Below are 42,341 nucleotides of genomic sequence, written 5' to 3'. Positions count from 1 at the left end.
TCCCGGGGCGGGCGGTGGACATCGGTGTGGCCGCCGACGGGACGGTGTGGCACGTGAACTCCGCGGGTGCCATCTTCCGCTACACCGGGGACCAGGGCTCCACCGACTGGGTCCCGGTCTCGGGGGGTCTGTCCCGCATCTCCGCCGGCTCGCGGACGAACGTCTGGGGCGTCAACTCCTCCGACCAGATCTACCGGTACACCGGGCGCGACGCCAACCCCTGGACCGGTATCCCCGGCGGCGCGGTCGATGTCGGTGCCGCGGCCGACGGCACCGTCTGGGTCGTCAACTCCGTCGGCGGCATCTTCCGCTACACCGGAGACCAGCCGAGCTGACGAGCGTGAGCAGGCTGTGCGGGGTCCCGGCCCGCAGCGACGGGCACCCCGCACAGTGCGGCGCCCCGCCCCGGACCACGGTCCGGGGCGGGGCGCCGTTCGTCGCGGGACTGGTCACCTCGCGAGGAAGCGCTGCCGGTGGACGTCACGGAGCGGCCTTGCCGTCTCGGTCTACGCCCTTGAGGAACTGCCTCTGGCCATCCAGGAATCCCTCCGCGAAGAGCGAGCGGGGCGAGAAGAGCGCGGTGAGCGTGATCTTGAGGTCCGACCGCTCGAGGGACTGCTTGAGCAATGAATGGGTCGCGTCCGGGTAGCGTTCGAGCGTCATCGCACCGCCCGCGTCCAGCACGTGGCGGTAGACGCGCTCCGTGTCGGCCGTGTCCACGTTGATGTCATGGCCCGCGAGCGTCAGCAGCACCGGTATGCCGCGCAGGGCGCGCAGGTCTTGAGTGGCGTCCGAGGTGTAGTTCTTGGAGATGAAGCCCCACCGGCCGGCGGTCATGCCGTCCGCGTCGCCACCCTTGGCGGCGACGTACTCGGCGAAGGTCGCGCGGCGTTCCAGCAGCCGCCGGGTCGTGTCGCTCTCGGCGATCGCCTCCTCGGTGCGTGCGGCCGACGCGCCGTCGGCGCGCAGCTCGGCGAGAAGGTTGTAGCGGCCCTGCTGGAGCCAGTTGATCGCGGGCGAGACGGCGATGACGAAGCTCACGGGTGCCCTGGCGGCGACCTTCGGCAGGACCCAGCCCGCCTGGCTGGCACCCCAGAGCCCGATCCGGTCGCCGTCGATGTCGGGGCGGGCGCGCGCCCAGGCGACGGCGGCGGCCGCCTCGTCGGCCCGGTCGTCCATGGACTGGCCGAGCCAGTCGCCCGGTGCGCCTGCGACGCCGGGCTTGTCCCAGGACAGGGAGGCGTAACCGGCCTCGGCGTTCGCTTCCCACATGGGCTTGTAGCCGTCGTCATGGGTGGCGTTGACGGGGCCGTCGCCGTGGACGTACACGACGAGGCCGTGGCGCTTGCGGCCGTCCCTGGGGGTGGCCAGTACTCCGTTGAGGGTGTGGCCGCCGTGACGGATCGATACCCGCTGCTCGTCCATCTCGTAGGAGTTCTGCCACAGCACCACACCGCCGAGACCCGCGGCTACGACCAGGACTGCGACGAATGACCAAGCGGCTGTGCGGAGCCCGCGACGCCGTTGGGGCTGGATCTTCGGGCACATGGCTCTGACCGCCTCGGTTCGGACGTCGGTTCGGACGTCATGTGGAATGTGCGCAAGGTCGAACCTATCACTGCCACAACGATCGTCCTCGAAGTGATAGTTTTGAAGGGAGCGGGGATCGCAGTGCGAGGGAAGGAAGCGGGATGGGACTGGACGCGACGGACACCGGCACGGGACCGGTGACGGTCCGGCGGGGCGTTCCGGCCGGCGCCGAACGGCGGGCGGCCGAGCTGTACTGGGACGCGTTCGGCCGCAAACTCGGCCCCGCGCTGAATCCGCCGGACAAGGCGGTGCCCTTCATCGCCGCCCACCTGAACGCAGACCGCGCGGTGTGCGCCCTCCTGGACGGGCAGCTCGTCGGCCTCGCCGGCTACCAGCTCGGCGGCCGTGCCCTCACCGGGGGATCGGCCTCCGCCGTGCTGCGCGTGTACGGACACCTGCGAGGACTGCACAGGCTCCTGCTCCTCGCCCTGTTCGAACGCCACCCGGCCCCCGGACAGCTCGTCATGGACGGCATCGCCGTGGACCGGGCCGTGCGCGGCCGCGGCGTCGGCAGCTTGCTCATCGAGGAGGTGGCCGCCGTCGCGGCGGAGCAGAACTGCCGGGAGATCAGGTTGGATGTGATCGACACCAATCCGCGGGCCAGAGCTCTGTACGAGCGGCGCGGCTTCACCGCCGTGCGTACCGAGCGCACGCCCTACCTGCGCGGTCTGCTGGGATTCGCGGCGGTCACCACCATGCGTCGCGCCGTCGCGACGAGAAGGGCGGGAGCACTGTGAACGCCGAAACGGACCACGTCGAGGTCCCCACCCGCATGCTCGTCCACGCCCTGATCCGCGAGGACGGCACCGTCGTCGCGGACGAGCTGTACACCGTCGCCAACATCCTGGGCATGAGCGACCAGCAGGTGCGGCTGTGCGTCAAACGCCTCGTGGCCGAGGGCCGGTTCACGCACGAGGGCCGCGGCCGCAAAGCGGAGCTGCACGCCACCGCGGACACCACGCGCGCCCTGGCACCCAACGCGGACTTCCTCCGGCACGCCTTTCAGCAGGACGCCGGGCTCGCACCCTGGGACGGTGTCTGGCACGTGGCCGCCTTCGCGGTGCCCGAATCGGCGCGCACCGCCCGGGACGCCCTGCGCGACACGCTCGTTCACCTCGGCGGCGCCCCGCTCCAAGGCGGACTGTACGTCTGCGCCAACGCCTGGGAACCGTACGTCGAAGAAGCGGCCCGCCGCCTCGGCGCCCATGGAACGCTCACCCTCCTCACCACGACGGACCTGCGCAGGGGCGACGTCCGAGAGCCTGCCGAACTCGTCCGCCGGCTGTGGTCCCTGCAGGAGATCGCCGATCGCTACCACCGCCTCATCCGCATCGCCCGGCCCCGCCTCGCACGGCTCACCGACCCCGCCGGACTCTCCCCCTCCGTACTCCTCACCATCGCGGTCGAGCTGGCCGCGGAACTCACCCGCGCCATGGAGCCCGACCCACTGCTGCCACCCCAGCTCCTGCCCCAGCCCTGGCCCGGCACCCAGGCCCGGGAGCTCATCGCCACGTGCTGGGCAGCTCTGCACGAACAGGAAGGCGGCGAAGACCGCCCCACCCTCTTCCGCCTCTACGCCGACATCACCCGGGAGGCGGCAGACCGGGCCGCGCCCTGAAGCGGGACGGGACCGAGAACCGCATGGGTTGGGTGGGGCGGACCATAGGCTGACGCCATGTCTGACACGCTGAGTTCGAGAAAGACCGCGTCCGCGCTGCGGGCTTCCGCGCGGGTCTCCGCCGAGTTGCTGCTGGTCCTCGTGATGGCCGCTGTGGTGTTCTGGCTCCTGGGCCGGATGTGGTCGGTGCTCTGGCCGCTGATAGTGGCCCTGTTCCTTACGACGCTGACGTGGCCCCTGGCCGCCTTCCTCCGTCGGCGCGGGTGGCCGCCCGCGCTGGCCGCGTCCTTGGTGACCGTACTGTTCCTCGTCGTCGCCGCGGGCGTCGTGGCGCTGATCGCCGTGCCGGTGGCATCGGAGTCCGGCGAGCTGGGCGACGGCGTGGTCGAGGGCATCCAGAAGCTGCGCGGGTGGGCTGCCGGGCCGCCGCTGAACATCGGCGACGCTCAGATCACAGATGCGTTCGCCGCCGCAGTCGACCGGGTCCAGAACAGCATCGGCAGCACGGTCTCCACCGTCGTCACCGGCGTGAGCACCGTCTTCAGTGGCCTGGTCACCGCCGTCTTGGCGCTCTTCCTGATGTTCTTCTTCCTCAAGGACGGCCCGCGGTTCCTGCCGTGGCTCACCCGGCAGCTCCCCGGGCGGCTCGCCACCGACGTCCCCGTGATCGCCGCGCGCGGCTGGGACACGCTCGGTTCGTTCGTCCGCTCCCAGGCGTTCGTCGGTCTGCTCGACGCCGTGTTCATCGGCCTGGGCCTGTGGATCGTCGGTGTTCCCCTGGTGCTGCCCCTGGCGGTGCTGACCTTCGTGTCCGCGTTCGTGCCGATCGTGGGTGCCTTGTTCGCGGGCTTCGTCGCGGTGCTCATCGCACTGGTCTCGAACGGTCCGACCGACGCGCTCATCGTGCTGGCGATCATCATCGGGGTGCAGCAGCTGGAGGGCAACGTGTTCCAGCCGATGATCCAAAGTCGCGGTCTCGGCCTCCACGCGGCAGTGATCCTGGTGGCGGTGACGCTGGGTGGCAGCCTGGCCGGAGTGGTCGGCAGCCTGCTGGCGGTACCGGCGGCGGCGCTGATCGCGGTGGTCTGGAACTATCTGCGCGAGCAGCTCGTCGAGCCCTCGTCCGGTACGGAGACCGACCCGTCGCCCACCGGCGCCGCCCCCTCGTAGCCACCCGGGAGCCGTCGCCGCGGTGTCCGAGCATGACCCGACCGGCCCACCCGGGGGCCGCAGCAGGCGGCGGCTCTTCCCGGCATCCCGGGTCTGTGGCAAGCGTCCCCAGGCCGGCCCGGCGGCGCAGGCCGGTACTGGCCGCGCCCGCGGCCCACCGTGAGCGCGCCGTCCGCGCCGTCCGCGCCGTCCGCCGTCCGCGCCGCCTACTCGTCCCGGGATGCGTTCTCCGCCGTCTGCAGGGCCTGGTCGGCGATGGTGACGGCCTCCTGATCGTGACCCGAAGCCTTCGCCGCCTGGGCCTGGCTGAGGGAAACGCGGAGCAGTCCGAGTGTGTGCTCCGGCAGGCGGTCCGCCGCCACGATGTCTTCGAGCTTCCGGATGGTGCGTGTTGCCAGGTCCTCGGACATGGAGCGCGTCTCCTCGGTTGCGGAGCAAGGACAAGTGTTCAAGTCGTGCCGAGCAAGGACAAGCGACGCTGCCACGTCATGGCGGCCAGGACAAGACGCCTTGCTGCACGACCACTCTCACGCGTGGAGTACAGACCAGAAAGAACGCAAGACCCGGCAGGACCGTGAAGCCGCGGAGCGCGCCGAAGCGCAGTTGTGGCGCAGTGAGCGACCCAGTACCCAGGAAGCGGTGCGAGGTAGCGCGAGCATCCGCCGTCTGGGGGACTGCCGACCCGACTCCAGGATGAAGCCGTGCTCGCGGAGGAGGCCTCCCGCAGATGCGGCGTGAGGACCCACATGTTTACGGGGTGGTCCACGGTGATGCCGGGCAGCAGGATCTCGGGCCGCGGGGTCACCGCGGTGGAGGGCCGGTGCCGTGGGAATTGGTGTGCAGCGCGGAGAAGACCGGGCGCCCGGTTCGAGGCCGATGGCCAGGTCGAGGACACGAAGCCCGGGCACGAGGACTCACGTACGCCGCCTCCGGTAGTGCCGTGCCAGGGCCTCCTCGGTGATGTCGGTGCACTGCCATAGCGGGTCCGGGTCCGGGGCCAAGTCCGGGCCCTGCGTCCCTTACGTCCTTGGGCGGCGGTGAGTGTGACGGCACTGGGGGAGCAAGGCGGTGCCGGCGGTGCGGTCCGAGCTCGTGGGGAAGGTGACGGGCCAGGTGCCGTCACCGCGGCCGATGCCGCCGAGGGCCGGGCGCCCGCGGCCGGGACGAAGGTGTTGGTGCAGCCGCCTTCACCACCTTCGCCGAGGCACACAGTCCCAGGATGTCCCTTGAACCCTCCGCGACCCGCGTCGGACGCGTATTCTGCTTCATGATGTTCCTCCCCGGGAGACTTCCCCGTACCAACTGGCGCCTTCTGGTCGGGAGTTGCGCCACTCACCGTGCAGACCAGGCGAGCCTGGCCGAGGTCGCGGCGGGCAGCTGCGAGGAGTTCCTCGTCCAGCGGCGCAGACTCATGGCCGCGATCTTGCGGGACTCTTTCCAAGCACTCTGATACCGAGGCGACGACATGACTCTCTCTGCTTACGAACAACGTGAGTGGGACCAGCTCCAGAAGCGAAAGGCGGTTTTCCTCAACAAGCAGGCGAGGAACCTCCTCCCGCGGCAGGCCCGGGACCGACTCGCTTCGCTCGGCCAGAAGGCGAGGAGCGCCCCGGGAGCCGACAAAGTGGCCGCTGCCTACGGCGGAGCCGCAAAGGGCCTCGGCAAGGCTGTGGGAGGCACCGCAAGCCGGACAGTGAGCAGGAAACGCGTCGTTGAGCAGTACCGGCGAGCCGGGCACGACATCAGCGAATTGGACGAGATCCGTGAACTCGACCTGCGGGTCGTCGATGAGGTCGCGAGGCACAACTTGGTTCGGTACGGCCACGCGCTCTCGGCAGCGGCAACTGGCCTCGGATCGGCTGCAGCCGTGACGGGCGGAGAGGTGCTCGCCAGCGCCGGAACCATCGCCGGCGCAGGGGCGGGCGCCGCACCCGGACTCGGAACCATCGCCGGGGCGATGGCTGCCGACACTGCCATGATGCTCGCCCTTGCCACTCGAACGGTCGCCGCCACGGCCCTCTACTACGGCTATCACCCAAGCGATCCCGAAGAGGAACTCTTCGTGATGTCCGTGATTGCTCTCGGAATGTCCACGGGCACGTCGGCGAAGACGGCCGCGTACGCCGAACTGTCGCAACTCACCCAGTTGCTGGCAAGGAACGCTCCTTGGGCCAAATTGAACGAGAAGGTTCTCACCAAGATCGCGCAATCCTTCGCAGCGAAGTTCGCCCAGCAGCTACCGAAGAGGAAGCTCGGGCAGTTCGTGCCCATCGCCGGCATGGCGGTCGGCGCCGGGCTGAGCTACATGCTCATCGATCGAGTCGCTCTTTCGGCTCGCGACGCGTATCGCGAACGCTTCTTGATCGAGAAATCAGACGGAGGCCTGGCCGGCGACCCGACCTACGGCGACGCCGACCTCGTTCAGGACGATGACGCGATCGGGGTGATCGAACTGCTCCGGGAGGAGGACGCGCTGCCGACGTCTACTTCATCCGACTCCGAGGACCAGCCGGTCAACTGACGAGGCCAATCTGGCCGGGCCCGCGGTGTCCGGCACCGCACCTGCCGAGTCGTCGGGGCGTCCGAGTACTCCAGTGCACGGGCGCCCTCCGCCTTGCCATGCACGGCACCAGACGATGCGGGCTCGGTCGCCGCGATCCGAATGAGACGGCCTCGCGCCGTCGCCGACCGTCGATTGCGCGCCGCCGGTGTCCGTCCGCCGAAGTCGTGGTGGTAGTTGGCCGGTTCTCCGGTAAAGGGTAGGCCGTCTCGGGCAACTACCCGTTCCGCCCGCTGTCTTGACGAGCTCGTCCGGCGGCTGGCTTGATTGGGAGCGCTCCCACGTAGGCCCTCCAACCCACCGAGGAAGGCTCCCCAGTGCCTCCTGTCACCTCCCCCCGCGGCGTGCCACGCCGTGCGGCAACAGTGCTCGCCGGCCTCGCGCTGGCCGTCGGCGGCCTGTCCGCGACCGCCCTGACCGTTCCGGTCGCGGCTGCCGCCACCGTGGCCGCCGCCGCCGATACGCCCGTCCGGGTCAACCAGCTCGGCTACCTGCCCGACGGCCCCAAGCGATCCACCGTGGTCAGCTCCGCGACCGCCCCGCTCGCCTGGCAACTGCGCGACGCCTCCGGCGCGGTGGCCGCCTCGGGCGCCACCGCGGTGCGCGGCGCCGACCAGGCGTCCGGCCAGTCCACGCACCTGGTGGACTTCGGCGCGTACACCGGCACCGGCACCGGCTACACCCTGGTCGTCGGCGGCCAGACCAGCCACCCCTTCGACATCTCCGCCACACTGTACGACGGACTGCGCACCGACAGCATGTCGTTCTTCTACCAGCAGCGCAGCGGTAGCGCGATCGACGCCGCCCTGGCGGGCGGCAGTGCCTACGCCCGCCCCGCCGGGCATCTGGGCGTCGCCCCGAACAAGGGCGATACAAGTGTCCCCTGCCAGGCCGGGGTGTGCGACTACCAACAGGACGTGCGCGGCGGCTGGTACGACGCGGGCGACCACGGCAAGTACGTGGTCAACGGCGGCATCTCCGTCTGGGAGATGGTCAACTCCTTCGAGCGAGCCCGCCGTTCGGGCGGCGACGCGGCGCTCGGCGACGCGACGCTGCGGGTGCCGGAGCGTGGCAATGGGACACCGGACGTACTGGACGAGGCCCGCTGGGAGCTGGAGTTCCTGCTGCGGATGCAGGTCCCGGCAGGGAAGCCGATGGCCGGGATGGCCTTCCACAAGATGCACGACGCCAAGTGGACTGCTCTGCCGACTCGGCCCGAAGTCGACGCCGAACAGCGAGAGTTGCACAAGCCGTCGACCGCCGCGACGCTGAACCTGGCGGCCTCGGCCGCGCAGTGTGCCCGCGCGTACGCGCCGTACGACGCCGCGTTCGCCGCTCGCTGCCTGGACGCGGCCCGCCGCGCCTGGACGGCTGCCAAGGCCAACCCGAACGTGCTCGCCCCGGCGACCGACAACACCGGCGGCGGTGCGTACGAGGACGCCGACGTCTCCGACGAGTTCTACTGGGCGGCGGCCGAACTCCTGTCCACCACCGGCGAATCGCAGTACCGGGACGCCGTCACCTCCTCTCCGCACCACGCCAAGCCCGTCGACGCGTTCTGGTGGGGCGGCACCGCGACGCTCGGCCGGATCACCCTCGCCACCGTCCCCGGCGCGGCCCTGCCCGCTGACGACACGGCTCGGCTGCGCGGCCTGCTGACCGCGGCCGCCGATGGCCACCTGTCCACCATGGCCGGACAGGGCTACGCGGTGCCGCTCCCCGCCGCCGGGTACGTGTGGGGCTCCAACAGCTCCGTCACCAACAATGCGATGGTGCTGGCCGTGGCGTACGAGCTCACCGGCCAACAACGCTACCGAGCCGGAGCGTTGGAGTCCCTCGACTACCTGCTCGGCCGCAACGCGCTCGATCTCTCCTACGTCACCGGATTCGGCGAACGCTACTCCGAGAACCAGCACCACCGGTTCTGGGCGCACCAGAACGACGCCTCGCTGCCGCACCCGCCGGCCGGTTCCTTCGCCGGCGGCCCGAACGCGGGGCTGCAGGACCCGGTGGCCGAGGAGAAGCTCGCGGGCTGCTCACCGGCGGCGTGCTACGTGGACGACATCGGCTCCTACTCCACCAACGAGGTGGCCATCAACTGGAACGCCTCGCTGGCCTGGCTGGCGGCCTTCGCGGCTGAGCGGCGCAGCACCCCGGCGGTGCCCGCGGTCCAGGTGGCACCGGCGGCCGTGACGGTCCCGGAGGGCGGTTCGGCGCCGGTGGGCGTGCGGCTCTCGGCCGCGCCCGCGCAGAACGTCACGGTGACGGTGGCCCGGAGCTCCGGCGACCAGGACCTGTCGGCAGCCGCGACCCTGGTGTTCACCGCGGCCAACTGGGCGACGTCACAACAGGTCTCACTTTCCGCCGCGCAGGATTCCGACGCGTTGTCGGGCAGCGCGACGTTCACGGTCGGTGGTCCTGGCGTGCAGCCGGCGACGTTCACGGCGACGGAGGCGGACGACGACGCGTCAGCGGCCCCCTGCACGGTGGCGTACCGGATCGACAACGCCTGGGGCAACGGCTTCACGGCGACGGTGACCGTGAAGAACACCGGAACCTCGGCGATCTCCGGGTGGACCCTCGGCTGGAGCTTCGCGGGTGATCAGCGGATCAGCAACGCCTGGAACTCCACGGTGAGCCAGTCCGGCAGCACGGTCACCGCCCGGGACGCCGGGTGGAACGGCACGCTGGCGCCCGGCGGCGGCGTGAGCTTCGGCTTCCAAGCGACGTACTCGGGCACCAACGAGATACCGGCGCGCTACACGCTCAACGGTGCACTCTGCTCCTGAACGCACATCACGCCCTGCCCGCCCGCCGATCAGGCGCGGCGGGCGGAGCGCGTTCGGGTGGTCGCCCTCCCGGCCGGTCGGCGCCGCGGTGGCGGTGGACGGGTTCTGTCGCCACGTCACCCCTTGGGTGACCGTCATCGGTCGATCGATTGGGTAGTCGGCTCGAGCAGGGTGACGCGTGTACCGGAAGCAGGACTCAGAGCAGGCCCAGCACCGTGAGGAGGACGCCGACCAGCCCGACGAGCAGCAGAAACAGGAGGGTGAGCACGGTGCGCACGGTGCCCCGGCCCGCTTCGACGAGCACTGCTCGATCCGGGCTCGTCGGGAGATAGCGCAACCGCACCGGCGCGCCCAGGGGCCGTCGCCGGCCGGTGTCGATGTCGAGCCGGTAGTCGCGCCCGTCGGTCGCGCGGAAACCCACGATGGCGTGCTGTAGGCCCGCCCGGCCCTGGTCTCCCGGTAGCACGTAGGCATCCAGCACTCTGCCCTCGGTGGGCAGCCCTTCGTCGAACGTCTTGCGGAGGAGCAGCCATCGGCTGCAGGTCCGCACCGCGAGTGCGACGGATACCGAGAGGGCGAGGAACCCGACAGAAACAAGCAGCAGCCGGTGGCCGTCCTCGCGCAAGAATTCCATGGCGCCCCTCCACGTCAACCTGACGCCGGGGCCCCCGGTCCCTGGCGCTGCCGGACGAAATCTACCGGCTCTTGCTGCCGCCCAGCACCGGGCAGCGCGACCGACGACCGCGCTGGTGTGCGCCGTCAGCCCAGGCGGCCCGGACGGCGAAAGCCGGTTCCTGGAACAGGTCGGTCCTCCTCCTCGCGCTGTGCTCGGCCCTCACCGTCACGGCGCTGCGCGCGGTTCCCCGTGCCGCCGGCCTCCGGTGTGCACGCGACCGGCACGGCCCTGCCCAGGGCGCCCTGGACCGCGACCCTGCCCGAGTCCGGCCGGCAGCCGCCGGCCGGGCTGATGCGCGACGCGCTGGGCTGCGTCCCCCTGTTCCGATGGGCTGCCGAATCACGCGCCGTGCCCCGCGGGCAGGCCACGGTCGCCTATGCCGTCGGCGCCTCGCCCTCCCATGCCGTGGTGGTGCGCGGGATCCGGGTGGTCAAGGGGCCACGGCTGGCCGTGCCGCGGGGGGACGACGTCGGCTGCGCCTGAGCGTACGGAGACGAACGGGAGGGCACCTTGACCTCGGGCGACGGCAAACCGGTGCGTCCGGTGCGGCTCTCACTGGACGCCGGGGCGACCCGGCAGAGCGCCGTGCTTCCCATCCGGGCCGGTGGTTCGGCCACCGGAATGGTCAGCGTCACGACGACCTCCTGCACCTGCGCCTGGTGGCTCGCATTGGACGTGGAGGAGGGCGGCAAGCGGGTCACCGTACGCGGGGACGACGGCGGCCGACCCTTCACCCTCGCACAGCCGACGACGACCCCGTTGGCCACCCCTGCCGACGAGGCGCTCGATGCCCCGCGCCCGTTGTCCCGGGCCTTCGGCGACCCGCAGCGAACCCGGGCGGGGATCTCCGAGGCCGCCATCCTGCTGCCGAAGCGCGAGAGCTGGGAAGCGGAGTCCGACACGCCCCAGGGTCCGGCGTCCGCGGTCGGCGGCGGGGCGGCCCTGGGGGGCGTGGGCTGTCGCCGCATGTACGCGTCCGTGCTGCGGGGCGGAGGCGTCCCGGCGGGGGACCACCAGCTCCACCTCGAGATCAGCGGCCCCGCCGGTACGGAGGGGGCAGTGCTGGACGCGCTGGTGCGGCTCGAGTCGGTGCGGTCGGACGCCGGGCAGCGCTACCGCTACTCGTGCGCGCCGGTCGGCGTGGACGCGCACGAGGGGTACGACAGGCCGGACATCGACCGGAACCTGTACCCCGACACACTGCACGCGCTCGGTCCGTTCCCCAGCGGCTCGCTGAAGTACGACCCGGACTGGACTCCCGAGCGGGGCGTCGGCAAGGCGATGCCGCTCGCCGTGGACGAGGAGTTCTCCTTCTCCGACGCGATCGCGGTCGGGGGCCCGGGCGCAATCGGGATCTCTGCCGTCATCGGCCCCGAGCAGGCCACGTTCGGGTTCACGGTGGAGGTGACCGTCACCCTGCCGACGGGTGAGCGCTGCAATGACGGATGCTCGCAGCGGCGGAAACGATATTGCGTCAGGTGGGCGGACGCCGGCCGGTGCCGAGGAAGCGTGTGACGGAGGAGTCGAGGAGGTCGCCGAATCCTTCCGGGGTAATGATCTGCGGGCATTCGGCCGTGAGTTCGTTGCCAGTCAGTGCGTCGAGGTCTGCCCAGCCGCCTCGGTAGAGGACGACCTGCACCTCGCTCCAACCGTCGGTGCCCAGGATGCGTACGCCGATCGAATCCGGGTCGGCGACGAGGGCCCGGTCTGTCTCCAGCGGCTGAGGCCAGACAAGGGTCTCGTCCCGCCAGGTGATCGGTCTGGGGTCGAGTCCGGACGCAGTCCAGGCGGGAAGGCGCGCGGTGATCTCGGCGGCAGCTTGGTCGAGGTCGACGACGTGGTCCATGGAGTGATCTTCGCTTGGTGGAGCCCAATCGCGAAGTGGCAGCAGCGAGACGCTCGTCTGGGCGAGCGACGGGGACGTGTTCGGTCAGTCGCTAATGCCGCAATGCAGGATGGTGGACCGGTCGGCGGTGACCAACAGCAAGTTGCGCCACCCCATGTCGCCCGCGTGCGGGCCGCTGACATCGCCGGAGCTTCGGACGGGCCCCAGATGCGCTTCGATGAGGTCGGCGACGCCATCGGCGAGTTCGCCCGCCTGCCTGATCTCAACGGGCGTGCGCAGGTTGGGGTCCGAGTACCTGGTGGCGGGCTGCATGAACCCTTCGGTCACCTGTCGGCGGAAGATGCCCCGGCGCGGACCAGCGGGACGAGGTGGGCGTCGGTGATCGCGCGCCATCGGGCCCGGGCGGACCGGACTCTGGCGCGCTCAGCTGCGAACAGACAGCTGCCGGGCGAAGCGGCGGACGGCATCGGTGAAGGCATCTGGATCGTCGAAGTTCGCGAGATGTCTTGCTCGCGGGATCAATTCGACGCGGGCGTGCGGGTGCGCGCGGGCGAAGTCCATCTCGCCGGACCGAAAGACGGTGTCCTTCTCACCGTTCAGGATGAGCACGGGAGCCGCAACATGACGCATCGAACCCGCGTCAAAGCGGCCCAGCACCTCGCCCCAGGCGGCTGGCAGGGTGTGGAAGGCGTAGCCGGAGCGGATGGTCGCCTCTACCACCTCGGGAGGATAGAACCGGCGCAGCAACCGGTCATTCCACCGGGCCAACCGGTCCGCCGGTAGACGAGGGACGAGCCCGGCGGCCCACCGGTACGGTGTTGCCCACGGACCACAAGTCGAGGCGCTGGCCCCCGCAAGGACCAGCCCCCGCAGCTGCTCCGGACAGCGCCGCGCGAACTCCAGCGAGGCGTATCCGCCGAGCGAGTGCCCGACGACCAGAGCCGGCCCGCGGTTGAGCGAGTCCACCGCGGAAGCGATGATCTCCGTCGCCGCGTTCAGGCTCCAGGGTTGGGCAGAGCGGGCGCCGTGGCCTGGTAGGTCAACAGCGGCTACTCGGAAGTCCTCTTGGAGCGCGGCGAGCTGTGGGCTCCACTGTCCCGCGTTGAACCGCGTCCCGTGCACGAAGATGATGGGCGGTGCATCCGCTGCCGTCATGAGTCCCCCAGATCAGCGCTCTCCTCGGACCGACTTTACCGGCGGGCATCTCCGGCGCGCTGATGCTGGCCGGCGAGGACGCTCTGACTGGCCAACTGGGGGACTCAGTCACAGTGATGCAGTGATGTGACGCGCCGTTCGAGTACTGGGCCGGGCGGCGCGTGGCCGTCCAGGCTCGGGCCCGCGGCAGCCTTCGGCTCTCGCCCGTTGCGGTCCTCTCCACGCCCGGGTCGGCGGGGCCGCCGCTGACGTGGGAATGCGGTATGACCGCGGGCCTTGCGGGCCGCGTACCGCGTCGTCGATCGTCGTGCCCATGGGAATGCTGATGACCTGCCTGGTCTCGCTCGCCGGTGTGAACATCGTGCTGGGGCTGACCCGGCTGTGGCGGCGGTCGGTGGAGGCTCGGATGGTCCGGCAGGTGCGGGCCTGGCCCGGGTTCGACGCCTACCACGCGGGGCTGCTGAGCGCCGCCGAGCCGCTGTGCTCGACGGACCACCAGCCCGACAGGCTGACGCGCAACTCCGCTCGCGCGGCCGACGTAGCCGTCCGTCTGATGCGTGAGGACGGACTGCTCCACGGGCGCGGTCTGGAGGTGGTGGAGGACGCGGCCGAGCCGGCCCACCCGGTCACCGGGGCGGCGTACCGCGCCCTCGGCCGGTACCCGTCTCTCATCGGCCGGCTACGTCGCGGTGACATCAGCAGCGACCCGGGATTCCAGACCGCCGTCCGCGCTCACCTGAACGAACTCTTCACCCACGCCCCCGCCACCCGCCACCACATGGGCTCCCTGAGCAGGGACCTGGCCCTCTGGTCCTACGCCATCGGCGCGGCGGCTCCTGCCCTCCACGCCTTCCTCCTCATGCGCGGCACCGCCCCTGACGACCCGGACGTCGCAAAGGGCTCCTTCGTACTGGCCTCCCTCATCTTCGTGGCGGCCCTGATCGTGATCGCGGCCCAGGCCGGCAACACCTGGCATCCCCTCGCAGACCTAGAGGTCCCCGCTGCCCTCAAGGAGCCGGCCCCGCCCGGCGAAGACCCCGTGGACAGTGGCGACGGCGCTGGGGAGCCCCCGCGCGATGACGTTCGGGCGGCCCCCCGCGGTGACGTTCGGGCGACTCCGCGCGATGACGCCGGGGAGACCCCGGGCGACGACGTCGACGCGACCTTCGCCGACGATTGAGCGACCGGGAACTTCCGTCGTGGCCCTCACGCCGCCGGGTGAGCTCCTCGGCGGAGGGCGGGGACCTGCGGAGAGGAACCCACGGTGGTGTGCGTCAGCGTCCGGCTTCCTCCCTGCTTCCCGCACCCGGGGATGATCCGTACCCGCCCGCCCGAGGTCGGCTGGTGGGATCAGATCTGAGCGATGAGCGCGTAGCGTTCGTCGGTCACCGGCCTGCCCCAGAGTTCGGGGCTGCTGCTGAGGTCCTCGGTCCGCAGAGCGGAGACGAGCGGGCGTACGACGGCCGTCAGCGCCTCGGCGCCGATGCCGCCGTGCCACGGCAGGGTCTCGGCTCCCGCGACGTAGGGGACTCCGGCCTGTCCGGCCTCGCGCCAGCGGCCCTCGACCAGGACGAGCGTGCCGCCCGGGCGGATACGTGCGATCCACTCACGCAGGGCGGCATGCGGATCGGGCAGCGTCCACAGCAGGTGGCGGGAGAGCAGGACGTCGAACCGCTCGTCGCCGGTCGGCGGCACGGCGGCGTCCCCCACGAAGAATCGGGCCTGGAGTCCGGCGGACGTCAACTTGGCGCGGGCCTGGTCGACCATCCGAGGCGCCAGGTCGACTCCTGTGACGCGATGTCCGGACTCGGCGAGTAGCTGTGAGAGCGAGCCCGTACCGCAGCCGACGTCCAGCACATCCGCCGGGGCGGTCGGCGCCCAGGAGGACAAGCACTTCTGCCAGGCGGTGCGGGTGACTTCCTCGCGCAAACCGTGGTCGGGCGCGTCGTCGAAATCGGGGGCAGCGTCATTCCAGTAGGCAGCGATGGCGGCAGGGTTGGTCATGGTGGAAATCTTGGCATCCACCACTGACAGAGCCCCCCCGAAGCCGTGTGACCGGACGGTTCTCTTCGCCGCTCCCTTCTCAGCTCCCTTCTCGGCTCCGCGGGCGGGTTCTCGAAGCGCGTACGAGAGTGCGTCCCGCGAGGCTGGGTACGCGCCGGCGACCACGCCAGGACCAGGGCGAACATTGCCTGATGCGGAATCGGCCGTTACGACAACGCACACGCTGCGCACCCGACTCCGAGCACTGCGGCGTACGGTCCCGGTATGACCGACACCCGACCGCGCCCTCCGCGCCCTCACTCTCCCCATCTCCGTGGCCGGGCTCCAGCCGCAGAGCGGCCATGGGCGGTTCGAAGAAACTTCGGCCGGAGGTGAATCCTTTCCGGACCTCCCGTTCTCTTATCCCTGTACCGGCCGAACGGGCCGGCAGAACCGGGAGGAAGCACCGATGATGGTCATTGGTCTCGTAGTGATCGGAGCCCTGCTCGTGGGGGCGTGCAGTTGGCACCTGATGCGGCGCTACAGGAGCCGAGGGTGAACCAGTGCCCGTGCAGGGGGACCCTCCCGCCTGTGAGCAGCTCATGAGCCAACGTTTCTCCTGGCCGGACGAGCGGCTGATCAGGGCCGCCCAGGACGGTGACGTCCCTTCGCTCACCACCGTCGTCATGGAATCGCAGCCCCATGTGCGCAAGTTCGCCCTGTCGCTGTGCGCCTCGCCGCAGGACGCGGAGGACGCGGCGCAGGAGGCGCTGATCATCCTCTACCGGAAGATCGGCACCCTGCGGGCCACGGGTGCCCTCGCCTCGTGGATGTTCCGGATCGTGCGCAACGAATGCCTCCGGCAGGTGCGCCTGCTCGTCCCGCGGAGTGACGAGGCGTCGGCCGAGCCGGAGGCGTCCGCGGAACCGTCCGCCGAGGACAGGGTGCTGCACAGGCTGGAGGCGGAGCGGATCGCGGCCGCGGTCAGTGCCCTTCCCCGTGACCAGCGGCAGGTCCTGATCATGCGGGACGTGCAGGGCCTGCCCGGCAAGGCCGTCGCCCATGCGCTCGGACTGAGCAACGCCGCGATGAAGTCGCGACTGAACAGGGCGCGTGCGGCACTGCGCGACGCGCTGGTAGCGACCGGCCGGGCGCCCGATCATGTCATCGACCCATCCGTCGGAGGGACTCACGACCGTGAGCACTGAAAACCGCTTGAGCACTGGAAACCGCGTGAACACCGCGTACGGCGTGAACACCGCGTACGGCGTGAACACCGCGTACGGCGTGAACACCGTGAAGCCCGGGCAGGGCGAGGAGGACCGGGCCGCCGCACAGTCCGCCGCGCCCGAAGCGAACTTCGCCAGCGAGTCCGTCCCGCGCCACCTGGCGCGCGGCGCCGTCGGCTTCGGGTTGCTCATCGGCTCGATCGTGCTGGTGCCCGTCTTCGGTCCGGCCACCTTGCTGGCGGCCCCGCTGGCCCTGATCGCCTTCCGGGGCTGCCCCACCTGCTGGTTGGTCGGACTGGCGCAGACCATCTCCCGCGGCCGGCTGGAGCGCCAGTGCGTGGACGGCGTCTGCACCCTCGCCGCGGCGCACCCGCCGGCGAAGGCCCACCGGCGGCCCGGCCGCGGCGGGCGGGCGCTGTGACGCCACGGCGTCGTCCCGGGGGCGGCCTGGCGGGAGCCGGGCCGTAGCCACGACCCCTTGGCGTCGCGACGGCTCAGCCGACAGCGCCGAGGATCGGCGCCCAGGCGGCACCGGTGAGTGCGGTCACCACCTGCTGCTCGGAGAGCGGGGGAGCGGCGCGGGTCGGCTTCGGTGTGTCGGGGCCGCTGCCGCCGCCGGTGCTGTTCCACTGCACCAGCTGAACCTGCGCGCCGGTCGACTTCAGGGTCACCGTCACCGTCCAGCGGCGGGCGGTGTCCGCCCGGGCCGGCTGTTCGGCCGCGTTCCGCTCCGACATCACCACGGCCCCGCCGGGAAGCGCGGCACTGCTCGGAAGTTCGCTCAGGGCGCAGGTGTCACCTGCGGCGCGCTTCGGCGTCTGCTCGCAGCTCAGCCCGTCGCCGTCCCTGAGCGGCAGCCTGAGCCGCACGGCCGAGGCGCCGACGAAGGCGGCGCCGTGCCCGTCGTCGACGATCAGTCCACCGTTGGCGACGTATCCGCCGGACGGGTCCGAGGGGTTGTTGCTCTGTCCGGTCTCCTGGCTGAACCGGCCCCCGGGGAGCGTCTGCTGGAGGGCCTGGATCATCTGGTCGCCGGTGACCGCGGATCGGGGCATCGCCAGCGCCACCGGTTCCATGTCGGATCCCGCGGAGTGGATCCCGGCGAGCGCGCCGGGGAGTACCACGCCGGCTGCCGCGATCACGGCGCAGGCGCCGACCCCGGCGACGACGCCTGCGCTGCGCCGGCGCCGACGGCTCCGGCCGCGCTCGACGGCTCCGTCCAAGAGCGCGGTGACGTCGGGGTCGAGGGGGGCCGTCGCGCGGTCAAGGGCATGCGCGAGGTCTGCTTCGAACGGCATGGTGGCATCACTTCTCTTTCGCTGAGGGGGGGCGTTGCGGCGGCACGGACCTGCGTGCACCGGTGTTCACTGCGGCACCAGATCGGACAGGCTGTCGCCGAGCAGCGCGCGCAGCCTGCCGAGTGCCCGGGTGCCCTGCGAGCGGACCGCGCTGCTGCTCAGCCTGAGCATCTGCCCGGTCTCCTCGATGCTGCGGCCCTCCCAGTAGCGCAGCAGCAGCACCGCCCGGTCGCGGGGCGGCAGTTGGCCGAGCGCGTCCAGCAGGGTGATCCGCAGTGCGGCGTCGGGGCCGGACTCCGGGCTGTCGGGCATGTTGCCGGTGGGGCGCTCGCCGGTGCTTCGCCGGCGCCGCAGGCTGAGGAAGGTACGGACCAGGACCGTCTGGGCGTAGGCCCCGGGGCTGTCCGCGCCGGCCACCCGTTTCCAGTGCACGTACACCCGGCTGAGGGTTTCCTGGACCAGGTCCTCGGCAAGGTGCATGTCGCCGGCGGCCAGTGCGTACGCCGAGCGGTACAGCGCCTTTGCTCTCGCGGCCACGAACTCCAGGTACTCGTCCTCCTGTGCTGATTTCACTCGGTCCCCGCCCGTTCGCTTGCTTCGTGATCCCCGTGCATACCCCTCATGACTACGTGGGACGTCAGGATGTCGCGCGGGCGCGGGAACTTTCTTCCACACCCCTGACGAGCAGGGTGTCCGGAGCATCGATGAGCTCGGGGACGCAGTGCACGCCCCCTCCAGGACGCCGTGCACGCCCCCTCCAGGACGCCGTGCACGCCCCCTCCGGGACGCCGTGCACGCCCCCTCCGGGGACCATCCCGCACCTTCCGCTGATCACGTCTCCAAAGAAGGACGGGCGGCCGATGTCACACATCGGGTCCCTTTCCCCTTCAAGGACCAGACGCGGCGCACGGCGCACCGCCAAGGTGAGGAGCGGGGCCATGGATCCGGCGACATTGGCTATCGGGGTGGTGAGCGGGCTGGCGGGTTACGGGGCCCGCGTGACGTACCGGGCCATCAAGGCGCGTGCGGAGGTGCGGCGCGCGGAGGTGGACCAGCAGGGGCTGTCGGAGCGGGTGCGCTCCCTGCCGCCGGGCAGTCGGCTGAGCGAGAGGTCCGCCGACCGCGAGGTCGAGATCACGGTCGGCGGCGCCGCCGACCACGTCGGAAAGAGGTGACGTGTCCGAACTTCCGGCACCTGCCGGGCACGTCGGGCCGCAGCAGCAGCTGCAGCCCTTCGTGCCGTCCCAGCAGGACTACGAGTTCGAGGTCTTCTACACGCGGGAGATGCACCGGGTGTCGCTGTTCCTCATGAACCTTGGGGCCAGCCTTTACGAGGCAGCGGACGCCACGCACGAGGCGTTCGTGGTGCTGCTGCCCGACAAATGGCGGACCCTGGAGTACCCCGGGGCGTACTTGCGGGTCACCGCGTACCGGTTCTACCTCCGCCAGACGAACAACCGGCTGGTGCCGACCGACCCCGTCCCCGATCGGCCGGGCGGGACCTGCCCGGTGGAACTGGTGATCCTCACCGCCGAACAGCAGCGGATGCTGGACGCGCTCAGAGCCCTGCCGCCGGCCGAGCGCGAGGCGATGGCCTGGTCCTTGGACGGCTTCAGCCACGAGGAGACCGCGGCGGCCCTGGGCAAGAAGCCCGTGGCAGTGCGCAAGGCGTACCAGCGCGCCCGCGAGCGGCTGCTGGTTCACCTGGGCCTGAAGAAGGAGGCAACGACCCATGAGTGACCACCTTGACAGCGGCACCGACGTCGAGGCCGAACGCGCTCTGGACGCCCTTCTCGCCGCCCACCAGACCGAGCTCCTCACCACCGTGGCCTCGGCCCTGGACACGGAAACCGGGCTCCAGCACGCCCACCAGACCATGGTCCGGTACGGGCCGAAGGCCCGGAGCGACAAGGCGCTCATGGAGCACACCAGCCCGGACACCCCGGCCATCTACGTGCTGGGCAACAAGACGACGTACTACCTCGGCCCGAAGCCGCGCAGTGCCGCGCTCCTGAGCGCCCTGGAGTCCATCGAGCTCGAGATCACCCATCTGCAGGACTTCGACATCGAGCTCACGGACAACCCGTGGTACCGCACGGGTGCACCCAGCGGTGGACAGAGCCCTGCCGAGGCCCTGGTCTTCGCCTGCGAGAGGCTCGGCCGCATCCGCTCCTCCTTGCGCGACGGGGAGCCGACGAAAGGCGAGGTCGAGGCTCTGTTCGAGCCGGTCGAGTCCGCTCTCGGAGAGCAGGTCATGGCCTGGGCCGCGGCGGAGGAGGTCGACGCTCCCGGGCCGGCGCACCTCGACCGCGTCCTCACCGGGTTCATGCAGAGGCACCGTGCCGCCGTAGGGCTGCGCGTCGCCGTCGTCAGGCTCTTCGAGGGCGCGGACGAGATCGCCGTGCTGTTCAACTGACCAAGCCGTGTGAACACGACTCACCGGCCTCCGTGCCACAACCGCGGGGGCCGGTGCGTTCTCAACAGGGGCTCGCAGCAAGTACGCCAGGGCGGGTCGATCCACCGGACGGCTTCGACGGGCGCGCACCCGGTGCGGGGAGCGGTCCGCGACAGCTGGGCGGGCCAGGGCTGGGACCTGGCGCGCGGACATCCCCTGGGATTCCGCGGAGGCCCTGAGGACCCAGTGCAACTGGTAGTAGCGCTCTGAGGGAAGCCTGTCGGCAGCACGCCGGCGGGCTCCTTCGCGGAGGGCGCCCGTAGGGGAAGACGGCCGCCGACCTGGTCCTGATCGCGGGCGGCGCGGACCGGATGTGGCCGTCTCTGCGCTTCGCTCGCGAACTCGCGGACCGACGCAAGGCAGCCGGCCGTGTGGCGGCCGTGATCACCCTGACTGACGCGGGCCATCGAACCGTCTTCCCGGGTGAGATGGCACCGCCCCCGTCCACCCGCTTCGACCACGGCGGCACCCCCGAGGCTGACGCGATGCTCGGGGCGGCCGCCTGGCCGCACGTGCTCGCGGCCGCCCACGGTGCCTGAGCACCGGGGGACGCCGACGTAGAGTGCCAGTGCCCCGGTACCCGTCAGCCGCTCCGGGGCGCACTTTGGTTGGACCCCGCAGGGCGGTTGTCCGAACGCTCCCGCGGTAGCCCCGCGAGGAAGGGTCAGCGCGACGCCGCGGCCAGGAGTACGTCGACGAGCCGGTCCGCGGCGTCCGGCATCCCGTACGCCCGGGCCCGCTCCGCCATCGCGGCCCGGCGGGTGGGGTCGGTGAGGAGCGGGCCGACCGCGTCCTGCAGGGACTGGCCGGTGACCTCGCCGAGAAGGGCGAGCGCCGCCCCCGCGTCGGCCAGGTGCCGGGCATTGTGAGCCTGCTCGTTCCCCGCCGACGTGGCGAGGGGGACGAACACCGCCGGCTTGCCGAGCGCGGTCAGCTCCGCCAGGGTCCCGGCTCCGCTCCGGGACACCACCACGTCGGCGAGCGCCAGTACGTCCGGCAGCTCCGGCCCGACGAACCCGGTCAGGTGGTACCGGCCGGCGAGAACCGGGTCCAGCCCGGCGGCGGCCGCCCGGAGGGCGTCCACGTTCGCCGGACCGCACTGATGGATCACGTTCGCGTGCCCAAGCAGCCAGGGCAGCACCTCGCGGACGACACCGTTGATCTGCTGGGCGCCCTGCGCCCCGCCCGTGACGTAGACCGTCGGCAGCCGGCGGTCGAACCCGTGCAGGCCCAGCGCCTCGACCGCCTTGTCCGGGTGACCGGTCAGCACCTCGGGTCGCACGGGGTTGCCGGTGACGACCGCACGCTCGCGCAGCTCCGCGGGCAGCAGCGGCAGCGAGGACTCCGAGGACACCGCGATCCGCGTCGCCGAACTCGCGAGCTTGCGGTTGGCCAGGCCCAGCCGGACCGTCTGCTCGTGCAGGACCAACGGGCGCCGGCAGAGTCGCGCGGCCAGCCCGGCCGGGACGGCGACGTACCCGCCCGTCGCGAGTACGACGTCCGGCTGGAAGCCGGACACGATGGACCTGGCCTGGATCACGCCGAGCGGCACCCGCGCCATGTCCTTGATGTTCGCGGCGGACAACATCTTGAGCGGGTTCGACGAGCGACGGACCTTGCCCGTGGCCACCGTCTTGAACGCGATGCCCTCCGCCGGGGCGACACGCGCCTCAAGGCCGTCGGCGGTGCCGATCCACAAGACGTCCAACGCGCGGTCGGCAGCCGCGAGGCGGCCCTGCAGCGCACGGATCGCCGTCAGGGCCGGGTAGGTGTGACCGCCGGTCCCTCCACCCGTCACGAGCAGCCGGAAGGAACGCGGGAGTGAGGAAATGTCCATTTCGGTAACCCTACTGTGTGCGCGTTGACAATGACGACGGGCGGTTTTGCCGTCAAAGCACTCTTGCCCGGATCCCGTTGAGCACCCGAGGCCTGACGGATCCTCCCGATCGCGGGGCGCGGACTCTCACGGCGGGGTGCTCACGACCCGGGGCGTGTGCCTACGGGCGGCCGCCGCGGGCACTCGCTTCGCGTACTGCGGCGCGCAGGCCGGGGAAGCCGGTGGGCACCGGGTCCAGGGCGAGGAGGGAGGAGAGCGTGATCGTGCGTCGGTGTGGCCTGTGCTCGTCCAGGACACGGGTGGGGAGGACGTAGAAGATCCACTGGGTGAGGTCGAGCGGATCGAGCGTCTTCTTGTCCTGGTGTCGGAGGAGGCAGAAGACGTACAAGTCGGCGCGGCGCCGGCGGGCCGGGTCCACCTCCCCGGTCACCGCGTTCCAGCCTTCGGCCGGGGCGATGGAGAAGGAGATGGCGGACAGCTTGGTCTGGTCCCACTCCTGGAGGTACGCCGCCGACTTGACCTCGACCTGTGGCCCGTCGGGCAACCGGATGTCCACCGAGTCCCAGTCCAGCCGTGTGCCGTGTGCCTGCCCGAGGGCGAGCGACACGATGTACTCGGCCAGCGCTCCGCGGAGGGTATTGCCGGCCAGGCCCGAGTAGGCCCACTCCCAGAAGCCCATCAGGCTTCCGTGGGGGGTGCCGTCCAGATGCAGGGGTTCTTCACCCGTGCGGCGGCGAGGCGGTTTCGCACCGAGCGTCTCAGTCATGGCCGCATTCTCCTGACCTCGCGGACCCAGATGCGGCGGGAGACGTAGAGCGAGACCCGGACCCACTCGCGCAGTGGGCGTTTGCGCGGCGCTAGAAGAACGGTTCTGCGGCGCTTCAGAGGAATGCAAGCGCCTCTGCGACGCATTCGTCGTGGTGCTGGAGGATGCCCCCGTGTCAGGCGTCGGGGTAGAGGGGCACCAGTTCGCCCCGGGGCAGCCGAGCGACCGGCAGGTCGACCTGGTCGAAGCCGAGGGCCCGGCCTGAGCCGAGGCACCATTCGGAGCCGAGGGCCCGGATGAACAGCACCGCGTCGTGGGCCGTCGCCTCGATCGTGGCGGGCGTGGTGCCGCCTGACGCACCGACTCTGCGGTTGTCGAAGGTGATCACCCGGCGCCGGGCGGCGAGTTTGTCTGCCTGGTGCGTGAGGAGGACCCAATAGTCGTCATCCGGGTTGCCGGACCTCACTTCATCGCGATGACGACCTTGCCGGCCTTCGCGCGGCCCTTCTCGACGTACTCCATGGCCTCCCGTGTCTCCTCGAACGGGAAGACACGGTCGACGACGGGACGGATCTTGCCGGCCTCGATGAGAGGCGTGAGCTTGCGCAGCTGGTCGCCGCTGGCCCGCATGAACAGGAACGAGTACGTCACGCCGCGGCGCTTTGCGCGGTGCCGGGTCCTGAGGCTCAGCGCGCTCATCGCCAGTCGAAGGATCGCGTTCGCGCCCAGCTCGCGCGCGAAGGCCGCGTCGGGAGGGCCTGCGACGCTGATGACCTGCCCGCCGGGCTTGAGGACTTGCAGGGACTTCTCGAGCGTGTCGCCGCCGAGGGTGTCCAGGACGACGTCGTAGCCGTGGAGGAGCGTCTCGAAGGCCTGCTTCTTGTAGTCGACGACGACGTCCGCGCCGAGTTCCTTCATCAGGCCGACGTTGGCGGTGCTCGCGGTGGTGGCCACGTGCGCGCCCAGCTGTTTCGCCAGCTGGACGGCGATGGTGCCGAGGCCGCCGGAGCCCGCGTGGACGAGGACCTTCTGGCCCGGCCGCGTCCGTGCTCGCTCGACCAGCGCCTGCCATGCGGTCAGGGCGACCAGCGGGAGGGACGCGGCCTCTTCCATGGTGAGCGTGGCCGGTTTGAGCGCCACGTCGTCCTGGCGGACGGCGATGAGTTCGGCGAAGGTGCCGATGCGGGCCTTGTCGGGTCTGGCGTAGACCTCGTCGCCCACCGCGAACCGTGTCACGGCCTGTCCCACCTGGACCACCACCCCGGCGAGGTCGTTGCCCAGGATGAGAGGGAGACGGTACGGCAGGACCGCCTTCAAGTCCCCGCCGCGGATCTTGAGGTCCAGCGGGTTGACGCTCGCCGCGTGGATCCGGACCAAGACGTCGTCGGCGCCCACCAGCGGGTCGGACATCTCGCCGGCGCGCACGACGGCCTCATCGCCGTACCGCTCGATCACGAAAGTCTTCATCGTCGTCTCCGTTTCTCGTCCGCGAGGGGACGGTTTCTCCGATCGCTGCGGGGCTGTTCCCCGTACGAGGCAGTGCGCGCCGTTCGCTTCGCTTTCCGCAGCCCTAAGGGCTGTCCCGTAGTCCCCGGCGGGCGCACGACGACAGCTACGGCACCTCGCCGCGTTGCCGGAGCGCCCGAATACGCCCGGTATGCGGACGCTCCTCCGCCTTGCGGGGCGCCGCATCTGATGCCGCGCGCTGATCCACCGGGGATTACGGGACAGCCCTTAGCCGACGCGGCGGAGGGGCCGTACAGCGACCCGGCGGGGCGGCCATAGCGATCGCGTCGTGCGGAACTCCGAGGGCGCAGCGCTGACGTCCGGCGAGTCGGTCGCGCACGCGGCGCACCTCCTCCGGCTCTGCGCCGGCGCCCCGGCCGGCGCCGAAGTTCGAAAGGGAGGCGGTACTGAGGAAATCGGCAGAGGGGGGCGGTGCGGCGGGACGTGCCTCAGGCCGCATCCGGCGCAGCGGCCAGGCTCTGCCTGACGTACCGGGTGGTCTCGTCGGCGAGGATCTCGGGCAGGCCCGTCTCGATGCCGTGCAGGGCCTGGGCGGCGACATCGGCGGGGGCGGTCTTCTGATCGGCGGGAACGCCCGCGGCCATGTCGGTGTCCATGTATCCGACGTGCAGCGCGGAGACGGTGATGCCGCGGGGTGCCAGTTCCTCCCGGGTCGCATTCGTCAGCGCCCAGGCGGCGGCCTTGGCGGCGGCGTAGGACCCGAGGCCTGCCGGGTGCAGCCAGGACAGGACGGACAGGACGTTGAGCACGGCGCCGCCGCCGTTGCCCTCGATGACCGGGGCGAATGCCCGCGTCACGGCGAGCGGACCGAAGAAGTTCGTCTCCATCTCCAGGCGTACCGCGTCCAGGCCGCCCGCGATCAGTGGCGTGGCGGTGGAGATGCCGGCGTTGTTCACCAGCAGCGTCGCGTCGGAGGCGGTGCGGGCCGCTGCCCGGACCGACTCCTGGTCCGTCACGTCCAACCGCAGCGGGGTGACGCCGGGCAGGTCCACCGTCTCGGGGCGGCGGGCCGCCGCGTACACCTTCGCTCCGCGCTCCACGAGCTGGGCGGCCAGATGCCGCCCGAGCCCCCGGTTGGCGCCGGTGACCACCACGACCGCGTCCTTCAGTTCCATGTCCATGTCTCCCACTCACAGCGTCGCGGGCGACGATCGGCCCGCTGATTAGATTACGATTACAATCTAAATCACAGTCTAGGATAGATTGCAACTGACATCCATCCGGGAGGTGGCTCATGGGCCGCGTATCGCAGGCGCAAGCGGAGCAGAACCGCAGGCGGGTGGTGGAAACCGCGTCCCGGCTGTTCCGGGAGCAGGGCACCCAAGTCAGCGTCGCCGATCTCATGAAGGCGTCCGGCCTGACCCACGGCGGCTTCTACAAGCAGTTCGCCTCCAAGGAGGCACTCATCGACGAAGCCACCGCCTACGCGTTCGACGAATTGACCCGGCTCCGCAACGACGGACTCGAGCAGCACGCCGGGCAGCGCGACGCCGCCCAGCGGGCGCTGATCGACACCTACCTCTCCGTCGAGCACCGGGACGGCGCGGCGGACGGGTGCCCCGCCGCCGCACTGGCCGGCGACATCGCGCGCGAACCCGGAGATCGCGAGGCCCGCCGCGTCTATGCCGAGGGAGTGGGCGACTTCGCCGCGTGGCTCGCCACCGAGGACGAGGACGGCATCACCCGGCTGTGCACCATGCTCGGCGCACTCGTACTGGCCCGAGCCACCAAGGACTCGCCGATCTCCGAGAAGATCCTCACCACCGCGCACGCGGCGCTGACGGCCACCAGCTGACCGGGTACTTCAGAGGTGGGCGTCGTCGAGGCGGCGGGTCGGGCGCCGCGACCCGGTAGAGCTTGCCGGACACACGGACCTGATCGCTCACCGGGAGGGTCGCGCCACCCTGTCCTGGCCCAGGGCCGCGCTCAGACCCGATCCCGGGTCCTCGCCCAGGCACTCGCCCAGGCCCGCACTCAACCCCGCGCCCAGGCCCGCACTCGAACCCGCGCCCAGGCCCGCCAGCAGGCACAGCCCGTCCTCCGCGGGGCTGCCAGGGGTCGCGGACAGCACCAGCAGCTCCATGCCCGACTCCTCCGGTAGCGCGAAGTTCTCCTGGTGCAGTTCCAGCAGCCCCACCAGCGGGTGCCGGAACACCTTGCGTCCATGGGTGCGGGCCCGCACGTCCGCGCGGGCCCAGAGGCGGCGGAAGCGCTCACTGCCCATCGCGAGCTCACCGATGAGCGAGGCCAGGCGGGGGTCATCGGGGTAGGTGCCGGCGGCCAGGCGCAAGTGCCCGACCACGTCGAGGGTGCACTGCTCCCAGTCCGCGTAGAGGCTGCGCTCGGCCTCCTCGAGGAAGATGTGCCGGGCGGTGTTCAGGCCCGGCATCGGCCGGCCGAAGAGGAGCCCGGCGAGGCGGTTGCCGGCGAGCACGTCCAAGCGGTGGTTCATGATCAGCGCGGGTGCGCCGACGACCAGGTCGAGGACGCGCAACACCTCCGGCCGCACCCGCCCGCCCGGCGCCTTCGCGCGGCGGCGGCGCTGCCGCGCGAGCCGGTAGAGGTGCCCGAGCTCGGTCTCGTCGAGGCCCAGGACGCGGGCGAGCGCGTCGAGCACCTGCTCGGAGGGCTGGGTCGCGCGGCCCTGCTCCAGACGTACGTAGTAGTCGACGCTGACCCCGGACAGGTGCGCGACCTCCTCGCGGCGCAGCCCTTCGACCCGGCGGCGGCTGTCGGTGGGGATGCCGACGGCCGCCGGGTCGACCCGGGCACGCCGGGTCCGCAGGAAGCCCGCAAGATCGTCCATGCCCCTCAGTATGGCCGCGTTGGCGCCCGCGAAGGTGGTCCTGCCGGTACCAGGAAGTCCCGTCCGACGGAAGAGGCGCCCCTGAACGCCGGGCGCCGCGACGCCCATGATCAAGGGCATTCGATCCCGAGGAGTTCCCGTGAAGACGCTGATCGTCTATGCCCACCCGGAGCCGAAGTCGCTCAACAGCTCATTGAAGGACCTCGCGGTGTCCACGTTGGAGGGCGCCGGGCACGAGGTACGGGTCAGCGACCTGTACGCGATGAACTGGAAGGCGGTCGTGGACGCCGAAGACTACGGCCCCCACGCCTCGAGCCCGCTGAAGGCCGCCCTGGACTCGGGCCGGGCCTTCGACGCCGGGACGCTCACCCCGGACGTCCTCGCCGAGCAGGAGAAGCTGCTGTGGGCCGACACGATCATCTTCCAGTTCCCGATGTGGTGGTACACGATGCCCGCCATCCTCAAGGGCTGGGTGGACCGGGTGTTCACGTACCGCTTCGCGTACGGCGTCGGCGAGCACAGCGACACCCGGTACGGCGATCGCTTCGGCGAAGGCACCCTCGCGGGCAGGAAGGCCCTGCTGTCGGTGACCGTCGGCGGCCCGGAGTCGCACTACGCCGCTCGCGGGATCAACGGCCCCATCGACGACCTGCTGTTCCCGATCCACCACGGCATCCTCTACTACCCGGGCATCGAGGCGCTGCCGCCCTTCGTGCTGTACGGCACCGACCGGATGGCCGGCGAGGACTACGCGGCCGTCGCCAAGGCCTGGGAACAGCGCCTGCTCACCCTGGAGTCGACCGAGCCGATCGCGTTCAGGCGGCAGAACTTCGGTGACTACGAGATCCCCTCGCTGCACCTGAAGGAGGGTCTGGAGCCCACGGGCCGCACGGGTTTCGGCCTGCACGTGCGCGGCTGACCGCCCTCGACGGGCAGGCGCGGGCGGCGCGGCGGGGGCGCGACCCCGTGGAGCAGCACGGGGCCCATGGCGGCGGTGAGGCTCCTGGACGTATCCCCGCCCCGGCCGGCCGGCGGAGCGGGGGACGTCCACACCGTTCGCCACAGCCGCTCCGCCGGGGGACATGCGCCGGCGCTATCGTCCCTTCGTATGACCCACACCGAGATCGAGGTCACCGCGGAGTTGGTCCGGGACCTGCTGCGCGACCAGCACCCCGACCTGGCCGACCGCCCCCTGAGGTTCGGCGCGCGGGGCTGGGACTGCCAGATGTGGCGGCTCGGCGACGACTTGGCCGTCCGGTTGCCCTGGGCGACGCGGTCCGCGGACGCTCTGCTGCGCAAGGAGCACGCCTGGCTGCCCGGCCTCGCCCCGCACCTTCCGCTGCAGGTCCCCGTCCCGCAGCACCTCGGCGAGCCCTCCGAGCGGTTTCCGCGCTCCTGGATCGTCACCACCTGGGTACCGGGTACGCCTGCCGACCGCGCCCCCGCCACGCGGGCGGAGGAGGCGGCCGACGCCCTGGCCGCCTTCCTGACGGCCCTTCACCGGCCCGCCCCCGACGGGGCGCCCGTCGGCCGCAACCGCGGGGGACCGCTGTCCGACCATGCCGAGGGGTTCGCCGAGCAGCTCGCCTCGGCTACCGAGCTGGGGCTGATCCCTGACCCGGACGCCGTCCGCGCGGTCTGGGAAGACGCCGCTACCGCGTCCGACTGGGCGGGCCCGGCCCTGTGGCTCCACGGCGATCTGCATCCGGCCAACGTGCTCACCGCGGACGGCACCATCAGCGGCGTGATCGACTTCGGCGACCTCTGCGCGGGCGACCCGGCATGCGACCTCGCCGCCCCGTGGGTACTGCTGCCGGACGGCGCCGCCGACCGCTTCTACGAGGCCTACCAGCCGACCCCGGACGCCGCGACCCTGCGCCGCGCCCGCGGCTGGGCGGTGCTGCGCGCCCTCGTCTGCATCCTCATCGGACACGCCGGCGACCACGGCCGCCCCGGCGGCAAACCCACCTGGGGCCCACCCGCCCACGCCACGCTGCGACGCCTCATCGCAACGGCCCGCTGACACACCCGGCCGCATGATTCAGTGGTCAGGTCGGCGCCGATCTTCCGAGCTATCGCGCCGGGGCTTGTCGTCAAAGCGGGGCCAGGGGCCACTTCGGCGACAGGCCCCGGCGCCACGCCGCGGATTCGGAGCCCGGGCATCGCGATACGTCTCACCCAGACCCGTCCACGAGAGCCCCCGAAAGAGAATCTCGGACGGCGATGTCGAGAACCCGTGACCGGCTCCGTCCCCGTAGTGAACGCGGCCGGAACGGGCCGCACCAGCGAGGAGAAACACCATGGCCAAGTACTTGCTGCTCAAGCACTACCGCGGCGCCCCGGCTTCCTTCAACGACGTGCCGATGGACCAGTGGACGCCGCAGGAGATCTCGGACCACGTTCAGTACATGCACGACTTCGCGGCCCGGCTGGAGGAGACCGGCGAGTTCGTCGACGGCCAGGCGCTCGCCCCCGAGGGGGCGTGGGTCCGCTACGACGGCGAGGGGCGCCCGCCGGTCACCGACGGACCGTTCGCCGAGACCAAGGACCTCATCGCCGGCTGGATGGTGATCGACGTCGACAGCTACGAGCGCGCCGTCGAGCTGGCCGGGGAGCTGTCGGCCGCGCCGGGGGCCGGCGGCAAGCCGATCCACGAGTGGCTGGAGGTGCGCCCGTTCCTGGCCGCGCCGCCCACCATCACGGAGTGACCCCTCCGGTGACGCAGATGAACGAGGCCCTGCTCAGGAGCCTCACGCCGGGTGTGCTCACCGTCCTCGTCCGCCGCGGAGCCGACTTCGCGGCGGCCGAGGACGCCGTACAGGAAGCGCTCCTCGAGGCCGTCCGGGTCTGGGCGGCCGACCCGCCGCGGGATCCCAAGGGCTGGCTGGTCACCGTGGCCTGGCGCAAGTTCCTCGACGCGGCGCGCGCCGACACCGCCCGCCGCCGGCGTGAGGACCGCGTCGATGAGGAGCCCGCGCCCGGGCCGGCGCCCGCGGTGGACGACACGCTCCAGCTCTACTTCCTGTGCGCGCACCCGTCGCTGACGCCGGCGTCCGCGGTCGCGCTCACCCTGCGCGCCGTCGGCGGCCTCACCACCCGCCAGATCGCCCAGGCCTACCTGGTGCCCGAGGCGACCATGGCGCAGCGCATCAGCCGGGCCAAGCGCACCGTCCGCGACGTGCGCTTCGACCAGCCCGGCGACGTCGCCACCGTGCTGCGCGTCCTCTACCTGGTCTTCAACGAGGGCTACTCCGGCGACGTCGACCTCGCCGCCGAGGCCATCCGGCTCACCCGGCAGCTCGCGGCCGCGATCGACCACCCCGAGGTGGCGGGCCTGCTCGCCCTCATGCTGCTCCACCACGCCCGGCGCGTCGCCCGGACCGCGCCCGACGGCAGCCTGGTGCCTCTCGCCGAGCAGGACCGCGCCCGGTGGGACCGCAGGACGATCGCCGAGGGCGTCGGGATCCTGCAAGCGGCCCTCGCCCGCGACCGGCTGGGCGAGTTCCAGGCCCAGGCCGCCATCGCGGCACTCCACGCCGACGCGCACGCCGCCGAGGAGACCGACTGGGTGCAGATCGTCGAGTGGTACGACGAGCTCGCGCGTCTCACCGACAGCCCGGTCGTCCGCCTCAACCGCGCGGTGGCCGTCGGGGAGGCCGACGGACCGCGCGCCGGCCTGGCGGCGCTCGCGGAGCTGGACGCCTCACTGCCCCGCCGCGCCGCAGTGGCGGCGTACCTCTACGAGCGCGACGGCGACCTGGCGACGGCGGCACGGCTGTACGCCGAGGCGGCCCACAAGGCACCCAACCTCGCCGAGCGCGACCACCTGACGCGCCAGGCCGCCCGGCTCAACGCCCGCCGCCGCCCCTGACGGGTCGCGCCCGGATCCTCCCGCGGTATCGGGCGCGCCCCCGTGGGCTGAGCGGTGGGCGTTCCCGCCGCTCAGCTGTCCAGTCGGCGCGTGCCGAGCCAGGCGACCATCTTGGGGTCGCGGTGGTCGAAGAACAGCGTCGTGCCGGTGTCCAGGGCGGCGATCCGGGCCATCTGATCGTCGGTGAGCTCGAAGTCGAAGACGTCGATGTTCTGCGCCATGCGGTCGGGGTTGACCGACTTGGGGATGGTGACGATGCCGCGCTGAACCAGCCAGCGGAGCACGACCTGGGCCGCGGACTTGTCGTACGCCGTGCCGATGTCGGTGAGGACGGGGTCCTCGAACAGGTTGTTCCTGCCTTCGGCGAAGCCTCCCCATGCCTGGTGCCGGACGTCGTGCTCGCGCATGAGGTCGTGGTCGGCGGTGCGCTGGAAGAACGGGTGGGTCTCGATCTGGTTGACCTGCGGGGTGATCTCGTTGTTGAGGGCGAGGTCCAGGAGCCGGTCGGGGTAGAAGTTGGCGACACCGATGGCCTTGGTCAGGCCCTCGCGGTTGACGTCCTCCATGGCGCGCCACTGGCCGTAGACGTCGCCGAAGGGCTGGTGCATCAGGTACAGGTCGAGGTGGTCCAGGCCGAGCTTGGTCAGGGACGTCTCGAAGGCGCGGCGGGAGTTGTCCTCGGCGGGATTGTCCTGGACCCACAGCTTGGTGGTGACGAACAGCTCCTCGCGCGCGATGCCGGAGGCCTTGATGGCGCGGCCGACGGCCTCCTCGTTGCCGTAGGCGGCGGCGGTGTCGAGCAGCCGGTAGCCGGCGGCGAGGGCGTCGGTGACGGCCTGCTCGGTCTGCTCCGGCGGAATCTGGTAGACGCCGAAGCCGAGGATCGGCATCTGCACGCCGTTGTTCAAGGTGACGGTCTGCACGGGATCTTCCTTGTCGCTCGTGTGGTGTTCCGCGTGATCATCGACGGGCTGGCGGGCTGGCGGGCCGGCGGGCTGGCGGGCTGGCGGGCCGGCGGGCCGGCGGGGGCTTCCTCGTACTGCGGGACGCCGAGGCGGCTGATGGTGGCGTCGCCGTCGACGGACGCGAGGGCGGTCTGCAGACCTCGGCGGGTTTCGACGGCCTCGGTGACCTTGCCGACGCCGTGGTCACCGGTCAGTCACGCACACGGGACGCGCCTTCCCCGCCGCGTTCGGCGATGATGCCGGTTGCGCCGAAGGCGCGTCCAGGTCGGTGCGGGAGGTGCGCCGGCCCACGAGGATGACCCGCTCGGCGCCCAGTCGCCTGGCGGCGATCACCGCACACCGTCCGGACCACCCGCCTCGACGTACCGCACCGCTCTCTCCGCTCCGTCGTCTTCTCCGGCTGCGTCCACCCTCACCCGCACACCCCGTGCTCGTTCACCGCGAAACGCGGGCGGCCGGTGGAAACAGCTCGTCGTGCGCGCTTTCCTCCCCGCACAGACAGACCGGGCTGTTCGGGGGTAACGACAGGCCCCACTTCGCTTCCGCCCAGGTCACAGCGGTGTGACACAGAAGCCATGGCATCCGAGCACCCCACCGGCACCAGCGAGGGCACGGAACCGGGCCATTTCCTGCCGCCCGGCGCACTCACCCGGTCCAGCCCGCAGCAGGCGCCGGTCTCACTGCCGACGCCGGGCTGCGCCGCACTTCGCCGGACCGTCTCGGGAGCGACCCCGAGCCGGCGTGACACCTCCGCGGTCGAATGCCCCTCCACGCACTGGAGCACGATCCGGGACCGCAACGCCAATGCTTGAGCCGCCGAAGGGCGATCCAACCCGGAGCACACCCCGATGGGCATCGGTCACCGACAAGAGCGGGATCTTCGGTCCAGGACGACTCACACCCGATCAACGACGAATCTCTGACTCAGGTCGTCGCCGGCCCTGACCACTGACTCACGACCGCGGGCCCGCCTCCGGTTGGGAGACGGGCCCGCGGCTTCCGAGACGGGAGTGAGCGCGACGCGCTACACCCGTTCGGGACAAGCTCAAGAATGGCCGTGACGCGGAGGAAGCCCTCGAAGGCCTGCAAGTACGCCGCCGACGCCTGGGAGAACGTCGTGGATACCGCCGCCCCCGGGAGCATCGCCCGCTCTCACCGCCGGGATGCGCGCCCTTACCGTCGGGACTCGGCGGGAGCCGTCAGCGTGATCAGCAGGAGATGGTGACCTCGTGGACGACCGGGTTGGCCGTCCAGGGGAACGACGCCACGGCGAAGGTGCCGCGAATGGTCGAGCCGCAGGGGACCGTGGTGGTCGCGCCGGGCACCTTGATGGTCGTGGCGGTGAAGATGACCCGGCTGTTGCGGGTATCGGGCGAGCCGCTGCCCACGATCTCGGACGTCACCGACGTGATGAGGTCCTTCGGCGCGGGTGCCGGGCTGCCGGGGGAGGGCGGGCCGGCGAGGGAGACCTTGCCGTAGATCTCGACCGAGTTGCCGGTGATGTCGGCACACACTCTGGTGGCAAGACCGGCCTGGAGGCCCGTGTTGCTGCAGGAGGTGACGGTGGCGTTGGCGCTCTGCGGAGTGCTTGCGGCGCCTGCCGGGGCAACAGTTAAGACGGTCAGACCTGCGACGGCTGCGGTGATGAGGGCAAGACGGTTCATAGAACCTCTCCTTGTCTGGTGGCCGCTCGGGCTCACCCCGAACGGCTCATGTCATGTGACATTGCACATGTTACATGGACGCGAGGTGTTCGGTTCGTTAACGAAGAGCCCGCCGCTTGTGACGTTTCGGCTCCCCCTGATCTGACGCTCGGTCACCCCCGGTGCACGTGACGGCAGTCGAGCCGCCGACCTGTCCGCGACAGGCGCGCTGTGAGGCCGCGCCCGGCTGCAACTCCTTCAGGAGCTGTTGCTCGTCGTCCGTGGGACCCGACACCGGTTCGCGGTCCCGTGCGGCGTCCAGGGCCTGCCGCCACCGGTCGATATCCGCCGGGCGCCGTCCATGCCCGCGGTCATGGGGTTCGGTGCACACCGGCCATGGTTCGCCCTGGCAGCATCCGCTTGACACCGGTGCTGTCGAAACCCCTGGACGTTTCGACTCGCCCGCCGGCGCCGGCCGGCTCCCAAACGGGCGTGCGAGGGTCGTCGGTGACGAGCGTCTGTGCCGGTGGCTCGAAGCCGCGAGGATGCGCGCTGCGTGATGGGCCGCGATGCTGGAGGGGACGGACCACAGCGGAAGGAGTTTTGCATGTCTGCGATGGACAAGCTCAAGCAGATGCTGAAGGGCCACGAGGACCAGGCTGGACAGGGCGTCGACAAAGCCGGTGACCTCGTCGACGGGAAGACCCAGGGCAAGTACAGCAGCCAGGTCGACACCGCCCAGGAAAAGCTCAAGGAGCAGCTGGGAAACGAGCGCGGGCAGGACGAGCCGCCTCCGCCGCAGCAGTAGTTGTGGGGGCTCGTCGGGCGGTTCCCTCGCCCGTTACGAGCCCCCTGCCGGGTCTCGCACTGATCGGCACACCACTTCGTCGCGAATCCATCCCCTCGGTTGGGGCAGCGGCCCTTCGGTGTGTCCGCGTCCGGGGCCGGGGGCCTGCTCCCCGCATGCGCGGGGAGCAGGCCCGCTGACTGCGCCTACGACGTGGACCGCCCGCGGCTGCGCACGGGCCTCTACCGCACCGTCCTGGCCGAAGGGCAGCACGAGGACCTCGTAGCCCTACTGAACCGCGAGCTCCTCCTGGCGCAGCGGCCCGTCCTGCGCACCCTGGTCAGCAGGCACCTGCGGGAGGTCTGGAAGCACGCGTTCCCCGAGCTCGCGGCTGCGGGGTCCCGCCGCCGCGTGAAGCTGAGCGACCTGCGCACCGCCGCCTCCTCGCCACCGAGATCGACATGGGGAAATCCGTACTACTCGTGATCACCGGCTGTACGCCGTCCAAGGCCCACGGCCTCGCGGTGCGCAAGGGCCACGTGGGCAAGACCCCCCCCGCACCTGGCTCTCCCTCACCGACCGCGGCCGCAGCGCCCTGGCGGGGCACCTGATCGCCCTGCGGACCATCGCGGAGACGGCCGCGCGCCACGCCTGAGGCAGCGCCGCGCGCCGCCCGGGCGGCCCGTCCGGCGGAGCATAGGTCGTCGTCGTCCCAGGCGAACCGACGGGACGCAAGTCGTCGCAGGCGAACCGACGGGAGCGCAAGTCGTCGTCCCGGGCGATCCGACGGTCCCCAGTCGCGAAAGCACCCGCCGTCCGCCTGCGGACGATCCACGAGCCGCCCCGTGCGGGCCTTCGCTCCGAAGGTGTCCCCGACCCAAGAGCAAGTCCTGGGGGAGAGCTGAGGTTGATCGGTTCTGGACGTGCCCCTACTCCGCCGACGGGCGGACCTCCACCCTCCTCCTGCGCTGTCACCTGCCCACACGCTCCGCCCCACCGCCGGATGTGATCCGGGCCACACCGTGTCACAAGTTTCCTCCGGCCGGCGCCTTGTGTGCGAACCCCGAGCGAACGGAGCGGAGACCATGACGCAGCACACTGGCAGCCGGACCGAAGTCATCGTGATCGGCGGCGGATACGCGGGAGTCCTCGCGGCCAACCGCCTGACCCGCCGCGACGACGTGGCCGTGACCCTGATCAACCCGCGCCCGAACTTCGTCGAGCGCCTGCGCCTGCACCAGCTGGTTGCCGGGACCGACGACGCAGTCGTCGACTACGAGGACGTCCTGAGCGAACGCGTCCACCTCGTCGTCGACACCGCGACCGAGATCGACCGGGAGGCGCGCACCGTCTCGCTGGCCGGCGGCGCCACCGTCGGGTACGACCACCTGATCTACGCGGTCGGCAGCCGCAGCGGCGGTGCGCCGCAGGTGCCCGGTGCGGACGAGTTCGCCTACCCGATCGCGACCCTGGAGGAGGCCGAGCGGCTGCGCGAGGCCGTGGCCGCCGCGCCCGCCACCGCGGTGCTGGCGGTCGTCGGCGGCGGCGCCACCGGCATCGAGACCGCGGCCGAGCTCGCCGAGGCGGGCCGTACCGTCACCCTCGTCTGCGGGGGACAGCTCGGCTCCTACCTCCACCCGAACGGCCGCCGCTTCGTCGCCAAGCGGCTGGCGGCCCTCGGCGTGACCGTCCTCGAAGGCCCCGGCGCCAAGGCGGCGTCCGTGACGGCCGACGCCGTGCACCTCGCCGACGGCCGCGAGGTGCGCGCCCACCTGACCATCTGGGCCGCCGGCTTCGGCGTTCCCGACCTGGCCGCCCGCAGCGGCCTCAGCACCGACGAGACGGGCCGCCTCCTCACCGACGAGACCCTGACCAGCATCGACGACGACCGCATCGTCGCCGCCGGGGACGCGGCCGCGCCCTCGGGCCTCGCCTACCGGATGGGATGCCAGGCAGCCGTCCAGCTCGGCCCGCACGCCGCCGACGCCGTGCTCCGCCGCATCGAGGGCGGGCGGCCCCAAGCCATCAGCATCGCCTTCGCCGGATTGTGCGTCAGCCTCGGCCGCGGCGCCGGCATCTTCCAGTTCGCGCGCAAGGACGACACGGCCATCCGGTTCCACGTCGGCGGCCGAACGGGCGCGCGCCTGAAGGAGCTCGTCGTCTCCCACGCCGTCAAGCAGCTCTCCGACGAGGCGCGCAAGCCCGGTGCACGCGTCCTGAAGGCCAAGGACGACGCCCGCCGGCAGCGCGTCCAGGCGGCGGGCACGAGCGCGAACACGAGGGCGGCGGGCACGAGCACGAACACGAGGGCGGCGAGCACGAGCGCGAGCACGAACCGGCCCGCGCGCGTGTCGTAGCCCCTGGAGCGGGCGGCCCAAGGCTGCCGCCCGCCCCCAAGTGCCCCTGAAACGTGCCGTCATGGAAGGATTCGAGGATGCGAGACCACGCCGCGGACCCGGCGACCGATGCCTTCGTCGCCCACCGCAACCTGCTCTTCACCGTCGCCTACGAGATCCTGGGCTCGGCGGCCGACGCCGAGGACGTCCTGCAGGAGACCTGGCTGCGCTGGGCCGAGGTCGATCTGGCGCAGGTCCGCGACCAACGTGCGTTCCTCGTCCGCGTCACGACCCGGCGGGCGCTCGACCGGCTGCGGGCCCTGCGGCGCCGCAAGGAGACCTACGTCGGCCCCTGGCTGCCCGAGCCGCTGCTCACCTCGCCGGACGTCGCCGAGAACGTAGAGCTCGCCGAGAGCCTGTCCATGGCCGTGATGCTCGTCCTGGAGACCCTTTCGCCCACCGAGCGGGCCGTGTTCGTCCTGCGCGAGGTCTTCGACGTCGGCTACGACGAGATCGCGGAGGCGGTCGGCAAGACCCCCGCCACGGTCCGTCAGATCGCCCACCGCTCCCGCAAGCACGTCGACGCCCGCCGCCCCCGCGAAGTCGTCTCCCCGCGCCAGGCCAAGGCCGCCATCGCGTCGTTCCAGCACGCCGTGGAGACCGGCGACCTGCAGGGCGTGCTCGACGTCCTCGCCCCCGACGTCGTCCTGATCAGCGACGGCGGCGGCGTCAGGAGCGCCGCGCTACGGCCCGTCGCGGGCCTCGCGAAGGTGGTCCGCCTCCTCCTCGCCGCACTCGGAAGCAAGGAAGGCAGGCTCACCAGCGAGCCCGCCACCGTCAACGGCGACCCGGCACTCCTCCTACGCCTCGACGGCGAGATCGACAGCGTCATGGCGATCCGCCACGAGAACGGCCTCGTCACCGGCATCTACTTCGTCCGCAACCCCGCCAAGCTCATCCACATCGCCACCGCCACACCACTGCCCCTGAAATGACACCGGAACAGCCGCGGTCCCGCCCCGGATGTCAGGCCGGTTGTCCTTCGCCCGCCCCGAACCGTGTGCTCGGAGCCGGTGGAAGGTAAATGCGTCGACAGCGCCCTCCGTACCCGGCAAAGTGGCCGCCCGTGACGAGCAGTGAGCTGTGGACCCGTGCGACCGCCGACCGCTACGACGCCGAGGAGACCGAGACGTCCTCGGCCGCCGTTCTCGGACCGACTCTCGCCTTTCTCGCCGAGCTCGCCGGAGACGGCCGGGCACTGGAGTTCGCCATCGGGACCGGACGAGTGGGCGTCCCTCTCCGGGAACGCGGCGTGCCGGTAGTGGGCATCGAATTGTCCGAGCACATGGCAGCGGTGCTGCGGCGCAAGATCGACGAGCACACGCTCCCGGTAGTCATCGGGGACATGGCCACCACCGTCGTTCCCGGCGAGTTCACCCTCGTCTATCTCGTCTACAACACCATCACGAACCTGCTCACGCAGGACGAGCAGGTCGAGTGCTTCCGCAACGCCGCACGTCATCTGGAGCCCGGCGGCCGATTCGTCATCGAGCTGGGCGTGCCGCCGCTGCGGTTCCTGCCGCCCGGCCAGGTCGCGGTGCCGTTCGACGTCTCCGAGCAGCATCTCGGCTTCGACACCTTCGACCTCGTCGAGCAGATTCTCGTCTCGCACCACTTCACCCGCGACGGCGACGACGGCCGCTACCGCCGCGAAAACTCCCGGCACCGCTACGCCTGGCCGGCAGAGCTCGACCTGATGGCACGGATCGCTGGGCTCGAGGTGGAACGTCGCGTCGCGGACTGGGACGGGGCGCCGTTCGCCCAGGACTCCGCGAAGCACATCTCCGTGTGGCGCAAGCCGATCTGAGGTCGGCCACCGGGCCGTCGACGTAAGCCGTGCCCGTCTTGCAACTCCTGCCGGGAGTTCAGGCGTCGCCGGCAGATCAGTGCGCATCTGAGGATGAGGGAGGCTTCGTGGATGGTGCTGCCCGTCCCACCCCGAAAGACCAAGATGGTCGACTACGTGCCGACGGCCGCACGACGCCCCTGAACCCGACGCCGGCGGCCGGCCGCCCTCCAGCAGCTGACCTGCCGCACACCATCGCCACGACGCGGGCCAATTGGATGCGGCCATGGCCGTAACCGGGTAGCTGCTGAATCGTTTATCCATATCGTCGCGTCAGATGCACAACCGCTCCCCCCTGCGGTGCCGCGACCAGCGGCCCCGGGACGTCCCCCCTGTCCCGGGGCCTCTCTCTAGTTGGACCCGTGGGAGTGATGGCCGGAGGCGTCGCACCCGCCGACTGTGTGCTCCCCTTGTCAGGTGGTGGCTGGTCCCAGGCGAACAGGGCGTAGCTATTGCCGCCTGCCCGGCTGGAAAACCGTGGTGAGAGGCTCGCCTCCCGGGGCCAAGCCGGACGCTGGGTGATAGTCCACCTGCAGTTCGCGGTGATCGGTGGGGCAGGCTGGGGAGCATGACTACGTACGAGACGATGTCGTTCCACCTGGAGACCGACCGGCTGATACTGCGGCCGTGGGCCGAGTCGGATGCCGCTGAGTTCTGCGCCCTCCTCTCCGAACGCGGCAAGGGGACCCCAACGGTTGAGCACATCCGGACATCCATCGCGGAGCTGCTCGCCGCGACGGCGACGACGGGGATCGCCCTGTTGCCCATCCAGCGCCGTGACGAAGGCGACTTCATCGGCTACTGCGGGCTGATCATCGGCCGCTCCACCGTGGAGGAGCCGGAGATCGCGTATGAGCTGTTCCAGCGCGCCCATGGGCGTGGCTACGCCACCGAGGCGGCCAGGGCGGTGGTCGATGCCGCTATCGCGACCGGGCGGAAACGGCTCTGGTCGACCGTCGGCACATGGAACACACCGTCGCTCCGTGTCCTTGAGAAGCTCGGCTTCGAGCGGCACCGCGTCGCCACGGACGACCGTGGTGAACATGTCTGGCTCACACGCTCGTTGCCGTGACACGAGGTCACCCCCTCCGGGTCTGCATACTCACGTGACCGAGTGCAGGCGGAGCAGGCGGCCTGACGGCAGTGGTGGCCGGCTCCGGATCGGGCTAGGTTCTGTCTCTTTGGTCAGCGTCAGGTCCAGACAAGGATGCCCGCGAGGCGGAGTGCGCGCCTGGTAGCCGATGGCGATCTGGTCGGACGGCTGCGGGATGACCGCCCGGATTCCCCGGCGCCGGAGTGGCAACCCGCCGCGGGAGCGTCCGAGGTTGTGCCCTGGGTGGGGTTGCCCAGGTGCAGCTGGTGTAGACGGCGTAGGCGGCGGCCACGATGCGCCGTTCGGTCAGCCTGAGCGTGAGCCTCACGTGGCTTTCCGCTCCGGAGTCTTAGCGTGGTCCCATGACGAGAAGTCAGGACCTGGCGCAGCGAGCAGCCGTGGTGCTCTGTGTGACAGCGGCGCTAATGGGACCGGGAAACACGGCCGGCGCATCCGTCGGGACGACGGCAGTCGGGCTGTCCCCCCGGCCTGATGCCCTCGTTTACATCGCCAACCTCCACTCCGACACGGTGTCGGTCGTCGACACCGGCACCGGAACGGTCGTGGACAGCGTTCCCGTCGGGGACGGACCGGACAGCGTGGCCGTCAGCCCGGACGGCTCCCGCGTCTATGTCACCAATTCCGCGGCGGACACCGTATCGGTGATCGACGCCCGTACCAGGACGGTCATCGCCACCGTCGCTGTCGGGGACGAACCGAGCAGAGTGACAGTCTCTCCCGACAACCGGAACGTCTACGTCGCCAACGTCGGGTCGGACAACGTGTCGGTGATCAGCACCCGCACCCGTGCCGTCACGGACACCATCGCGGTGGGCGATGCCCCGCTGGGCGTGGCGGTGGCACCCGACGGATGCACCCTGTACGTCGCCAACGCCGCGTCCGGCACCGTCTCAGTGGTCCGCACCGCCACCCGAACGGTCACCGGCACCATCCCTGTCGGCAGCGGACCGACCGCTCTGGTACTCACCCCCGATGGCCGTCGCCTGTACGTCTCCAACCTGACCTCGGACGACGTGTCGGTGGTCGACGTCCACGACGGCGCGGAATCGGACCGCATCCCGGTCGGGGACCAGCCTGCGGGAATCGGGGTGCGACCGGATGGGCGCCAGGTATACGTTGCCAACATCGGGTCCGACAACGTGTCCGTGATCAGCACCCGCGGCCGTGCCGTCACGGATACCGTCGCCGTGGGAGACGGCCCCAACGGCCTCGCCGTCGGCCCGGACGGCTCCCTCGTCTACGTCAGCAACTTCGACTCGGACACCCTGTCGGTCATCGACACCTCGACAGCCCGGGTAACGAACACGGTGACCGTGGGCGACGGGCCGACCGGCGTGGCAGCGGTACAGGGAGAAGCGGGCACGGCCCGAGGTCCGAACACCGCGCCGGTGCAGCTCGCCTGAGCAAGGCGCCGCTAAGTTCGGTCTCTTTGGTCAGCGTCGTGCCCAGATGAGGATGGCGGCGAGGTGGAGTGCTGCCTGGTGGGCGATGGCGAGTTTGTCGCATCGTGTGGCCAGGCCGCGCCACTGCTTGAGGCGGTTGATGCAGGGTTCGACGGTGTTCCGCTGCTTGTAGATCTCAGCGTCGAAGCCGGGCGGGCGGCCGCCTCGGCGGCCTCGCCGCAGGCGGTGGCCGGCCTGGTCGGCTGGCTGCGGAATGACCGCGCGGATCCCGCGTCGGCGCAGGTGGGACCGGATGGCGCGGGAGGAGTAGGCCCGGTCCGCGAGCACGGCCAACGGCCGGGTTCGGGGCCTGCCTGGGCCGCATCGCGGCACGCGGATGCGGCCCATGACCGCTTCGAAGGCCGGTGCGCCGCCGGCCTGTCCTGCGGTGACGGTCAGGGCCAGAGGTCGTGCACGGCCGTCTGCGGCCAGGTGGACCTTGGTGCTCAGGCCGCCGCGTGAGCGTCCGAGGGCGTGATCGGCGGGCCTTCGGCCCCTTTTTGCGTGCTCCGGCGGAATGGTGGTGGGCTCGGACGACGGTGGAGTCGACCGAGACGGTCCAGCCGATGTCGTCATCGGCGTCCGCGGCCGTCAGGAGCGCGGTCAGGATCTCCTGCCAGGTCCCGTCGACGGCCCATCTGATCAGCCGTTTGTGGGCGGTCTGGAAAGGGCCGAGCTCGTCGGGCAGGTCCCGCCAGGGCGAGTTGGTGCGGTACTTCCACGCAATGGCCTCAAGGGTGCGGCGGTGATCGGCCCACCGCCTGCCGCGGACCGGATCGGCCGGCATCAGCGGCTCGATCCGGTCCCACATCGCATCAGTGATCACTAATCGGACGGACACATCCGATCAACTGACCAACCCATCAAAGAGACACGCGCTAAAGGTTGTTGCAGAACGTTTGGGGTGGGGCATTCCTCTTGTATGGGCGGGGTGTTGCGGGCTGAGTCGTTGTGGGTGGAGACGTTCACCGG

At 71.1% G+C, this 42,341-nt stretch carries 47 protein-coding genes and 1 pseudogene; 30 read left to right on the top strand and 18 right to left on the bottom strand.

Features of this window, described 5'->3' with window-relative positions; translation table 11 throughout:
• On the top strand, positions 1-335 hold a 335-nt coding region (locus tag ACFWBY_RS02885; protein ID WP_385336256.1), incomplete at its 5' end, for a tectonin domain-containing protein.
• A 145-nt stretch (positions 336-480) separates the two neighbouring features.
• Here ACFWBY_RS02885 and ACFWBY_RS02880 read toward each other — a convergent pair.
• On the bottom strand, positions 481-1,452 hold the full coding sequence (locus tag ACFWBY_RS02880; protein ID WP_385336258.1) for an alpha/beta hydrolase family protein: 972 nt from the start codon (positions 1,450-1,452) through the stop codon (positions 481-483).
• 239 nt (positions 1,453-1,691) lie between these two features.
• Between ACFWBY_RS02880 and ACFWBY_RS02875 the strand changes: the two genes are divergently transcribed.
• The 3 genes from ACFWBY_RS02875 to ACFWBY_RS02865 are packed head-to-tail and all read left to right on the top strand — an operon-like array spanning position 1,692 to position 4,378.
• The gene (locus ACFWBY_RS02875) at positions 1,692-2,327 is read left to right on the top strand and encodes a GNAT family N-acetyltransferase (RefSeq protein WP_385336261.1); all 636 of its coding nucleotides are present in this window, start codon (positions 1,692-1,694) and stop codon (positions 2,325-2,327) included.
• Between the two features lie 35 nt (positions 2,328-2,362).
• Positions 2,363-3,208 (top strand): PaaX family transcriptional regulator C-terminal domain-containing protein, encoded by an 846-nt coding sequence (locus ACFWBY_RS02870; protein WP_385336339.1) that lies wholly within the window; start codon positions 2,363-2,365, stop codon positions 3,206-3,208.
• Positions 3,209-3,265: 57 nt separating this feature from the next.
• The gene (locus ACFWBY_RS02865) at positions 3,266-4,378 is read left to right on the top strand and encodes an AI-2E family transporter (protein WP_385336263.1); all 1,113 of its coding nucleotides are present in this window, start codon (positions 3,266-3,268) and stop codon (positions 4,376-4,378) included.
• Positions 4,379-4,584: 206 nt separating this feature from the next.
• On the opposite strand, the gene ACFWBY_RS02860 is transcribed toward ACFWBY_RS02865, so the two are convergent.
• Positions 4,585-4,788: a hypothetical protein gene (locus tag ACFWBY_RS02860; protein WP_385336265.1), complete on the bottom strand. Its 204-nt coding sequence runs from the start codon at positions 4,786-4,788 to the stop codon at positions 4,585-4,587.
• A gap of 809 nt (positions 4,789-5,597) precedes the next feature.
• On the opposite strand from ACFWBY_RS02860, the gene ACFWBY_RS02855 reads away from it, so the two are divergent.
• The 3 genes from ACFWBY_RS02855 to ACFWBY_RS02845 all read left to right on the top strand — a co-directional run bounded on the left by ACFWBY_RS02855 (position 5,598) and on the right by ACFWBY_RS02845 (position 9,727).
• On the top strand, positions 5,598-5,828 hold the full coding sequence (locus ACFWBY_RS02855) for a hypothetical protein (protein ID WP_385336267.1): 231 nt from the start codon (positions 5,598-5,600) through the stop codon (positions 5,826-5,828).
• A 15-nt stretch (positions 5,829-5,843) separates the two neighbouring features.
• On the top strand, positions 5,844-6,899 hold the full coding sequence (locus tag ACFWBY_RS02850) for an EcsC family protein (protein WP_385336269.1): 1,056 nt from the start codon (positions 5,844-5,846) through the stop codon (positions 6,897-6,899).
• 356 nt (positions 6,900-7,255) lie between these two features.
• Complete coding sequence (locus tag ACFWBY_RS02845; protein ID WP_385336271.1) at positions 7,256-9,727, top strand: glycoside hydrolase family 9 protein; 2,472 nt, start codon at positions 7,256-7,258, stop codon at positions 9,725-9,727.
• Between the two features lie 196 nt (positions 9,728-9,923).
• Here the strand turns inward: ACFWBY_RS02845 and ACFWBY_RS02840 are convergent, their stop codons facing one another.
• Positions 9,924-10,361, bottom strand: a complete 438-nt coding sequence (locus ACFWBY_RS02840; protein ID WP_385336273.1) for a DUF3592 domain-containing protein — start codon at positions 10,359-10,361, stop codon at positions 9,924-9,926.
• Between the two features lie 231 nt (positions 10,362-10,592).
• Between ACFWBY_RS02840 and ACFWBY_RS02835 the strand changes: the two genes are divergently transcribed.
• A complete protein-coding gene (locus ACFWBY_RS02835) occupies positions 10,593-10,886 on the top strand; it encodes a hypothetical protein (protein WP_385336275.1) in 294 nt (97 codons plus the stop codon).
• 27 nt (positions 10,887-10,913) lie between these two features.
• Complete coding sequence (locus tag ACFWBY_RS02830; protein ID WP_385336277.1) at positions 10,914-11,918, top strand: hypothetical protein; 1,005 nt, start codon at positions 10,914-10,916, stop codon at positions 11,916-11,918.
• Here ACFWBY_RS02830 and ACFWBY_RS02825 read toward each other — a convergent pair.
• From ACFWBY_RS02825 to ACFWBY_RS02815, 3 genes are all read right to left on the bottom strand, one after another.
• Positions 11,878-12,249, bottom strand: a complete 372-nt coding sequence (locus tag ACFWBY_RS02825) for a hypothetical protein (protein WP_385336279.1) — start codon at positions 12,247-12,249, stop codon at positions 11,878-11,880. The genes ACFWBY_RS02830 and ACFWBY_RS02825 overlap by 41 nt on opposite strands.
• Positions 12,250-12,333: 84 nt before the next feature.
• On the bottom strand, positions 12,334-12,576 hold the full coding sequence (locus ACFWBY_RS02820) for a hypothetical protein (RefSeq protein WP_385336281.1): 243 nt from the start codon (positions 12,574-12,576) through the stop codon (positions 12,334-12,336).
• Positions 12,577-12,672: 96 nt separating this feature from the next.
• Positions 12,673-13,404 (bottom strand): alpha/beta fold hydrolase, encoded by a 732-nt coding sequence (locus ACFWBY_RS02815; protein ID WP_385336283.1) that lies wholly within the window; start codon positions 13,402-13,404, stop codon positions 12,673-12,675.
• A 313-nt stretch (positions 13,405-13,717) separates the two neighbouring features.
• Between ACFWBY_RS02815 and ACFWBY_RS02810 the strand changes: the two genes are divergently transcribed.
• Positions 13,718-14,584: a hypothetical protein gene (locus tag ACFWBY_RS02810; protein ID WP_385336285.1), complete on the top strand. Its 867-nt coding sequence runs from the start codon at positions 13,718-13,720 to the stop codon at positions 14,582-14,584.
• 170 nt (positions 14,585-14,754) lie between these two features.
• On the opposite strand, the gene ACFWBY_RS02805 is transcribed toward ACFWBY_RS02810, so the two are convergent.
• Positions 14,755-15,408, bottom strand: a complete 654-nt coding sequence (locus ACFWBY_RS02805) for a class I SAM-dependent methyltransferase (protein ID WP_385336287.1) — start codon at positions 15,406-15,408, stop codon at positions 14,755-14,757.
• A 683-nt stretch (positions 15,409-16,091) separates the two neighbouring features.
• Between ACFWBY_RS02805 and ACFWBY_RS02800 the strand changes: the two genes are divergently transcribed.
• The gene (locus ACFWBY_RS02800) at positions 16,092-16,595 is read left to right on the top strand and encodes an RNA polymerase sigma factor (protein ID WP_385336340.1); all 504 of its coding nucleotides are present in this window, start codon (positions 16,092-16,094) and stop codon (positions 16,593-16,595) included.
• A 61-nt stretch (positions 16,596-16,656) separates the two neighbouring features.
• The gene (locus tag ACFWBY_RS02795; RefSeq protein WP_385336342.1) at positions 16,657-17,037 is read left to right on the top strand and encodes a hypothetical protein; all 381 of its coding nucleotides are present in this window, start codon (positions 16,657-16,659) and stop codon (positions 17,035-17,037) included.
• Positions 17,038-17,110: 73 nt separating this feature from the next.
• On the opposite strand, the gene ACFWBY_RS02790 is transcribed toward ACFWBY_RS02795, so the two are convergent.
• Both ACFWBY_RS02790 and ACFWBY_RS02785 read right to left on the bottom strand, forming a co-directional pair.
• The gene (locus ACFWBY_RS02790; protein ID WP_385336289.1) at positions 17,111-17,914 is read right to left on the bottom strand and encodes a hypothetical protein; all 804 of its coding nucleotides are present in this window, start codon (positions 17,912-17,914) and stop codon (positions 17,111-17,113) included.
• Between the two features lie 66 nt (positions 17,915-17,980).
• On the bottom strand, positions 17,981-18,487 hold the full coding sequence (locus tag ACFWBY_RS02785; protein ID WP_385336291.1) for a SigE family RNA polymerase sigma factor: 507 nt from the start codon (positions 18,485-18,487) through the stop codon (positions 17,981-17,983).
• Between the two features lie 365 nt (positions 18,488-18,852).
• On the opposite strand from ACFWBY_RS02785, the gene ACFWBY_RS02780 reads away from it, so the two are divergent.
• The 5 genes from ACFWBY_RS02780 (at position 18,853) to ACFWBY_RS02760 (ending at position 20,908) form a co-directional block, all read left to right on the top strand.
• Positions 18,853-19,089, top strand: a complete 237-nt coding sequence (locus ACFWBY_RS02780; RefSeq protein WP_385336293.1) for a hypothetical protein — start codon at positions 18,853-18,855, stop codon at positions 19,087-19,089.
• Between the two features lies 1 nt (position 19,090).
• On the top strand, positions 19,091-19,654 hold the full coding sequence (locus ACFWBY_RS02775) for an RNA polymerase sigma factor (protein ID WP_385336295.1): 564 nt from the start codon (positions 19,091-19,093) through the stop codon (positions 19,652-19,654).
• Positions 19,647-20,330 (top strand): hypothetical protein, encoded by a 684-nt coding sequence (locus tag ACFWBY_RS02770; protein ID WP_385336297.1) that lies wholly within the window; start codon positions 19,647-19,649, stop codon positions 20,328-20,330. Before ACFWBY_RS02775 ends, ACFWBY_RS02770 begins: the two co-directional genes overlap by 8 nt.
• Positions 20,331-20,339: 9 nt before the next feature.
• Positions 20,340-20,579 (top strand): hypothetical protein, encoded by a 240-nt coding sequence (locus ACFWBY_RS02765; RefSeq protein ID WP_385336299.1) that lies wholly within the window; start codon positions 20,340-20,342, stop codon positions 20,577-20,579.
• Between the two features lie 170 nt (positions 20,580-20,749).
• Positions 20,750-20,908, top strand: coding sequence for a hypothetical protein (locus ACFWBY_RS02760; RefSeq protein ID WP_385336301.1), 159 nt, complete (start codon positions 20,750-20,752; stop codon positions 20,906-20,908).
• 125 nt (positions 20,909-21,033) lie between these two features.
• On the opposite strand, the gene ACFWBY_RS02755 is transcribed toward ACFWBY_RS02760, so the two are convergent.
• From ACFWBY_RS02755 to ACFWBY_RS02735, 5 genes are all read right to left on the bottom strand, one after another.
• The gene (locus ACFWBY_RS02755) at positions 21,034-22,206 is read right to left on the bottom strand and encodes a glycosyltransferase (RefSeq protein ID WP_385336303.1); all 1,173 of its coding nucleotides are present in this window, start codon (positions 22,204-22,206) and stop codon (positions 21,034-21,036) included.
• Positions 22,207-22,366: 160 nt separating this feature from the next.
• Positions 22,367-22,972 (bottom strand): hypothetical protein, encoded by a 606-nt coding sequence (locus tag ACFWBY_RS02750; RefSeq protein WP_385336305.1) that lies wholly within the window; start codon positions 22,970-22,972, stop codon positions 22,367-22,369.
• A gap of 175 nt (positions 22,973-23,147) precedes the next feature.
• Entirely contained in the window at positions 23,148-23,438 is a 291-nt protein-coding gene (locus ACFWBY_RS02745; protein ID WP_385336307.1) for an alpha/beta fold hydrolase, read from the bottom strand.
• Positions 23,435-24,439, bottom strand: a complete 1,005-nt coding sequence (locus tag ACFWBY_RS02740) for an NADP-dependent oxidoreductase (RefSeq protein WP_385336309.1) — start codon at positions 24,437-24,439, stop codon at positions 23,435-23,437. The genes ACFWBY_RS02745 and ACFWBY_RS02740 overlap by 4 nt, the downstream gene beginning before the upstream one ends.
• Before the next feature lie 488 nt (positions 24,440-24,927).
• On the bottom strand, positions 24,928-25,614 hold the full coding sequence (locus ACFWBY_RS02735; protein ID WP_385336344.1) for an SDR family oxidoreductase: 687 nt from the start codon (positions 25,612-25,614) through the stop codon (positions 24,928-24,930).
• A 119-nt stretch (positions 25,615-25,733) separates the two neighbouring features.
• Here ACFWBY_RS02735 and ACFWBY_RS02730 point away from each other — a divergent pair, with 119 nt between their 5' ends.
• Positions 25,734-26,294, top strand: coding sequence for a TetR/AcrR family transcriptional regulator (locus ACFWBY_RS02730; RefSeq protein WP_385336311.1), 561 nt, complete (start codon positions 25,734-25,736; stop codon positions 26,292-26,294).
• 87 nt (positions 26,295-26,381) lie between these two features.
• On the opposite strand, the gene ACFWBY_RS02725 is transcribed toward ACFWBY_RS02730, so the two are convergent.
• On the bottom strand, positions 26,382-27,305 hold the full coding sequence (locus ACFWBY_RS02725; protein WP_385336313.1) for a helix-turn-helix transcriptional regulator: 924 nt from the start codon (positions 27,303-27,305) through the stop codon (positions 26,382-26,384).
• Between the two features lie 139 nt (positions 27,306-27,444).
• On the opposite strand from ACFWBY_RS02725, the gene ACFWBY_RS02720 reads away from it, so the two are divergent.
• The 4 genes from ACFWBY_RS02720 to ACFWBY_RS02705 all read left to right on the top strand — a co-directional run bounded on the left by ACFWBY_RS02720 (position 27,445) and on the right by ACFWBY_RS02705 (position 31,176).
• Positions 27,445-28,224, top strand: coding sequence for an NAD(P)H-dependent oxidoreductase (locus ACFWBY_RS02720; protein ID WP_385336315.1), 780 nt, complete (start codon positions 27,445-27,447; stop codon positions 28,222-28,224).
• A 189-nt stretch (positions 28,225-28,413) separates the two neighbouring features.
• The gene (locus tag ACFWBY_RS02715; RefSeq protein ID WP_385336317.1) at positions 28,414-29,328 is read left to right on the top strand and encodes an aminoglycoside phosphotransferase family protein; all 915 of its coding nucleotides are present in this window, start codon (positions 28,414-28,416) and stop codon (positions 29,326-29,328) included.
• 277 nt (positions 29,329-29,605) lie between these two features.
• Positions 29,606-30,013 carry a YciI family protein gene (locus ACFWBY_RS02710; RefSeq protein ID WP_385336319.1) on the top strand — a complete coding sequence of 136 codons (408 nt, stop codon included), beginning with the start codon at positions 29,606-29,608 and terminating at the stop codon, positions 30,011-30,013.
• A gap of 17 nt (positions 30,014-30,030) precedes the next feature.
• Positions 30,031-31,176: an RNA polymerase sigma factor gene (locus ACFWBY_RS02705; protein WP_385336346.1), complete on the top strand. Its 1,146-nt coding sequence runs from the start codon at positions 30,031-30,033 to the stop codon at positions 31,174-31,176.
• A 71-nt stretch (positions 31,177-31,247) separates the two neighbouring features.
• Here the strand turns inward: ACFWBY_RS02705 and ACFWBY_RS02700 are convergent, their stop codons facing one another.
• Complete coding sequence (locus ACFWBY_RS02700; RefSeq protein WP_385336321.1) at positions 31,248-32,099, bottom strand: aldo/keto reductase; 852 nt, start codon at positions 32,097-32,099, stop codon at positions 31,248-31,250.
• Between the two features lie 617 nt (positions 32,100-32,716).
• Here ACFWBY_RS02700 and ACFWBY_RS02695 point away from each other — a divergent pair.
• Positions 32,717-32,953 (top strand): hypothetical protein, encoded by a 237-nt coding sequence (locus tag ACFWBY_RS02695; protein ID WP_385336323.1) that lies wholly within the window; start codon positions 32,717-32,719, stop codon positions 32,951-32,953.
• 396 nt (positions 32,954-33,349) lie between these two features.
• On the opposite strand, the gene ACFWBY_RS02690 is transcribed toward ACFWBY_RS02695, so the two are convergent.
• On the bottom strand, positions 33,350-33,805 hold the full coding sequence (locus tag ACFWBY_RS02690) for a hypothetical protein (protein ID WP_385336325.1): 456 nt from the start codon (positions 33,803-33,805) through the stop codon (positions 33,350-33,352).
• A gap of 586 nt (positions 33,806-34,391) precedes the next feature.
• On the opposite strand from ACFWBY_RS02690, the gene ACFWBY_RS02685 reads away from it, so the two are divergent.
• The 7 genes from ACFWBY_RS02685 (at position 34,392) to ACFWBY_RS02655 (ending at position 41,330) form a co-directional block, all read left to right on the top strand.
• On the top strand, positions 34,392-34,592 hold the full coding sequence (locus ACFWBY_RS02685; protein WP_385336327.1) for an antitoxin: 201 nt from the start codon (positions 34,392-34,394) through the stop codon (positions 34,590-34,592).
• A gap of 192 nt (positions 34,593-34,784) precedes the next feature.
• A complete protein-coding gene (locus tag ACFWBY_RS02680) occupies positions 34,785-35,057 on the top strand; it encodes a hypothetical protein (RefSeq protein ID WP_385409617.1) in 273 nt (90 codons plus the stop codon).
• A gap of 599 nt (positions 35,058-35,656) precedes the next feature.
• On the top strand, positions 35,657-36,928 hold the full coding sequence (locus ACFWBY_RS02675) for an NAD(P)/FAD-dependent oxidoreductase (protein WP_385336329.1): 1,272 nt from the start codon (positions 35,657-35,659) through the stop codon (positions 36,926-36,928).
• A 77-nt stretch (positions 36,929-37,005) separates the two neighbouring features.
• The gene (locus ACFWBY_RS02670) at positions 37,006-37,902 is read left to right on the top strand and encodes an RNA polymerase sigma-70 factor (RefSeq protein WP_385336331.1); all 897 of its coding nucleotides are present in this window, start codon (positions 37,006-37,008) and stop codon (positions 37,900-37,902) included.
• A 131-nt stretch (positions 37,903-38,033) separates the two neighbouring features.
• The gene (locus tag ACFWBY_RS02665) at positions 38,034-38,774 is read left to right on the top strand and encodes a class I SAM-dependent DNA methyltransferase (RefSeq protein WP_385336333.1); all 741 of its coding nucleotides are present in this window, start codon (positions 38,034-38,036) and stop codon (positions 38,772-38,774) included.
• 607 nt (positions 38,775-39,381) lie between these two features.
• On the top strand, positions 39,382-39,885 hold the full coding sequence (locus ACFWBY_RS02660; RefSeq protein WP_385336335.1) for a GNAT family N-acetyltransferase: 504 nt from the start codon (positions 39,382-39,384) through the stop codon (positions 39,883-39,885).
• A 383-nt stretch (positions 39,886-40,268) separates the two neighbouring features.
• Positions 40,269-41,330 (top strand): beta-propeller fold lactonase family protein, encoded by a 1,062-nt coding sequence (locus ACFWBY_RS02655; protein WP_385336337.1) that lies wholly within the window; start codon positions 40,269-40,271, stop codon positions 41,328-41,330.
• 30 nt (positions 41,331-41,360) lie between these two features.
• Here ACFWBY_RS02655 and ACFWBY_RS02650 read toward each other — a convergent pair.
• Positions 41,361-42,180: pseudogene (locus ACFWBY_RS02650) on the bottom strand (IS5 family transposase).
• Positions 42,181-42,341: the final 161 nt, after the last annotated feature.

The organism is Streptomyces sp. NPDC060049 (genome assembly GCF_042736715.1).
Lineage (GTDB): Bacteria > Actinomycetota > Actinomycetes > Streptomycetales > Streptomycetaceae > Streptomyces.
This window is presented reverse-complemented; position numbering and strand designations above follow the sequence as displayed.

Bases quoted from the DNA above. Each gene is read 5' to 3' on its own strand.
- ACFWBY_RS02740 (WP_385336309.1), bottom strand. From the start codon at position 24,439: ATGAAGACTTTCGTGATCGAGCGGTACGGCGATGAGGCCGTCGTGCGC.
- ACFWBY_RS02695 (WP_385336323.1), top strand. From the start codon at position 32,717: ATGGCATCCGAGCACCCCACCGGCACCAGCGAGGGCACGGAACCGGGC.
- ACFWBY_RS02770 (WP_385336297.1), top strand. From the start codon at position 19,647: ATGAGTGACCACCTTGACAGCGGCACCGACGTCGAGGCCGAACGCGCT.
- ACFWBY_RS02675 (WP_385336329.1), top strand. From the start codon at position 35,657: ATGACGCAGCACACTGGCAGCCGGACCGAAGTCATCGTGATCGGCGGC.
- ACFWBY_RS02715 (WP_385336317.1), top strand. From the start codon at position 28,414: ATGACCCACACCGAGATCGAGGTCACCGCGGAGTTGGTCCGGGACCTG.
- ACFWBY_RS02810 (WP_385336285.1), top strand. From the start codon at position 13,718: ATGGGAATGCTGATGACCTGCCTGGTCTCGCTCGCCGGTGTGAACATC.
- ACFWBY_RS02865 (WP_385336263.1), top strand. From the start codon at position 3,266: ATGTCTGACACGCTGAGTTCGAGAAAGACCGCGTCCGCGCTGCGGGCT.
- ACFWBY_RS02790 (WP_385336289.1), bottom strand. From the start codon at position 17,914: ATGCCGTTCGAAGCAGACCTCGCGCATGCCCTTGACCGCGCGACGGCC.
- ACFWBY_RS02850 (WP_385336269.1), top strand. From the start codon at position 5,844: ATGACTCTCTCTGCTTACGAACAACGTGAGTGGGACCAGCTCCAGAAG.
- ACFWBY_RS02870 (WP_385336339.1), top strand. From the start codon at position 2,363: ATGCTCGTCCACGCCCTGATCCGCGAGGACGGCACCGTCGTCGCGGAC.
- ACFWBY_RS02690 (WP_385336325.1), bottom strand. From the start codon at position 33,805: ATGAACCGTCTTGCCCTCATCACCGCAGCCGTCGCAGGTCTGACCGTC.
- ACFWBY_RS02780 (WP_385336293.1), top strand. From the start codon at position 18,853: ATGGATCCGGCGACATTGGCTATCGGGGTGGTGAGCGGGCTGGCGGGT.
- ACFWBY_RS02705 (WP_385336346.1), top strand. From the start codon at position 30,031: ATGAACGAGGCCCTGCTCAGGAGCCTCACGCCGGGTGTGCTCACCGTC.
- ACFWBY_RS02660 (WP_385336335.1), top strand. From the start codon at position 39,382: ATGACTACGTACGAGACGATGTCGTTCCACCTGGAGACCGACCGGCTG.
- ACFWBY_RS02855 (WP_385336267.1), top strand. From the start codon at position 5,598: ATGTCCCTTGAACCCTCCGCGACCCGCGTCGGACGCGTATTCTGCTTC.
- ACFWBY_RS02685 (WP_385336327.1), top strand. From the start codon at position 34,392: ATGTCTGCGATGGACAAGCTCAAGCAGATGCTGAAGGGCCACGAGGAC.
- ACFWBY_RS02730 (WP_385336311.1), top strand. From the start codon at position 25,734: ATGGGCCGCGTATCGCAGGCGCAAGCGGAGCAGAACCGCAGGCGGGTG.
- ACFWBY_RS02710 (WP_385336319.1), top strand. From the start codon at position 29,606: ATGGCCAAGTACTTGCTGCTCAAGCACTACCGCGGCGCCCCGGCTTCC.
- ACFWBY_RS02755 (WP_385336303.1), bottom strand. From the start codon at position 22,206: ATGGACATTTCCTCACTCCCGCGTTCCTTCCGGCTGCTCGTGACGGGT.
- ACFWBY_RS02860 (WP_385336265.1), bottom strand. From the start codon at position 4,788: ATGTCCGAGGACCTGGCAACACGCACCATCCGGAAGCTCGAAGACATC.
- ACFWBY_RS02750 (WP_385336305.1), bottom strand. From the start codon at position 22,972: ATGACTGAGACGCTCGGTGCGAAACCGCCTCGCCGCCGCACGGGTGAA.
- ACFWBY_RS02805 (WP_385336287.1), bottom strand. From the start codon at position 15,408: ATGACCAACCCTGCCGCCATCGCTGCCTACTGGAATGACGCTGCCCCC.
- ACFWBY_RS02825 (WP_385336279.1), bottom strand. From the start codon at position 12,249: ATGGACCACGTCGTCGACCTCGACCAAGCTGCCGCCGAGATCACCGCG.
- ACFWBY_RS02655 (WP_385336337.1), top strand. From the start codon at position 40,269: ATGACGAGAAGTCAGGACCTGGCGCAGCGAGCAGCCGTGGTGCTCTGT.
- ACFWBY_RS02840 (WP_385336273.1), bottom strand. From the start codon at position 10,361: ATGGAATTCTTGCGCGAGGACGGCCACCGGCTGCTGCTTGTTTCTGTC.
- ACFWBY_RS02815 (WP_385336283.1), bottom strand. From the start codon at position 13,404: ATGACGGCAGCGGATGCACCGCCCATCATCTTCGTGCACGGGACGCGG.
- ACFWBY_RS02875 (WP_385336261.1), top strand. From the start codon at position 1,692: ATGGGACTGGACGCGACGGACACCGGCACGGGACCGGTGACGGTCCGG.
- ACFWBY_RS02725 (WP_385336313.1), bottom strand. From the start codon at position 27,305: ATGGACGATCTTGCGGGCTTCCTGCGGACCCGGCGTGCCCGGGTCGAC.
- ACFWBY_RS02735 (WP_385336344.1), bottom strand. From the start codon at position 25,614: ATGGAACTGAAGGACGCGGTCGTGGTGGTCACCGGCGCCAACCGGGGG.
- ACFWBY_RS02670 (WP_385336331.1), top strand. From the start codon at position 37,006: ATGCGAGACCACGCCGCGGACCCGGCGACCGATGCCTTCGTCGCCCAC.